Origin of the sequence: Amycolatopsis sp. NPDC098790 (assembly GCF_044759945.1) — a bacterium.
Taxonomy (GTDB): domain Bacteria; phylum Actinomycetota; class Actinomycetes; order Mycobacteriales; family Pseudonocardiaceae; genus Amycolatopsis.
The window spans coordinates 1-57671 of the sequence record NZ_JBIWAI010000003.1; the positions used below are offsets into that span (position 1 = coordinate 1).

General features: G+C 69.1%; 43 protein-coding genes and 1 pseudogene (1 of these 44 running past the window's edge). 22 read left to right on the forward strand and 22 right to left on the reverse strand.

The annotated features are described in order from the left end of the window. The coding region (locus ACIQWX_RS25520) for an alpha/beta fold hydrolase (protein ID WP_400875948.1) at positions 1-420 on the reverse strand (420 nt) is incomplete at its 3' end. Positions 421-524: 104 nt separating this feature from the next. Here ACIQWX_RS25520 and ACIQWX_RS25525 point away from each other — a divergent pair. From ACIQWX_RS25525 to ACIQWX_RS25535, 3 genes are all read left to right on the forward strand, one after another. Further along, on the forward strand, positions 525-1112 hold the full coding sequence (locus ACIQWX_RS25525) for a TetR/AcrR family transcriptional regulator (protein WP_400875951.1): 588 nt from the start codon (positions 525-527) through the stop codon (positions 1110-1112). A 523-nt stretch (positions 1113-1635) separates the two neighbouring features. Then, complete coding sequence (locus ACIQWX_RS25530) at positions 1636-1893, forward strand: hypothetical protein (RefSeq protein ID WP_400875955.1); 258 nt, start codon at positions 1636-1638, stop codon at positions 1891-1893. A gap of 101 nt (positions 1894-1994) precedes the next feature. Next, entirely contained in the window at positions 1995-2549 is a 555-nt protein-coding gene (locus tag ACIQWX_RS25535) for a hypothetical protein (protein WP_400875958.1), read from the forward strand. Here the strand turns inward: ACIQWX_RS25535 and ACIQWX_RS25540 are convergent. The 11 genes and pseudogenes from ACIQWX_RS25540 to iolC all read right to left on the reverse strand — a co-directional run bounded on the left by ACIQWX_RS25540 (position 2519) and on the right by iolC (position 22492). Further along, positions 2519-3712 (reverse strand): IS110 family transposase, encoded by a 1194-nt coding sequence (locus tag ACIQWX_RS25540; RefSeq protein ID WP_400875961.1) that lies wholly within the window; start codon positions 3710-3712, stop codon positions 2519-2521. The two genes, ACIQWX_RS25535 and ACIQWX_RS25540, sit on opposite strands and share 31 nt — an antisense overlap. A gap of 287 nt (positions 3713-3999) precedes the next feature. Beyond that, positions 4000-12381, reverse strand: a complete 8382-nt coding sequence (locus ACIQWX_RS25545; protein WP_400875964.1) for a SpvB/TcaC N-terminal domain-containing protein — start codon at positions 12379-12381, stop codon at positions 4000-4002. Positions 12382-12651: 270 nt separating this feature from the next. Continuing rightward, the gene (locus ACIQWX_RS25550; protein WP_400875967.1) at positions 12652-13137 is read right to left on the reverse strand and encodes a hypothetical protein; all 486 of its coding nucleotides are present in this window, start codon (positions 13135-13137) and stop codon (positions 12652-12654) included. A gap of 127 nt (positions 13138-13264) precedes the next feature. Next, entirely contained in the window at positions 13265-14233 is a 969-nt protein-coding gene (locus ACIQWX_RS25555; protein WP_400875969.1) for a helix-turn-helix domain-containing protein, read from the reverse strand. 44 nt (positions 14234-14277) lie between these two features. Then, a complete protein-coding gene (locus tag ACIQWX_RS25560) occupies positions 14278-14802 on the reverse strand; it encodes a MarR family winged helix-turn-helix transcriptional regulator (RefSeq protein WP_400875972.1) in 525 nt (174 codons plus the stop codon). Continuing rightward, a pseudogene (locus tag ACIQWX_RS25565) lies at positions 14799-15995 on the reverse strand (3-deoxy-7-phosphoheptulonate synthase); the annotation flags it as partial. The pseudogene ACIQWX_RS25565 and the gene ACIQWX_RS25560, both read right to left, overlap by 4 nt. A gap of 484 nt (positions 15996-16479) precedes the next feature. Further along, positions 16480-17973 carry a CoA-acylating methylmalonate-semialdehyde dehydrogenase gene (locus ACIQWX_RS25570; RefSeq protein ID WP_400875975.1) on the reverse strand — a complete coding sequence of 498 codons (1494 nt, stop codon included), beginning with the start codon at positions 17971-17973 and terminating at the stop codon, positions 16480-16482. Positions 17974-17980: 7 nt separating this feature from the next. Beyond that, positions 17981-19846 carry a 3D-(3,5/4)-trihydroxycyclohexane-1,2-dione acylhydrolase (decyclizing) gene (gene iolD / locus ACIQWX_RS25575; RefSeq protein ID WP_400875978.1) on the reverse strand — a complete coding sequence of 622 codons (1866 nt, stop codon included), beginning with the start codon at positions 19844-19846 and terminating at the stop codon, positions 17981-17983. Next, positions 19843-20682, reverse strand: a complete 840-nt coding sequence (gene iolB, locus ACIQWX_RS25580; protein WP_400875981.1) for a 5-deoxy-glucuronate isomerase — start codon at positions 20680-20682, stop codon at positions 19843-19845. Before iolB ends, iolD begins: the two co-directional genes overlap by 4 nt. After that, the gene (locus ACIQWX_RS25585; protein WP_400875984.1) at positions 20679-21548 is read right to left on the reverse strand and encodes an aldolase; all 870 of its coding nucleotides are present in this window, start codon (positions 21546-21548) and stop codon (positions 20679-20681) included. The genes iolB and ACIQWX_RS25585 overlap by 4 nt, the downstream gene beginning before the upstream one ends. Continuing rightward, positions 21545-22492, reverse strand: coding sequence for a 5-dehydro-2-deoxygluconokinase (gene iolC, locus ACIQWX_RS25590; RefSeq protein ID WP_400875987.1), 948 nt, complete (start codon positions 22490-22492; stop codon positions 21545-21547). Before iolC ends, ACIQWX_RS25585 begins: the two co-directional genes overlap by 4 nt. Positions 22493-22618: 126 nt before the next feature. On the opposite strand from iolC, the gene ACIQWX_RS25595 reads away from it, so the two are divergent. Continuing rightward, positions 22619-23419: a GntR family transcriptional regulator gene (locus ACIQWX_RS25595; RefSeq protein WP_400875990.1), complete on the forward strand. Its 801-nt coding sequence runs from the start codon at positions 22619-22621 to the stop codon at positions 23417-23419. Positions 23420-23428: 9 nt separating this feature from the next. On the opposite strand, the gene ACIQWX_RS25600 is transcribed toward ACIQWX_RS25595, so the two are convergent. Continuing rightward, the gene (locus ACIQWX_RS25600; RefSeq protein WP_400877572.1) at positions 23429-23857 is read right to left on the reverse strand and encodes a helix-turn-helix domain-containing protein; all 429 of its coding nucleotides are present in this window, start codon (positions 23855-23857) and stop codon (positions 23429-23431) included. A gap of 21 nt (positions 23858-23878) precedes the next feature. After that, positions 23879-25024: a LacI family DNA-binding transcriptional regulator gene (locus tag ACIQWX_RS25605; RefSeq protein ID WP_400875993.1), complete on the reverse strand. Its 1146-nt coding sequence runs from the start codon at positions 25022-25024 to the stop codon at positions 23879-23881. Between the two features lie 149 nt (positions 25025-25173). Between ACIQWX_RS25605 and ACIQWX_RS25610 the strand changes: the two genes are divergently transcribed. The 3 genes from ACIQWX_RS25610 (at position 25174) to ACIQWX_RS25620 (ending at position 28820) form a co-directional block, all read left to right on the forward strand. After that, positions 25174-26349 carry a Gfo/Idh/MocA family protein gene (locus ACIQWX_RS25610; RefSeq protein ID WP_400875994.1) on the forward strand — a complete coding sequence of 392 codons (1176 nt, stop codon included), beginning with the start codon at positions 25174-25176 and terminating at the stop codon, positions 26347-26349. Between the two features lie 31 nt (positions 26350-26380). Further along, the gene (locus ACIQWX_RS25615; protein WP_400875997.1) at positions 26381-27322 is read left to right on the forward strand and encodes a sugar phosphate isomerase/epimerase family protein; all 942 of its coding nucleotides are present in this window, start codon (positions 26381-26383) and stop codon (positions 27320-27322) included. Between the two features lie 82 nt (positions 27323-27404). After that, on the forward strand, positions 27405-28820 hold the full coding sequence (locus tag ACIQWX_RS25620) for a sugar porter family MFS transporter (RefSeq protein WP_400876000.1): 1416 nt from the start codon (positions 27405-27407) through the stop codon (positions 28818-28820). Positions 28821-28827: 7 nt separating this feature from the next. On the opposite strand, the gene ACIQWX_RS25625 is transcribed toward ACIQWX_RS25620, so the two are convergent. After that, positions 28828-29220 (reverse strand): cupin domain-containing protein, encoded by a 393-nt coding sequence (locus ACIQWX_RS25625; RefSeq protein WP_400876002.1) that lies wholly within the window; start codon positions 29218-29220, stop codon positions 28828-28830. A 107-nt stretch (positions 29221-29327) separates the two neighbouring features. On the opposite strand from ACIQWX_RS25625, the gene ACIQWX_RS25630 reads away from it, so the two are divergent. The 7 genes from ACIQWX_RS25630 (at position 29328) to ACIQWX_RS25660 (ending at position 37875) form a co-directional block, all read left to right on the forward strand. After that, complete coding sequence (locus tag ACIQWX_RS25630) at positions 29328-30401, forward strand: aminotransferase class V-fold PLP-dependent enzyme (protein WP_400876005.1); 1074 nt, start codon at positions 29328-29330, stop codon at positions 30399-30401. Positions 30402-30531: 130 nt separating this feature from the next. After that, a complete protein-coding gene (locus tag ACIQWX_RS25635) occupies positions 30532-31221 on the forward strand; it encodes a transcriptional regulator (protein ID WP_400876008.1) in 690 nt (229 codons plus the stop codon). Between the two features lie 123 nt (positions 31222-31344). Further along, positions 31345-32610 carry an NAD(P)/FAD-dependent oxidoreductase gene (locus tag ACIQWX_RS25640; protein ID WP_400876010.1) on the forward strand — a complete coding sequence of 422 codons (1266 nt, stop codon included), beginning with the start codon at positions 31345-31347 and terminating at the stop codon, positions 32608-32610. Beyond that, complete coding sequence (locus ACIQWX_RS25645) at positions 32607-33572, forward strand: ABC transporter permease (RefSeq protein ID WP_400876012.1); 966 nt, start codon at positions 32607-32609, stop codon at positions 33570-33572. The genes ACIQWX_RS25640 and ACIQWX_RS25645 overlap by 4 nt, the downstream gene beginning before the upstream one ends. After that, complete coding sequence (locus ACIQWX_RS25650) at positions 33572-34438, forward strand: ABC transporter permease (protein WP_400876015.1); 867 nt, start codon at positions 33572-33574, stop codon at positions 34436-34438. Before ACIQWX_RS25645 ends, ACIQWX_RS25650 begins: the two co-directional genes overlap by 1 nt. Beyond that, positions 34435-36276, forward strand: coding sequence for a dipeptide ABC transporter ATP-binding protein (locus ACIQWX_RS25655; protein ID WP_400876018.1), 1842 nt, complete (start codon positions 34435-34437; stop codon positions 36274-36276). Before ACIQWX_RS25650 ends, ACIQWX_RS25655 begins: the two co-directional genes overlap by 4 nt. Positions 36277-36480: 204 nt before the next feature. Further along, complete coding sequence (locus ACIQWX_RS25660; protein ID WP_400876020.1) at positions 36481-37875, forward strand: ABC transporter substrate-binding protein; 1395 nt, start codon at positions 36481-36483, stop codon at positions 37873-37875. 163 nt (positions 37876-38038) lie between these two features. Here ACIQWX_RS25660 and ACIQWX_RS25665 read toward each other — a convergent pair whose 3' ends face one another. Both ACIQWX_RS25665 and ACIQWX_RS25670 read right to left on the reverse strand, forming a co-directional pair. Next, positions 38039-39682, reverse strand: a complete 1644-nt coding sequence (locus ACIQWX_RS25665) for an ABC transporter substrate-binding protein (RefSeq protein WP_400876023.1) — start codon at positions 39680-39682, stop codon at positions 38039-38041. Between the two features lie 41 nt (positions 39683-39723). Beyond that, positions 39724-41184, reverse strand: a complete 1461-nt coding sequence (locus ACIQWX_RS25670) for an alpha/beta fold hydrolase (RefSeq protein ID WP_400876025.1) — start codon at positions 41182-41184, stop codon at positions 39724-39726. 65 nt (positions 41185-41249) lie between these two features. On the opposite strand from ACIQWX_RS25670, the gene ACIQWX_RS25675 reads away from it, so the two are divergent. From ACIQWX_RS25675 to ACIQWX_RS25690, 4 genes are read left to right on the forward strand one after another with little or no spacing between them, the layout of a single operon-like run. Further along, on the forward strand, positions 41250-41633 hold the full coding sequence (locus ACIQWX_RS25675) for a RidA family protein (RefSeq protein WP_400876027.1): 384 nt from the start codon (positions 41250-41252) through the stop codon (positions 41631-41633). Next, entirely contained in the window at positions 41633-43114 is a 1482-nt protein-coding gene (locus tag ACIQWX_RS25680; protein ID WP_400876030.1) for a S10 family peptidase, read from the forward strand. The genes ACIQWX_RS25675 and ACIQWX_RS25680 overlap by 1 nt, the downstream gene beginning before the upstream one ends. Next, positions 43111-44424 (forward strand): CapA family protein, encoded by a 1314-nt coding sequence (locus ACIQWX_RS25685; protein ID WP_400876033.1) that lies wholly within the window; start codon positions 43111-43113, stop codon positions 44422-44424. The genes ACIQWX_RS25680 and ACIQWX_RS25685 overlap by 4 nt, the downstream gene beginning before the upstream one ends. After that, on the forward strand, positions 44421-45983 hold the full coding sequence (locus tag ACIQWX_RS25690) for a hypothetical protein (RefSeq protein ID WP_400876036.1): 1563 nt from the start codon (positions 44421-44423) through the stop codon (positions 45981-45983). Before ACIQWX_RS25685 ends, ACIQWX_RS25690 begins: the two co-directional genes overlap by 4 nt. A 6-nt stretch (positions 45984-45989) precedes the next feature. Here the strand turns inward: ACIQWX_RS25690 and ACIQWX_RS25695 are convergent, their stop codons facing one another. Next, entirely contained in the window at positions 45990-47249 is a 1260-nt protein-coding gene (locus tag ACIQWX_RS25695; protein WP_400876039.1) for an aromatic ring-hydroxylating dioxygenase subunit alpha, read from the reverse strand. Positions 47250-47434: 185 nt separating this feature from the next. Between ACIQWX_RS25695 and ACIQWX_RS25700 the strand changes: the two genes are divergently transcribed. Further along, complete coding sequence (locus ACIQWX_RS25700; RefSeq protein WP_400877574.1) at positions 47435-48724, forward strand: S10 family peptidase; 1290 nt, start codon at positions 47435-47437, stop codon at positions 48722-48724. Here ACIQWX_RS25700 and ACIQWX_RS25705 read toward each other — a convergent pair whose 3' ends face one another. Together ACIQWX_RS25705 and ACIQWX_RS25710 are read right to left on the reverse strand one after the other, a co-directional pair. Next, the gene (locus ACIQWX_RS25705) at positions 48725-49930 is read right to left on the reverse strand and encodes a PucR family transcriptional regulator (protein ID WP_400876041.1); all 1206 of its coding nucleotides are present in this window, start codon (positions 49928-49930) and stop codon (positions 48725-48727) included. 84 nt (positions 49931-50014) lie between these two features. After that, entirely contained in the window at positions 50015-51316 is a 1302-nt protein-coding gene (locus ACIQWX_RS25710; protein ID WP_400876044.1) for an NAD(P)/FAD-dependent oxidoreductase, read from the reverse strand. Positions 51317-51530: 214 nt separating this feature from the next. Between ACIQWX_RS25710 and ACIQWX_RS25715 the strand changes: the two genes are divergently transcribed. After that, positions 51531-53519, forward strand: coding sequence for a prolyl oligopeptidase family serine peptidase (locus ACIQWX_RS25715; protein WP_400876047.1), 1989 nt, complete (start codon positions 51531-51533; stop codon positions 53517-53519). Here ACIQWX_RS25715 and ACIQWX_RS25720 read toward each other — a convergent pair. Both ACIQWX_RS25720 and ACIQWX_RS25725 read right to left on the reverse strand, forming a co-directional pair. Beyond that, positions 53509-54948, reverse strand: a complete 1440-nt coding sequence (locus ACIQWX_RS25720) for a S10 family peptidase (protein ID WP_400876050.1) — start codon at positions 54946-54948, stop codon at positions 53509-53511. The genes ACIQWX_RS25715 and ACIQWX_RS25720 overlap by 11 nt on opposite strands. Positions 54949-55078: 130 nt before the next feature. Beyond that, the gene (locus tag ACIQWX_RS25725) at positions 55079-55630 is read right to left on the reverse strand and encodes a YceI family protein (RefSeq protein WP_400876053.1); all 552 of its coding nucleotides are present in this window, start codon (positions 55628-55630) and stop codon (positions 55079-55081) included. A gap of 274 nt (positions 55631-55904) precedes the next feature. Here ACIQWX_RS25725 and ACIQWX_RS25730 point away from each other — a divergent pair, with 274 nt between their 5' ends. Both ACIQWX_RS25730 and ACIQWX_RS25735 read left to right on the forward strand, forming a co-directional pair. Beyond that, the gene (locus ACIQWX_RS25730) at positions 55905-57200 is read left to right on the forward strand and encodes an MFS transporter (RefSeq protein WP_400876055.1); all 1296 of its coding nucleotides are present in this window, start codon (positions 55905-55907) and stop codon (positions 57198-57200) included. 12 nt (positions 57201-57212) lie between these two features. Beyond that, positions 57213-57671, forward strand: partial view of an LLM class flavin-dependent oxidoreductase gene (locus tag ACIQWX_RS25735; RefSeq protein ID WP_400876058.1) — the beginning only. The gene runs 648 nt beyond the window's last position; only the first 459 of its 1107 coding nucleotides appear in the window; it begins with the start codon at positions 57213-57215; the stop codon falls past the right edge of the window.

Sequence of the window (57671 nt, forward strand, 5' to 3'; positions counted from 1 at the left end):
GCGTCGGCCGAGCCGGTGCTGACGGCGGAAATTCGTCGCGATGCGTCCTCGGACGGGATCGTCGGCAGTCCAGCCGAAGCCCGGCGCGACGGCGATGAGACTGCGGGCGCGACCTCGGACGGCAAGCTCGGCAGCGAGCGCGCCACCCAGGGAGCTACCCACCACGTGCGGCTTGTCGATGCTCCGCGAGTCAAGTTCCCGCTCGATCCAGTCGGTGAACTGGCCCAGCCCGAACGGGCGGCGGATGCTGATCGGCGGCCCTCCGAAGTGTCCGGGGAGGGTCGGTGCGAACACGTCGTAGCGGGCCGTCAGCTCAGCGAGGATCGGCTGCCACAACTGCCAGCTGCCGGTGAAGCCGTGGAGCAGCAGAAGAGGTTCGCCGGAGCCGGCGCGGTACGCCGCAGGGGTGATCTCGGACATGGGCGTCTCCGGAGGTGAGTGCGCCGACGGGTCGTCGGCCGATAAGTGAGACTATAGATCAGATGAGACTGAGTCTCAATTGATCTTCGATCTAAGATGGGTTCATGCCTGACGAGCCCCTCGTAGCCACCCCTCGGCCACCGCTGCGCGAGCGCAAGCAGCAGGAGACCCGGGAACGGATCGTGGCCGCGGCGTACCGGCTGTTCGAGCAGCGCGGCTACACCCGCGTGACAGTCGACGACATCGCCGACGCGGCCGAGATCGGCCGCGCCACGTTCTTCCGGTACTTCGGCGACAAGCAAGAGGTCGTCTTCGCCGCCGAACCGACGATCCGCCAGGACCTGTCGGCCGAGATGAGCAGCCGAGAACAAGTGCCGGCCACGCTCGCCGCGTGTGTCAGTCTGCTGCGGGAGATCGCCCTCCCGCTGTGGCGGCAGACGGAGGCTTCACCGCATCACGCGCTCCACCTCAGGCTCGTTCACGAGAACGCCGAACTCAACGACCGCCGGCTGCGCAAGCTGTTGTCCTTCACCACCGAGGTCACGGAGCTGCTGGTGAGGCGAGGAGTGGAGCGGGGCCTGGCCCGCCTGGCCACCCAGCTCGTGGCAGCCTGCTACCTGGCGGCTGAAGACGCGAAGGTGGACAATATCGACGCGAACCTCACCACACTCCTGCGAGACCTGCGAGCATGACGACGCCGGCGTTTGTTGTGCCGCGTCGTCCGTCACGTACTGGACCTGGGCGCTGGGAGCTACGTCGTCGACGGTGTCGATGAAGGGGTGCTGAGCGTGACCTCGCCGTTCGCCCTCACCGTCGACCTACACGCTCTGGCGAGCTGACCGGAGGGCGGTCGAGCTGGCGGCCAGACGCCGCGGCGCTCCCGACGCCTCGGCGAGTTCAGGGTCCGGCTCGCGGTAGTCGCATCGAGCGGCCGGACCTCGTCGCTCGGTCTCGGGTGTGGGTATCGGCCAGCCCGGACCGTGCCCGCTACGCCCCCGGCTCCCGATAGTCGATAGCGTCGACTCGCGGGCGCGGACTGCTGGCGCGCGGTCACGACCGGGGCATTCTCGGAGAAGGAGGCGTTCGATGGAGTCGAGGAACACCGAGTGCCCGATCGAGAGGCGGCCGGCGAAGTCCTCGGACGCACGGCGTGCCCCTGCGACGGGGGCGGCCGCTGCCGTGGAACCGGGCTGGCCGCGCCGGCGGTCACGCTGCATGGCCGACATCGAAACCAGGGGCGGGCTCGACCCGAGCGTGCGACCGGACCGGGCAACACCGTGGGCGGCGGCCGTTGTAGCCACGGCAGCCGGGGATGTCTGGGACGCACTGGAATTCGATGATCAGCGATGCACTCGGATGCGGGCCGAGGACCTCTGCCAAGTCTGTGGGCGCCCACGCAGCGAGGAGGTGTACGTGCTGGCGGCGGAGAACCGGACGCACACGACGGTCCAGATGTACGGCGGCGCGCTGTGATCTATTGACCGGACTACGCAGAGACACGCCGGGGCACCTGGCGCGACGAGATGATCGTGACCGATAGATCTCACCCACCTTGATCAAGAAGGTGGTGTGAGTTGTTCGATAACGTGGACCGGGACATCGCGGCTATCCGGCTGCCCCGGTGGGGCCGGGTCGTTTCTGCCGACGGGCCTGTGCCGTGGCTGGTGGTCGACGACGACGGCGTGCCGGTCGAGCCAATCCGGCGGTACTTGACTGACTTCGTGGCCGGGGACGCCAGCGTGGGCTCGGTACGCAGCTACGCCTACGCGTTGCTGCGGTGGTGGCGGTGGTTGCGCGCGGTCGGAGTGGAGTGGAACAAGGCGACCCCGGCTGAGGCGCGTGACCTGGCGCTGTGGCTCAGGCAGGCCATCAAGCCGCGTCGGTCGCCGCGGACGGGATCGGCGGTCACGGCTGGCACCGTCAACCCAATCACCCGTAAGCGGTACCTGGGCGATCAGTACGAGCCGCGTACCGTCCGGCACTCCAACGCCGTGGTCCGAGCGTTCTACGAGTTCTGGATCGAGGACGTGCGCGAAGGACCGCTGATCAACCCGGTTCAACTCGCACGCGGTCGCGGGGGGGTGTCCCTATGGGGTTGTCAAGCCGCAGCGGGCACGGGTTGGCGGTAGTGGGTGCCGTTGCGGAGCATGGCGTAGAGGACGTCGCAGCGGCGGCGGGCGAGGCAGATGAGGGCGGCGTTGTGTTTCTTACCCTCGGCTCTCTTGCGGTCGTAGTAGGCCCGGCTGGTGGGGTCGGACAACGAGGCGAAGGCGGCGAGGAAGAACGCGCGTTTGAGCTGGCGGTTGCCGGCGCGGGCCGGGTGCTCGCCCTTGATGCTGGTGCCGGAGTTGCGGGTGACCGGGGCGATGCCGGCGTAGGCCGCGAGGTGTCCGGAACTGGCGAAGTTCGAGGCGTCGCCGACTTCGAGGAGGATGCGTGCGGCGGTCCTGACGCCGATGCCGGGCATCGAGGTCAGGACCCCGGCAAGAGGGTGCGCATCGAGTATCCCCTCGACCTGCTCGGCAACCTGTTTCCGCTGCAGGAGAACCGTTTTGAGGCTGTCCGCCAGTCTGGGCAGGACGGTGTCGGCGGCGGTGGTGCCCGGGACGGTGACCGTCTGCTCGGCCAGGGCGGTCATGATCGCTTCGACCAGCTTGTCGCCCATCCGGGGAGCGTGGATCTTGGCGATGGCGGTGAGTTTGCGGCGGCCGGCCTTGGCGATGCCGGCCGGACCGCCGCAGCGGGACAGGATCTCCAGGACCGCGGGATGGCTGATCCGCGGGCCGATGGCGTGTTCGAGGGCGGGGTGGATGCCGGTGAGCAGGCCGCGGATGCGGTTGCTGATGCGGGTGGCTTCACCGGCGAGGTCGTCGTCGAATCCGACCAGCACCTCCAGCTCGGCCAGGGCCTCGTCACCGACATCGACCGGCCGCAGCGTGTGCGGCAGCGACCGAGCCGCATCGGCGATGACGAACGCGTCGCGGGCGTCGGTTTTGGCTCGGCCTGGGTAGAGGTCGGCGATGCGGCGCATCGCCAGTCCGGGCAGGTAGGCGACCTGGTGCCCGGCGGCGCGGGCAACCGCGACCGGCAACGCCCCGGTCGTGGCGGGCTGGTCGACCACCACCAGCAACGTTCCATGCTGGGCGAGCTTGGCGAACAAGGCCCTCAGCTTGGGTTCGGTGTTGGGCAGCGGCCCGTCATGCAGACGCTTCCCCTTGGGATCGAGGCCGACCGCGTGATGGGCTTCCTTACCGACGTCCAGGCCGAGGAACACCTCGAAGCTGCTGCTCATCCACCAGCCGTTCGTTTGTCGCGTTGTGGTCACCGATCAGGCATCGAGCGCCGGCACCCACGTTACGAGGAGACCTACCAGGTGGTGGCCGTGTCCCTATTCAGCGGTCGGTCGATGCCACCAGACCCGGTGACACCACCCCCCGGATCATGGGTTCGACTGGGGGCGCAAGTCATGCCGGGCCTGGCGACCACAACTCCCTGGTCGGGAACTACGAAAACGGTAACGGGGGCGGGCGGCCAGCCCGCTGGTCGCTTCGCCGACCAGCGAGCTGATGTCGACCGACGTCATTCGGCTCCCTCGATGGTGCCCCTGACGATCTTCGCGCACATCGCCTGGCAGGGATTGGGCGTGTTGTACCTCCCCTGGGCGATGCCCCACCGCAGCTGCGTGATGCCCTCCGGCAGTCCCCGGTAGAGGTTCAGCTCCGCGTGCAGCTTCCCGCCGAACATGTTGGCTCTCGGCACCCCGAGCTCCGCCAGCCGGGCCTTCTGGGCGGCCGACAGGTAACCACCGGAAATCGCGGCGTAGATCTGCGTCGTGCCGTCGGGCAGCCTGGCCTCGTGCAACGCCACGGTGGAATTCCGGTGCCGGACGAACCCGAACCAGCGGTTCAGGGCGAGGTCGTGCACCTCGACCGCGGCCGCCCGCAGCGCGCCCGGCTGGGACAGCCCGCCCGCCGCCAGGCCGCCGGCGCCCACCTCCTGGGCGGTGACGCCGGCACCGCGGCTGCCGGATCCGGCGGTCGCGCCCAGTACCTCCGCGGTCTTCGTCACCGCCGACATGTGCATGGTGGCGCCCATCGAGACGACGGCCTCCGCGCGGTCGACGGTCTCCTGGCTCAGCCCGGTCGTGGCCTGGATGGCCTGGCTGGTCAGCGTGCTTTCGTGCTCGCCGCTCCAGACCTGGCGCAGGCCGGTCGCGGCGGTGTCGGCGCCGTGCGCGAACACGACGGCCCCGGCGACCGCGCCCACCCCGGTCCACGACGTCAGGCCGCCGAACGCGGCCCCGGCCGTGGCTTCGGAGAACCCGCCGACCACCTTCAGCCCGCCCATCACGCGGTTCCACGTGCTGAGGCCGCTGGGGTCGGTCAGCCGCACCGGGTTGTCGGAGGCGTAGCTGTAGGCCGCCTGGTTGAACGGCTGCCGCACGCCGCCGTTCGGCGTTCCATCCAAATAGGATCCGACGGCCGGGTCCGCACTCTGCCAGAGGTTCGTGCGCGGGTTGTAGTAGCGGGCGCCGTAGAAGTAGAGCCCGGTCTCCTTGTCGAACTCCTTGCCGTTGTACTGGTACGGAACCGGTTCCTGGGTCCTGGTCTCCTCGACCCAGCTTTCCCCGTAGGCGAAGTACTCCTGGTGGGACGCGAGCTTGCCGCGTTCGTCGGTGACGTACGTGGCCGAGCCCAGGTGGTCGTCGTGGAAGTAGAACTGGTCGTGTTCGTAGCCGGTGTCGGCGGCCTTCTTGCTCAGCAGCCGTTTGTCGCCGAGGAAGTAGTGCTTGACCGCCTTGCCGTCGACGCGGCTGTAGGTCGTGCCGATCGCGACGTGGGTCTGCCTGCCCTCCTTGGCGACGCGGCTGCCAGCGTCGTCGTAGACGAACTTCACGGTGGGCTGGTCGCCCTTCTCGTCACAGGACGTGGGGTCCTGCTTGACCGTGTCCGATTCATCGTCGTAAGCGCACTCGAGCCGGTTCTCCTCGTTCCAGACGAGCTGCGTGCGCTTGCCGCCGGTGGTCTCGACGCTCGCCTGCACCACCGCGTCGGCGGCGCTGTGGCCGGTGGTGATGTCGATCAGGTTGCCGCCGGCGTCGTACTGCTGGACGTCGGCGCCGATCTTGCTCGGCGCGTGCGGCAGGCCGCCGTAGGTGTACTTCTGCGTGTAGGTGGTCGGCGCCTGCGGCTGCGTGCTGCCCGACGTCGTCACCAGCTCGTGCTTCTGCTGCTTGCCGGTCGTGTTGTTGAGCGTGTCGTAGGTCAGTTCCAGCTTGTACTGGTTGACCTTGCTCGTGTCGTTGCGGTACGAGCCGGTGGCCGACGTCAGCCGGTACAGGTCGTCGTAGCCGTAGGTCTGGGTGCTGGGGCCGCCGAGCTCCTTGGTGCCCGGCGCGGCGACGTCGTTGGTCAGCGAGGTGACGTTGCCGACCTTGTCGTAGCCGTAGGAGACGTTCTGGAACTCACGGTCGTCGGACTGTGCCGAGGTCAGCGTGGCCAGGCGCCGGTCGGTGTCGTTGTAGGTGTACGTCGTCCGGACCCCGGAGCCGGTCTCCTGCAGCACCTTCTGCCCGAACTTGTCGTAGTCCAGCCGGGACAGGTAGGTGTAGGTGTCGCTTCCCTTGACACCGGTCGCCGAGGTGACTTGCCCGCCGCTGTCGTAGTCGTAGGTGAGCTTTTCGCCGTCCGGGTAAGTGGTGTCGAGCACCCGGTTCCAGGAGTCGTACCGGGTCGTCGTGGTGAACGACTTCCCGCGGTCGTCCTTGGTCCCGATGTCGGCGCCGAGCGTCCGGGTCTCGCGCGTCAGCTCGCCGAACGGCCCGTAGCCGCGGGTCAGGGTGCCCGCCGCGTCGTGGATCGCGGTGATCCGGCCGGCGCCGTTCTCCGGGGCACCGAGCGCGCCGTAGGTGTAGGTGACGTTGTTGCCAGTGAACACCGGGTACCGGATCCCGGTGAGCCGCGTGAACTCGTAGTCGTACTCGATCGCCTTCTTCTTGGCCCGCAACGTCGGCGTCACCTTGCTGACGACGTTCCCGGCCAGGTCGTAGGCGGTCTCGACCTTCCCGGCGTCCGGGCTGTCGACGACCGTGCGCCGGCCGAAGTTGTCGTACGCCGCCTTGGTCGTGTTGTTCCGGTCGTCGACGACGGACGTGATCTGGCCCATGGCGTCGTAGCCGTAGCTGGTCCAGATCACCGGCTGCCCGGCGGCGGGGTTGGCCTCCTTGACCGCGGTGGTCAGCTCCCGCGTGTCGGAGTAGCTGCGGCGCTGCTTGCCGTTGGCGTCCGTGGAAACGGTCTCGAACCGCGTGGTGCCGGACCGGTCGGGGCCGAAGCCGAACGCGGTGGTCGACGCGCTGCCGTCCGGGATGACCGTGCTGGTCGTCCGGTCGAGGACGTCGTACGCCAGCCGGGTCGGCGTGACCGGGTCGACCGCCGGGTTGAACGCGAAGTTGCCGTCCCCCTTCGGTTCGGTGACCGGGTAGTACTGCTCCACCGGGCGGCCGGCGAAGTCGTACACGGTGTGCCCGGACACGGTCATCACCGGCTCCGCGTCGGCCCCGGCTCCGGGGGCGACGTCGGCGTCCTTCTTGGTCTGCAGGGCCCGGTCGAGCCCGTCGGTGAACACGACGGTGTCGATGGTGTCGTCGCGGACGCCGTCCGCTCTCGCGTCGATGTGCCTGCTGACCGCGTACGGCACCGGTGCTTCGGGGTGGTACTCGAAGCTGACGCTGACCCGGTTCTCCGGGATCTCGTACGGCCCGGCGACGAACGACACCCGGCCGAACCGGTCGTAGTTCGTGTGGACTCGCTGGAAGTTCTTGTCCAGCGTCGTCTCCGGCAGCCCGTACTTGTAGTTGTGCGTGACGGCGGTGCGGTAGCCGTAGCTGTCCACAGTGGTTTCGAGGTGGACGCCGACCACGGGGTCGTAGCCGTAGTCGAGCCGGTACCGCTGCCCGGCCTTGTTGGCCGGCTCGACGACGGCCTTGAGGTTGCCGTTGCCGAGGTACTCCAGGTCCGTGACGGCCTTCGAGCCGTCGGCCAGGGAAGCCCGCACCTGTTTCACGTCGCCGGTCGCGCAGTCTACTGTGGACTCACGGTGGCGCGTGGTGTTCTTCGCCGCGGTGCCGACGACGTCGACCGCGCTCGCTACGCCGACGACGTTGCGGGCGCGGCAGGCGGCGTCGGTCCCCGAGTACCGCACCCGGGTTTCCACGTCGTCGGCGGTCCCGACGTCCCCGGCGTCGAAGGTCCTGCTCACGTTGCCGAACTGGTCGTACTCCTGCTCGGTGTAGGTGGTCTTGCCCGCCGCCGCGCCGCCTTCGTAGAAGCGCTCTTCGATGCGTGACGCGAACGGGAACACCGTGGCCGTCGTGCTCGCCGGGTCCGCGACCTTGCCCGTGGCGACGTCGCGTAGGACGTACCCGGTGAGCGTCTCGGTGAACAGGTGGCCGCCGCCGTCGGCGGTGAAGGTGCGGGTGGGCAGGCCGCGCGTGTAGACCGAGTCGGTGCGGTACTCGGTGGTGGTGCTGCGGTAGACGGCGTCGCCGGGGGCGAGCTGCTCGCTGACGACGCGCCCGTAGCCGAGGAACTGGCGTTCCAGCCGGTCGTACCGGCCGTCGGCGTACCGGAACGACGCCACCTGGAAGTCCTGGCCGTCACCCGGGTGCCCGTCGAACAGCGTGCTGCGCGAGAGGACGAAGCGCGACTGCGGCAGGTCCCCGGTGTTGCCGTCGCGGGTGTAGTCGAGCTCGAACCGCGCGCCCAGCGGGCGGTTCACCGTGCGCAGCAGGTTCGTGCGCCCGGTCTTGTTCTCGGCGACGACCAGTTCGTCGTCGCGGGTGGAGCGGACCTGGTCGGCGTAGCCGTCGCCGTTGACGTCGCGCAGCGCGACCTCGGATCGGCCGATGCCCCGCGAGGTGTCGGCGCCCGGGTTGAACACGACGCAGGCGCCGGCGAGGATGCCCAGGCAGAACCCGAAGGTGAAGTACGCGCCCGCGCCCAGGTTCGCGCTGCTGTCCGCGGAGATCCCCGCGGTGCCGCCGCCGAACGGCGTCGGCGGGGCGAACCCGCCGCCGGTGTTGATCGCGACGGCGAGGGGCTGGCCGTCGCGTGAGAACACGCGGTCGGCGAGACCGTCCCCGGTCACGTCCTGGAGCCCGGCTTCGGTCTTCGCCTGGCTGGTGCCCGCCGAAACCCCGCCGGCCAAGCCGTAGAAGTCGGTGTTGAAGCCGAGGTTGGCCGCGGCGTTGCGGGTGCTGGAGTCGGCCAGCGGCCCGCCCGGCCACGGTTCGGCCGCGGCGAACTCGTAGCCGAGGTTCAGCGCCGCGGTCCCGTTCGCGTAGACGCGGTCGGGCAGCGTGTCGCCGTTGATGTCGAGCAGGTCGAACGCGGCGTCGGACTCGCCGCCGCCGACGCTGCCACCGATGCCCAGGCTCGGCAGCTCGCTGCCGGACTGCGCGGTGGTGGCGGACTTGTCCGCCGTGGGACCGGTCAGGCCCCGGCCGTTGGCGCCGCTGCGCGCCGGGCTGCCGGCGTTCGCGGACGCGGTGAACGCCGTGGTGTCGGATTCGCGGACGGTGCCGGTGCCGAGGCTGCCGCGGGTCGCGCCCAGCCCGCCGGTGACGTCGGAGTACTGGATCCCGGCCGGGCCGGCGACGTCGGGGAAGCGGTCGCCGTTGAGGTCGAGGAAGTCGACCTGCCCGGCACTGCGGCCGCGCGCGACGCTCGCCCCGGCCCCGATCGGGACACCCGGGATGCTCGCGCCGAACGTGGTCGAGATCTGCGACGTGCTCGCCACCCGGGACACCCCGGTCGCGCCGGCGATGTCGCTGTCCTGGGCGACGTCGATGCGGTCGGTGCCCAGCCGCGACGACGCGGCCGTGCCGGCGGCGACCCAGGTGTTGCCGTCGTCGCTGCCCCAGCGTTCCAGCGCGGGCCGCGGCGCGAGCAGGACCGCGTTCGGCCGGCCGACCCGCCCGTCGAAGCCCGGCACGTCGGATTCCTTCGGCGCACCAGGGATCTTGTCGCGGAAGCTCGCGTCGACGACGAGGTCGTTCTGCACGATCGGCGTGCCCGCGCGGTCGCGGTTGCCCTGGTAGCCGATGGCCGCCCAGCCGCGGTAGGGCTCGGCGAACGCGCCCTGCTCGGCGGCCGAGTGCAGCGCGCTCGGCACCGGCGTGAACGTCACGCCGTCGGTGCTGACCGATGCCGACCGGCTCGTGACCCGGCCCGGCAGGCCCGGGTCCGAAGTGGAGTAGTCGAAGAACAGCTCGTCGCCTTCGGTGACCGGCACCGTGAGCTGCGCGTCGGGCACCTGGCCGTCGACGACGTCGAGCACGCGCTTGGCCAGCAGCGCGCCCCGGCGCTTGACGGTGAACACGACGTGTGCGTCGCCGGTGAGGGCGAGTTCGGGCCTGACGGTCAGGTCGCCTGTGCGGTCCGCGGTGTAGGTGCTCTGCGGCGTCGCCGACGAGTCGACCGGGTACAGGTCCACCGCATAGGGCGGGTCGATGACGAAGGTCGGCTTGCCCTGCTGGTCGAAGACCGGCACGTCGCCCTCGGCGGCGGTGTAGTGCGCCGACGGCACCCAGTGCAGCGTCCCGGCGTCGATCGGGGAGTCCGTCTCGAGGTGCCAGGACAGCGTGTCGTTCGCCGACACCGGGATGTCCAGGTCGACCGGCGCGGTCGCAGCGCTCGCGGCGGGCAGGAGGCGGTTGAGCACCTCGGTGCCGTTGCGGGTGATCACGACGGTGACGTCGTCGGTGGTCGGGCCGACCTTCGAGACGTCGCCGGAGAGGTGCAGGGTGCCGGTCAGCGGCGCGGTGACCGTCGACGGGCGGCCGCCGAGGGTGAAGTCCCGCGAGGCCAGGTAGTGGTCGACGGCGAGGCCGTTGACGTCGGTGGCCGGCGTGAGGCCGGTGTAGGTGACGTCGGGGTCCCAGTCGACCTGGTCGAACCGGCCGTCGGCGATGGACTGGACGCGGAAGTAGAGCCGGTCGCCGCGGTGCACGGCGACACTGTCCACCCCGGACGGTGCGTAGGAGGCGTGGTCGCGGGCGGTGATGCGCTGCGCCCACAGCTCGGTGTCCTCGTGCTGCACGGCCACGCGGACGCCGTCGGCGGCGCGGTCGTCACCGGGATCGGACACGAGCCGGGCGGCGCCGCCGATCTTGACGGTGCCGTCGTACGGTGCGACCCACCGGCGGACGCTGTCCAGCAGCGGGAACGCGTCGATCTGGCGCTCGATCTCGGCGCTCTGGTCGCCGACGATGGGGCCGTTGACGGCGCCACCGCCGATCGGGACGGGCGTGTCCTTGCTGTCGGTGCTGTAGACCGGGTTGCCCTGCGCGTCGAGGTGCCCGAACAGGACACCGCCGTCGTTCACCAGGTCGGCGATGCCGTCGCCGTTGACGTCGGTGAGGTAGCGCTCGGTGCGCGTGGTGGTCGCGACGTGGTCCAGTTGCGCGGCGACCCCGAAGTACGCCTCGGCGCCCGAGGTCGTCGAGCGGGACGACTCGGCGGAGATGCCGGGCAGGTTCGGGAGCTTGATCGGCGTGTCCCCGAACTTCGGCGCGCCGCCGGGCCGGGCGAGGTTCGGCCGGTAGAAGACCCCGGCGCCGGTCCGGAACACCTTGTCCGGCAACGTGTCGCCGTTGACGTCGGTCAGGGAGAGCAGGCCTTCGGACTCGCCGGCGCTGAAGCCGGCCTTGGCGCCCGCGGAGCCCGCCTTGCGGACGACGGCCGGGTTGAACCCGACGTACAGGTGCCCGCCGGCGCTGCGCGAGGTGGTCGCCGACAGCGCGCTGGCCTGCCCGCCCGGAACGCTTTCCCCGAGCGAGTCGCCCGGCACGCTCCACCCGAGCGCGTCGCCGAAGGCCTGGTACCGACCGTCGGCGCCGCGGATGTCGTCGTAGTAGTCGAAGGTGTGGGTGGTGAACGGGGAACCGTCCTCACCGAACTGGGTGACCGACTGCAGCAGGGTCTTGTAGAAGGCGCCCGTGCGGTAGTTCAGCTCGTAGCCGCGGATCGGCTTGTCGTCGAGCATGATGTCGACGCGCCGCAGCAGGTCGGCGGTGACCTGCTTGAAGCCGTTGCGCCCGTCGATCACGACGTCCGGGCGCCGGGCCTCGCCGCGTTCGCGGTCGCGGGTGAGGGTGATGCTGTAGCGGCCTTCGATCTTGCCCTGGCCGGTGTAGGTGATCTTCTTCGCGTACAGGGCGACGCCGGGCACGGTGCCGCCGGTGACGCCCGGGTCGGCCACGCGGACGTGGTGGTAGCGCGCGAAGTTGTCGTGGGTGTCGCGGACTTCGCTCAGCGCCCAGACGGCGATGTCGCCCGCGTCACCGGCGAGCGTGGTGCTGTCGCCGGTGGCCGCGGCGGGGCCCCCGAAGATCGAGCGCGTGCCTTTCTTGTCGGTGACCTCCCACCAGTATTCGCGAGGATGGGCGCCGTGCCGGACAATCGTGCGGAACTGTCCTTCGACCCGGGTGTGGAACACCTTTTCCGCGGTGCGCGCCTGCAGCGGCGCCCGATTCGCGACGGGGGTCAGCTGTTCGCCGTTGAGCAGGTAGGTCTCGGTTTCGAGGCCGGCGTCGTAGCGCGGCACGCCCCAGCGGGTGTCGACGGTGATCGACGGCACCGAGAGGTCCCAGCCCTGCCCGGCCCAGCCGCCGGTGTTCGACGAGTTGTATGTGAGGGCGAGTCCCGGCTGCGCGTCACCGCGGCCGGGCGGCAGTTCGATCGGGTAGCTGAGCCGCGCTTCGCCGGTGTTGTTGGCGGTCGGCGGTTCGATGAGGTTGATCCCCGTGGCGGGGTCGGCGGCCTGGATTCCCTTGAGCTGGTTGGGTTCGAAGGACACCCCGTCCGGGTGGGCGGGCACGTCGGAGACCCCGGTCCCGGGCGCGGCGGACGTCAGCAGAGGTGCGAGCGCACCGTTCTGGGCGGGCGGCAGCAGGGCCACGACCAGGAGCAGAACCGCTCCCCGGGCCACTTGCTTGCGAGTTCTGCGAAAGGTGACCGACGGGCGACGACGAGGGTTCCAGGCCATGATCCCGAGACCTCCAGTTCGGTGGCACCCGGGTCGTCGTGTGGATCAACGGGAGAGTTACCGTTTTTGTCCGATCTGCGCCGTGGTGGGAATTTTTCGTCCGAAGGGCCGTGCGCGCGCTGAATCTCTTGCGGTAGCTAGTTGATCTGGACGGCCGAACGGCGAGAAGGCGCTTTCCGGGCGCTACGTCCAGGGGTGTTCGGGGCAGACCCGCGGCGAGATGTACGACGCGTCCCGCGTCTGGATCTTGGCCGGGTCGAAGTGGTACTTGGTGGTGAAGGTGGCCCAGTCCACGACGCGGCGGTAGCAGTCCGGGGCGAACGTCTCGTCCCAGACGAAGACGGAGTCACTGGTCGCGGTCTTGGCCAGGTGGCCGTTGGTCAGCCCCCAGAACTCACCGCCGCAGCCCGAAGGTCCCGGCTGGATTCCCTGCCAGGACCCCCACAGGTTGAAGTACACGGTCTCGTTGGGGATGAAGTACTTGAAGCCCTTCGGGCCGATGAAGTACACCGTTGGGTCACCGCTGTCCTGGAACCGGGTCCCTTCGGGCGGACAGGCGGCTTCGGTGGCTCCCACGCGGTCCGCGGCGGCCGCCGGGCCGGCGACGAGGGGCAGGCCGGCGACCACGGCCGTGAGCAACGCCAGTCCGAGACGACGCGTTCGGGTCATCGGAACACTCCTTTGCGAGAACACTCCGGACCACGGCTGGACCGCTCATGGCCCGGTTCCGGCGGGACGACGCCTCGAGTCTTGTCGACCGGCTCGGTGCTGTCGTTGCGTTTCAGCGCACGGTTGTTCAGTCCGCGCGCACTCCCCGGCGCAGTTCACTCGGCGAGAGCCCGTAAGCGGCCCGGAACGTCTGGCTGAAGTGGGCGTTGCTGGTGAACCCCCAGCGCGCGGCGGTCTCCCTGACCGGCCGCCCGGCCAGCCGGGGATCGGCGAGGTCCAGCCGGCACCGCTCCAGGCGGGTGTGCCGGATCAGGTCCGCGACGGTGCGCACCTCAGCTTGGAAGAGCTTGTGCAGGTACCGCACCGAGATGTGGTGCGCCTCGGCGATCGTCCGCGGGCCGAGGTCCGGATCACCCAGGTGCTCGCGGATGAAGACGTGCACCCGCGCCCGGAGCGCGTGGCGCTTGGCCTCCTCCGGTACCGCGTCCGCCGCCTCCAGCGCGCTCGCCAGCGCCGTCACGAGCAAGTCCATGGTGAGCGGGGCCAGCCGGGCCGCGTCGGCCACGCTGAACTCGTCCATGCGCCGGGCCAGTTCCCGCAGGAACCGCGACGAAAGCGCGCCCACGCCGTGGTCGCCGGCGATGCGGACGCAGCTCAGCTCCCGGACCTCGCGGGCGGGCAGGGGCAGCAGCGCCCTGGGGAACTGCAGCAACAGCAGTTTCGCGGGTTCCGGACCGGGCAGGTGCCGGCCCTGGAACGGCCGGGAGGTGTCGAACAACGTCAGATCGCCGACGCGCAGTTCGGCCTGGCGTCCGTCCCGCTCGACGAGCGCGCCCCCGCGGATCACGCAGCCGAACTTCAGCACTGCGGGATCGGACCGGCGGATGGCCTTGCCGGTGCGGGCCACCACGTGCGGCCGGGTGGTCAGCAAGCTCGCCTGGAGCGCACCGAACGCGCTCACCCCGACCTGAGCCTGGAAGGACGCCGGTTCCGGTTCGTAGCGCAGCTCGTAGGAAACCCAGAGCTTCGCGCTGATCTCGCGCCAGAAGTCGAATCGGTCGGGTGCCGGGACCCCGGCGGTGCTGATGATTTCCACGACCTCACCCCGGTCGGTGAATCGCTGCCGCGCCGGTGCGTGTTTCACGCCAGGCGGGGCTCGACCATCGAGAGACGCTGACCGTTTCTCGAGCCGCCGGCTGTCGCGGCCGTGGTCAGTGGGGCGAGACGAGGTCGGCCGCGCGCAGGGTGAGCGCGTAGGGCTCGGTGAGCGTGACCGGTTCGCCGTCGAGGAAGTAGCTGTCGCCGTCGAGGCGTAAGCAGCTCACGCTCGGGACGCGGGGGTCGATCACCCAGCCGGACCAGCTTGTCCCCCTCCAGCCGGTCGACGATGTTGGTGACGCTGGTCGGGTGCAGCTGCAGCCGCCGCCCCATCACCGACATGGCGAGCCGGCCGGTGCGGGCGAAGGACAGCAGGACCAGCGCCTCGTACCGGGCGAAGGTGATGCCGTGGCGGGCCAGCGCCGCGTCCACCTCGCGCTGGAGGATCTGCTGGACGCGCATCACGTTGGTGACCGCCGCCATCGCCGTCGGGTCGCCGATCCGGCCGCCCCAGAGCTCGGCGGCCCGCTCGATCGGGTCGAAGGACAGCGGCACGGCCGGGCTCACCACGGCTTCCGCCGCCCCGCGGGCACCGGTTCCGGGTGGATCATCTCGGCCACCAGGAACGCGAGGTCGAGTGCCTGGCTCCGGCTCAGCCGCGGGTCGCAGGCGGACTCGTAGCTCTTCAGCAGGTCGTCGAAGCCCAGCTCGTCCCCGCCGCCGAGGCACTCGGTCACGTCCTGGCGCTCGGCGACGATCTGCTCGGCGACGTCGTCGCCGAGGTGCCGGACCCCGGCCAGCCCGAGCCGCAGGGCGCCGCCGCCGGTGCTGGCGGGGTCGGGTTCGAGGGTGGCGTGGGTGAGGCTGGCGTTGATGTCGGGCTCCCGCACGAGCACGTCGTGGCGGCGGGCGTCGGCGACCAGCGACTGCGGGGAGTAGAAGCCCATTGGCTGGGCGCGCAGCAGTCCGGCGCAGAAGGCGGCCGGGTAGTAGCGCTTGAACCACGCCGACGCGTAGACCAGCAGGGCGAAGGACATGCTGTGGGCTTCGGGGAAGCCGTAGCCGGAGAAGGCGTGGATCTGCTCGAAGATCCGCGTCGCCAGCTCGCGGTCGAGGCCGTTGCGCGCGCAGCCGGCGAAAAAGCGCGCCATCAGCGCCTTCATCTTCGCGCTCGACCGTTTGGCGCCCATGGCGCGGCGGAGCTGGTCGGCTTCGGCGCCGGTGAAGGAGGCGACGTCGACGGCCATCTGCATCACCTGCTCCTGAAACAGCGGCATTCCGAGCGTCCGGTCCAAGCTGCCGGCGAGCAGGGGGTGGGCGTGCTGCCACTCCTCCTCGCCGCGGCGGCGTCGGATGTAGGGGTGCACCGAGCCGCCCTGGATCGGGCCGGGCCGGATGAGGGCGACTTCGACGACGAGGTCGTAGAACTTCCGCGGCCGCAACCGCGGCAACGTCGCCAGCTGTGCCCGGGACTCGACCTGGAACACCCCGACCGCGTCCGCTGCGCAGAGCATGTCGTAGACCTTCGGGTCGGCCAGGTCGAGGTTCCCGATGTCCACGGTGGTGTCGTGGTGCTCGGCGACGAGGTCGATCATGTAGTGCAGCGCGGAGAGCATGCCGAGGCCGAGCAGGTCGAACTTGACCAGCCCCACGGTGGCGCAGTCGTCCTTGTCCCACTGCAGGATCGACCGGTCGGCCATGCTCGTCCACTCGACTGGCACGATCTCCGACACCGGCTGCTTCGAGATCACCATGCCGCCGCAAGAAAAGCTGGGCAGTCTCCTGCCCGGCGCCGCTTGCGATGATGGCGCCCGCTGCGGCGGTTGTCGCGCCGGTCATGAGCGGGCCCCTGCGAAGCAGATATCGCAGAGACCACTGCCCCGGAGCGGCTGGCGGCGCGATCCCGGCGACCACGGCGACGATCGCGAACAGCACGGCGCTGAAGACCGCAAGCCCTGTCGCTGCCCCGCTTTCGCTCGGTTGCATCACCCCCTCTATGAACCAGACGATCGGCGAGACGGTCAGCAGGCCCAACGCGCAGCCCACGCCCCAGCCGACCGCGCTTCTGCGCAGGCCAAGCACGGACCACAGCGCAGTCACGTCGATGACGTCGCCCGCCGCCACCGTGTGCAGCCACCTCGTGACCGCGGCCTCGTCCCCCCCCCCGCGCGCCCCAGGGCAGCCGCGAGTGCGTCAGCAGGGCGCCAACGAGGCCCTCCGTTGCCGTGCGAGATCGGCTATCGGTCAGGATGACGTCGGGAAGTTGAACGCCGCGGCCGACGCGCTGGTGTGCGGCCACCGGGTCGTGACCACCTTCGCGCGCGTGTAGAACCGGACACCCGCCGGACCGTGGATGGGGCTGTCGCCGATGAGAGAGTCTTTCCAGCCGCCGAAGGAGTAGTACGACATCGGGACCGGGATCGGGACGTTGACGCCGATCATGCCGACCTTGACCTCGCGTTGGAACTTGCGTGCCGCTTCGCCGCTGCCGGTGAAGATCGCGGTGCCGTTGCCGTAGGGATTGGCGTTGATGATCGCGATCGCCTCATCGACGGTCTCCGCGCGGACGACTGCCAGCACCGGGCCGAAGATCTCTTCGCGGTAGGCGTCCATCTCCGTGGTGACCTTGTCCAGCAGCGACGGGCCGACGAAGAAGCCTTCCTCGTGGCCGTCGACGGTCAGCCCGCGCCCGTCGACCACGACCGTCGCACCCTGCTTTGCGCCCTGCGCGACGGCGTCGGCCACGCGCTCGCGGGCGGCCTCGGTGACGACCGGGCCCATGTCGCTGGCCGGGTCCGAGCCGGGACCGACATTCACCTCGCGGGCCTTGCGCTCGAGGATCTCGACCAGCTTGTCGCCGACCGCGCCGACGGCCACGCCGACCGAGATCGCCATGCACCGCTGGCCCGCTGAGCCGAACGCGGCCGCCGTCAGGTGGTTCGCGGCGTACTCCAGGTCGGCGTCGGGCAGGACGACGGCGTGGTTCTTCGCCCCGCCGAGTGCTTGGACGCGCTTGCCGGACGCGGTTCCGCGCTCGTGCACGTACTTGGCGATCGGGGTCGAGCCGACGAACGAGACGGCGGTGATGTCCGGGTGGTCGAGGAGTGCGTCGACCGCGGTCTTGTCGCCGTGTACGACGTTGAAGACGCCGTCGGGCAGGCCGGCTTCGGCGTAGAGCTTCGCGACGAAGTTCGACGCGGACGGGTCGCGCTCGCTGGGTTTGAGGACGAAGGTGTTGCCGGTGGCGATGGCGATTGGGTGCATCCACAGCGGGACCATGATCGGGAAGTTGAACGGCGTGATGCCGGCGACGACGCCGAGAGGCTGGCGGAAGTCGTGGACGTCGACGTCGCGGGAGACCTGGTCGGAGAAGCTGCCTTTGAGGGCGTCGGCGATGCCGCAGGCGTACTCGACGACCTCGCGGCCGCGCACGATCTCGCCGCGGGCGTCGTCGACGACCTTGCCGTGCTCGCTGGAGATGATCCGGGCGAGCTCGTCCTCGTGCTTCGCCAGCAGCTCTCGGAAGGCGAACATCACCTTGGTCCGCTGGGACAGCGAAGAGTTGCCCCATGCTTCGAAGGCCTTGCCGGCGGCCGCGACCGCGGTGTCCACATCGGACGCTTCGGCGAGCAGGACCCGGGCCTGTTCCTGCCCGGTGGCCGGATCGAAAACTGGTGCGGTGCGGGTGGAGCCGGCGGAGGTGGCGGTGCCGTTGATCCAGTGTTCGATAGTGTTCACGACGCTCCTACAGGTAGTGACGCTGAGTCTGTTTGGTCGCGGTATAGATCTCGTGGGCCTTCCGCGTGGATTCGAGTTCGGAGACCTCGCTTACGGGCACGTCCCACCACGCCGACCCGGGCGGGTTGGGGCCGTGCAGGTCGGTCTCGACGTGCACGACGGTTGTCGTTGTATTGGCCTTGGCCCGGGCGATCGCGTCGGTGAATTTCTCCACTGTGGATGCCTTGAGCACGGTCGCGCCGAGGCTGGCGGCGTTCGCGGCGAGGTCGACCGGCAGCACATCGCCCTCCAGCAGACCGGAGTCGCCGCGGTAGCGATACGCGGTGCCGAACCGTTGCGAGCCCAGCGACTCCGATAGCGCGCCGATGGAAGCGAACCCGTGGTTCTGCACGAGCACGATGATCACCTTGAGGCCTTCGGAGACCATGGTGACGATCTCCTGGGCCATCATCAGGTACGAGCCGTCGCCGACGAGCACGACGACCTCTCGGTCGGGCGCGGCCAGCTTCGCGCCGACGCCGGCGGCGACCTCGTAACCCATGCAGGAATACGCGTACTCGACGTGGTATGCCTTCGGATCCCGGGCGCGCCAGAGCATCTGGAGGTCGCCGGGCATCGAGCCGGCCGCGTTGATCACGACGTCGCGGTCGTCGAGCGCGGTGTTCAGGGCGCCGAGGATCTCGGTCTGGGCGGGCAGCGGGCCATGGCCGAGGGTGAAGCAGGCCTCGGCCTTGCGGTTCCAGTCGTCGGCCAGCATCCGGGTACGCGTGCGATACGCCTCGTCGACCTGCCAGTCACCCAAGGCGTCGTGCAGCGCCGAGATGCCGCGTTTCGCGTCCGCCAGCAGCATGTCCGCCGAGTGCTTCGCGGCGTCGAGGCGCGCGACGTTGAGGTTCACGAACCGCACCGCCGGGTTGCCGAAAACGGTGTGCGAGGCGGTCGTGAAGTCGCTGTAGCGGGTGCCGATGCCGAGCACGACGTCGGCTTCGGCGGCCAGGGAGTTGGCCGCAGACGTGCCGGTGGAGCCGAGGCCGCCGACCGCGCACGGGTGGTCCCACGGCACCGCGCCCTTGCCGGCGTGCGTGTCGGCGACCGGAATGCCGGTGGCTTCGGCGAACGCCCGAAGTGCCTGCTCGGCTTCGGAGTAGACGACCCCGCCGCCGGCGACGATCAACGGCGACTTCGCGCCCCGCAACGCTTCCACGGCCCGGGCCAGCGCGTCGGGCTCAGGCACGGGACGGCCGACGTGCCAGACCCGGCGCCGGAAGAACTCCTTCGGCCAGTCGTGGGCCTCGGCCTGGACGTCCTGCGGCAGGCAGAGGGTCACCGCGCCGGTTTCCACCGGGTCGGTGAGCACGCGCATCGCGGCGAGCGCGGCCGGAATCAGCTGTTCGGGCCGGGTGATCCGGTCGAAGTACTTCGACACCGGGCGGAACGCGTCGTTGACAGTGATGTCGCCGCCGCGGGTGTCCTCCAGCTGCTGCAGCACCGGGTCCGGCGAGCGGGTGGCGAACATGTCGCTCGGCAGCAGGAGGACCGGCAGCCGGTTCGTGGTCGCCAGCGCGGCACCGGTGATCATGTTCGTCGAGCCGGGACCGGTCGAGGCGGTGCAGGCAAAGGTCTGCAGCCGGTTGCGCATCTTCGCGAACGCCGTGGCCGCGTGGACCTGGCCCTGTTCGTTCCGGGCCAGGTAGTACGGCAGGTCGGCTTCGCCGGTGCGGTCGGCCTGCAGCAGCGCCTGCCCGATGCCGGCGACGTTGCCGTGGCCGAAGATGCCCCACACGCCGGGGATCAGCCGCTGCTCGACGCCGTCGCGCTCGGAGTACTGGTTCGCGAGGAACCGCACCAGAGCCTGCGCGGTGGTGAGTCTCATCGTGGGCCTCCGAAGGGCAGGCGGGAATCGACGTCTTGGGAGTCCCAGGTCTGGCGGACCCAGCCGTGGGCGGGGTCGTCACAGATCAGCCAGGCGCGTTCCTGGCCGGGGCCGGCCATGACGTTGAGGTAGTAGAGGTCGTAGCCGGGCGTGGCCATCGAGGGGCCGTGCCAGCCGTGCGGGATCAGCACGACGTCCCCGGAGCGCACCTCGGCGAGCACGTCGATCGGGCGCTCGTCGGTGCCGTAGACGCGCTGGTAGCCCATGCCGCTACGGGCGACCTCGAAGAAGTAGATCTCTTCGAGCTCGCTCTCGCCCTCTCGGGCTTCGTCGTGCTTGTGCGGCGGATAGGACGACCAGTTCCCGCCCGGTGTCAGGACTTCGCACACCAGCAGCTGGTCGGCGTCGAACGTGTGCGGCAGGCAGTAGTTGTTCACCTGGCGGCTGCAGTTGCCGGCGCCGCGCAGCTCCACCGGCACGCCGCCGGCCGGGCCGTACCGCGCGGGCAGGCGCTTCGCCGTCTTGGCCGACGGCAGCGCGAACCGCCCGCTGCCGGTGATGGTCGCTTCGGCATCCCTTGGCAGGTAGGCGAAATCCGTGACGGCGTCGAACACGCCGGTGCGCCCGGCCAGCTCGAACGTCTCGCCGTCGACCTCGACGCGGCAGGAGCCCGACTGCGGCAGCACGAGCGCTTCGGCGTCGCCGGTCGTGACGGTCTCGCTCCCGTCGAGCTCGAGGACGCGCAGGCCGGAGTAGCCCCAGCCCGCGGATTCCGGGGTCACGACGAGGTCGAACGGTCCTTCGGCGGTAGTGCCCGCCCGGCGGTGGAGCTTCACAGCAGCCCCACCGCGGTGTCGACGGCCTTGGCGACGTCCCCGTCGTGCGGGTAGAGCAGCGACCGCCCCACGACTAGGCCCTGCACGGTCGGCTGGGTCAGCGCCCGCTGCCACGCCGCAAAGGCCGCGTCGGCGTCCTTGACCTCGCCGCCGAGCAGCACCGCCGGCAAGGTCGAGGACGCGAGCACGCGTTCCATGTCGTCCACGACGGGCAGTTTGAGCCAGGTGTAGGCCGACGAGCGGCCGAGCCCGGCGGCGATCGTGATCGACTTGATGACGGCGTCGGGGGAGAGGTCGTTCGCCAGCCGTCCGTCGGTCCAGACCGACAGGAACGGCTCGACCATCGCGATCAGCTTCCGGTCGGCGAGGTCGTTGATCGCCTTCGCGGTGTTCTCCAGGACGCTGGGCGTGGCGGGGTCGTCGAGGCAGATCCGGGTCAGGGTCTTCCCGCCGTCGAACCGCATCTTCTCGATGGCTTCGGCGTCGTAGCAGGCGAACCGGTCGTCGATTTCGAAGCTCGACCCGGCCAGCCCGGTCCGGTTCATCGACCCGAGCACGGTCTTGCCGTCGAGCACGCCGAGCAGCAGCAGGTCGTCGATGACGTCCGCGGTCGCGAGCACGCCGGTGACGCCGGGGCGTTCCAGTGCGAGGCACAACCGTTCCAGCAGTTCGCCGCGGTCGGCCATCGCCGTGGGGTTGCCGCCGACGGCGTTGGCGCCGCGGGCCGGGTGGTCCGCGGCGATGATCATGGTCCGGCCCTTGTCGTTGAACGGCGACACGGCCCGGACCCGGTTCGCGGCCGCCTCGGCGATCGCTGCCGGGTCGTGCACGCGCTTGGCGACGAGGCGCTCGACGAGGTCGGTCACAGTGCTTCTCCCAGCTTGCGCAGTACCTGGTCTTCGGTGGGCATCGCGTCGGAGCACGCCAGTTCTCCGGCGACGTGGGAGCCGGCGGCGTTGGCGAATCGCATGATCCGTGCGGTGTCCCAGCCGCTCAGGAGGCCGTGGCAGAGGGCGCCGCCGAACGCGTCACCCGCGCCGAGCCCGTTGACGACCTCGACCGGCACCGGTGGCACTTCGACCTCGCCGGAGTCGTCGACGGCGAGCACTCCCTTCGGGCCCTGCTTCACCACCGCCAGCGAGACACCCCTGTCCCGGAGGGCTTTCGCCGCTTCACGGGGATCCCGGGTGGCGACGGCGGTGTCTGCCTCGTCGAGGTTGCCGACGGCGACCGTGACGTGGTCGAGTGCCTTGCCCACCCACTCGCGTGCTTGTTCCCGGGACTCCCAGAACATCGGCCGGTAGTCGAGGTCGAGCACGGTGATGCCGGTGCGGCCGCGGGCTTCCAGCGCGGCGAGGGTGGCCGAGCGGCTCGGCTCCTGGGAGAGGCCGGTGACGGTGACCCAGAAGATCTCGGCGGCGCGGATCGCGTCGAAGTCCAGGTCCTCGACGGAGATGTCCAAATCGGGTGCCTTCGGAAAGCGGTAGAAGTAGAGCGGGAAATCATCCGGCGGGAAGATCTCGCAGAACGTCACCGGCGTCGGCAACTGCTCGGACGTGCCGACGTACCGGTCGTCGACGCCGTAGCCGGCGAGGGCGCGGTGGATGAACTTCCCGAACGGGTCGGCGCCGGTCTTAGTGACCACCGCGCTCGAGCGGCCGTACCGCGCCGCCGCGACGGCGACGTTGGTCGCGCTGCCGCCGAGGTACTTGCCGAACGTGGTGACGTCCTCGAGCCCGACGCCGGTCTGCAGGGGATAGATGTCCACCCCGATCCGGCCCATCGTCACGAGGTCGAACCGTGTGGTCATCGGTGTCCTCCCGGGTGGAGCTTCGGCTGGTCCGAAATCGACTCTGCCAGCGAAGCTAAGACTTTGTCAAGACATATGGACATCACGTCATCCCTACTGGTGACCGAGCGGCGGTAGGCTCCGGAGATGAGCACCCCGCGACCGTCGGAGTCCCGCGTCGACGTGACGTTTCCCCCGGCCTGGGACCCGGGTCGGGAGATCGTGCTGGACCCGGGCAGTCCCGAACCGCTTTACTTCCAGGTCTCCCGGCAGCTGCACGCCGCGATCGAGGACGGCCGGCTGCCCGCGGGCGCGCGCCTGGCCAACGAGGTCGAACTGGCCGCGAACCTGCGGCTCTCCCGCCCGACGATCCGCCAGGCCATCCAGGCCCTGGTCAACCAGGGCCTGCTCGTCCGGCGGCGCGGCGTGGGCACCCAGGTTGTCCGGACGAAGGTCGCGCGGCCGCTACGGCTGAGCAGCCTCTTCGACGACCTCACCGGGCTCGGCGGCACACCGTCGTCGGAGGTGCTGGACAACCGCGTGGAACCGGCCGCCGACGGCGTCCCCGACCTGCTCGAAACCCCCGGCCTGACCCACGTGCGGCGGTTGACGCGGATCCGCTCGGTCGACGGCGAGCCGCTGGCCGTGATGAACAACTACCTGCCCAACGGCGTCATCGACCCGACGGACGAGGAACTGCGCGAGCGCGGGCTTTACCAGCTGTTGCGCTCGGCAGGCGTGCGCCTGCACGCCGCCGAGCAGAACATCGGCGCCCGGTTGGCCACCGACGAAGACGCGGAACTGCTCGACGAGGAGCCCGGCGCGGCCTTGCTCACCATGCAGCGCACGACCTACGACGACACTGGCCGCGTGGTGGAGTACGGATGGCACGTCTACCGGGCGTCCCGTTACACGTTCAACCTTTCGCTGACCGACGGCCCGCACTAGCTGCACTCCTCAACGACTCTCTGGCTGTGGTTCAAGCGAAAGCGTCGTCCAGCGCGCGATCACGGTGCGGTCACCCGGTCGCGCAGCCCGGCGATAGCGATCGAGCACGGCTCCGACTTCCGCGCTCATCGCCGCCACCTCCTCGGGCGTCAAGAAGAGCGGCACCTCGTTGCCCGCGGCTGGTGCAAGCGTCGCTTTCCACCAACGTTCCCGTTTGTTCCCGCGTTCGCTGTCCTCTTCGACCAGGCCGGCCTCGGCCAGCAGTCGCAGGTGCCAGCTGGTGGTTCCGGAGCTTTCCTCGACTTGTTTGCCCAGCCCGGTCGCGGTAGCCGGGCCCTCTGCCCGGAGCAGTTCGAGCATTCGCATCCGCAACGGATGTCCCAGCGCCCGGAGCATCCGCGCTTCGAGTGGGTGCGAAGCCGGATCGTGGTCGTCCATGGTCACGCCAGCACCGTCATATCAGCGACTCTGCTCTTCGGGTGTCGTCGTGGGCACGGGAACTGAAAAGGACGGGATCGATGGCGCGGTGGTGGCGGACGGCCGCGGTGGGTGCCTCGCCGTCGTAGGTGGTGGGCCGGTCGTTCCGCGCACGACGAGCGTAGGTGTCAGCGCGACCTCCTTGGCGTCCACGAGGGTGGACTCGAGGCGGGCGACGGCCGCTTTGACGGCGAGCTCGGCCATCTGCTCGGCGTCCTGGCGGACCGACGTGAGGTTGACGAAGGGCAGCCGGGCGAAACGGGTGTCGTCGTAGCCGACGAGGGAGATGTCGTCCGGGATGCGGATGCCCGCGCGCAGCAGGGTGTCGAGCAGGCCGAGTGCGCTTTGGTCGTTGCCGGCCACGATCGCGGTCGGCAGCCGGTCGCCGCGCAGCAGCTCGGCTGCGGCCTGGGCACCTGACTCTTCGCTGTAGTCGCCGGGAAGTACGCGGATTTCTTCAGCCAAGCCATGTCGGTCCATCGCGTCGTGATAGCCCTGGCGGCGCTCGGCGGCACCGGGGTTCGTGCCGCCGTCGACGTGCACGATCGCGCGGTGGCCCAGCTCGACGAGGTGCTCGACGGCCTGGGTGACCCCGTCGGCGTCGTCGCTGCGGACGACGTCGACCCCGGTGGTGGTGACGCGGCGGCCCAGCTCGACGATCGGCAGCTGGCCGGCCAGCACGTCGAGCCGCTGGATGTCGGCTTGGGGAGCGATGAGGATCAGCGCCTCGCAGCGGTAGCTGATCAGCTCCTCGATCGCCGCATCCTCGGTCCGGCCCGAAGTCATCGCGCCGAGGACCACGCGGTACCCCAGCGCCTGCGCCGCGGGATAGATACGCTCGACCAGTTCGCTTTCGAACGGAGCACGCACGGTGAACAGGACGCCGAGCTGCTTGCTGCGGTGACGCCGCAGTCCTTGGGCGAACCCATCCGGTCGGTAGCCGAGCTCGGCGGCACCGTCTAGAACCTTTTGCCGGGTCTCCGCGCTGGCCCCGGGGGCGCCGCGGAAGACGATGGACACCAGCGCCTTCGACACCCCCACATGGGCCGCGACATCGGCCATGGTCGGCCGGCCCCGTTGTGCCGCGTTGTAGGTGTCCGGTCGTTTCCCGTGTGCTTCGGAAGTCACTCAAGTCCTTTCCGGCCCGGCGAGGCCTTGACGATCCTCCCGACGGCGTTCATAGTACCGGACTAGACCGTACTACTAGTTCGGTCTAGTAGCCAGCCCGAAGATCTTCCGGGCTTCGGTCTTCCCCGTTCTCTTCGCAAAGGAGCGACATGCCCAAGGACAGCATCGGCGTCGCGGTCATCGGCGCCGGCATGGCCGGGCGCGCCCACGCCTTCGGCTACCGGTCCGCGACATCGGTGTTCGGCCTGGACCTGCCCGACGTGCGGCTGGTCTCGATCGCCGACCTCAACCAGGACCTGGCCGCCGACACCGCCCGCCGCTACGGCTTCAGCCGGACCGACGCGAGCTGGGAAGCGATCGTCGACGCCGACGACATCGACGCCGTCAGCGTCGTGGTCGCGAATCCGCTGCACCGCGAGATCGTCGAAGCGCTCGCCGCGGCCGGCAAGCACGTGCTGTGCGAGAAGCCGCTCGCGCCCTCGGCCAAGGACGCCCAGGCGATGATCGAGGCCGTCGACCGCGCGGGTGTGCTCGGGCGGGTCGGGTTCACCTTCCGCCGCTCACCGGCGATCTGCGCGATCCGCGAAGAAATCCTGTCGGGCCGGCTCGGCCGGGTGCTGCACTTCAGCGGGCAGTACTGGAACGACTACGCCTGCGATCCTCAGGCGCCGATGAGCTGGCGCTACAAGGGACCCGTCGGTTCCGGTGCGCTCGCGGACGTGGGCAGCCACATCTCCGACCTCGCCGAGTTCCTGTGCGGGCCAGTGGAATCGGTGCACGGCGCGACGTTGACGACCCAGATCGCCGAGCGCCCGCTGCCGCTCGGCGCGGTCGTCGGACACCAGCTGGTCAGCGTCAGCGACGAGACCGAACCGGTCGAAAACGACGACTGGGCCAGCTATTGCCTGCGTTTCGCCGAAGGCGGCTCCGGCACGATCAGCGCTTCCCGGATCGCCCACGGCCACCCCAACACCCTCAAGTTCGAGGTCTTCTGCGAACACGGCGCCGCCACGTTCGACCAGTCCAGCCCCGCCGAGTTCGGCCTGATCACCGACGACCTGCCCGACCGGGCCAACGGGTACCGGCGGGTGCTGGTCGGGCACGACCACCCGTACATGGCCCAGGGCATGCCGATGGACGGCGCCGGAATCGGATTGGGGCACAACGAAAGCTTCATTTTCCAGGCTCGCGCGTTCCTCGACGAGATCGCCGGAAACGACACCCTCCCGCGGTGCGCGTCGCTGAGCGAAGGCCTGCACAACCTGAACCTGCTCGACGCGGTTGTCGGCTCCGCCACGACCGGCTCGACCGTCCGCGTGCCCTGAGCAACCACCCGCCTCCGAAGGAGAACCCGCCGTGAAGATCGGCCTCAACACCGACAGCCTCGCCCACCTGAGCCTCACCGAAACCCTCGACTTCGCCGCCGAACTGGGCTTGGACCACGTCGAATTCGCCACCGGCGGCTGGTCGAGCGCCCCGCACGTCAACGTCGACCGCCTGCTCGATGAGGAGGGCACTCGCCGCGACCTGCAGGCGCAGCTGTCCGAACGTGGGCTCCGGATCAGCGCGCTGACCTGCTCGGGCAACCCGCTGGACCCCGGACCGGCCGGCCGGGCGCACGACGCGACCACCCGCAAGACCATCAAACTGGCCGCCCTGCTCGGGATCGAGCGCGTGGTCATGATGTCGGGCCTGCCCGCAGGCCCCGGTGACACCCACCCGAACTGGGTCGTCGTGTCGTGGCCGCCCGAGGCGACCCAGCTGCTGGAGTGGCAGTGGCGGGAAGCCGTGCTCCCGTACTGGCGGGAACTTTCCTCCTATTCCCGCGGCCACGGTGTCGAGAAGCTGTGCCTGGAACTGCACGCCCACCAGGTCGTCTACAACGTGCCCAGCCTGCTGCGGCTGCGCGAGGAGATCGGCCCGATCGTCGGCGCCAACCTCGACCCGAGCCACCTGATGTGGATGGGCGGCGACGCGATCGAGGCGATCCGCGCGCTCGGCGAGGCGATCTACCACGTGCACGCCAAGGACACCCGGCTCGAACCCGGCGTCGCGCTGCGGACCCGGCTGGAGAACCTGCCGCTGTTCGGGGGCGACCGAGCCGAACGGGCCTGGAACTACGTCACCCTCGGCGACGGCAACGGCGAGGACTTCTGGCGCCGGTTCTGCGCCACGCTCGACGAGGTCGGATACCGGGACGTGCTCAGCATCGAGCACGAGGACACCGCGCTGACCCCGGAGGACGGCGTGAGCAACACCGTCGACTTCCTGCGCCGCGTCGCACCGATCCACGTCTGATCCGCTCCGGCCGGTCCGCCGCAGCGGGGCGGACCGGTCCCTTCTCCCGCTCGTCCCCCTCCATGACCAGGGAAGTGTCGCAATGACGCACACCGAAACCCCCGTTCTGCGCGCACCGGCCAAACCCGCCCGCTTCGTCCGGGTGATCGCGGCGATCGCCACCTTGGGCGCGCTGCTGTTCGGCTACGACACCGGCGTCATTTCCGGCGCCTTGCCGTTCATGAAGCTCGGCGCCGCCCAGGGTGGGCTCGGGCTCACCCCGGTCACCGAAGGCGTGGTGACCTCCTCGCTCGTCTTCGGTGCAGCGTTCGGCGCGCTGCTGGGCGGCCGGCTGTCGGACCGCCGCGGCCGCCGCCGCACGATCATGGTGCTGGCGGTGGTGTTCTTCATCGGCGCCCTCGGCACCGCCCTCGCGCCCACCACCGCCGTGCTGGTGGTGTTCCGGGTGGTGCTCGGCTTGGCAGTCGGTGGCGCGTCGGCGACGGTGCCCATGTTCATCGCCGAGCTGGCCCCGGCGGACCGCCGCGGCCAGCTGGTCTCACACAACGAGCTGATGATCGTCACCGGGCAGTTGCTCGCCTACACCTCCAACGCCGTCATCGCGAACGTCTGGCCCGGCGAGCACGCCTGGCGTTACATGATCGGACTCGCCACCATCCCCGCCGTGCTGCTGTTCCTCGGCATGCTGTTCGTCCCCGAAAGCCCGCGCTGGTTCGCCTCCCGGGAGCGGTTCGGAGACGCGCTGGCCGTGCTGCGCCGGATCCGCCACGAAGCCGAAGCGCAGCAAGAGTTCCAGGAGATCCGCCGTCGTGCCGAACAAGCCGCCAAGGAAGAAAAGGGCGGCTGGAGCGACCTGCGCACCCTGTGGATCCGCAAGCTGGTCGTCATCGGCGTGGCCTTCGGCATCCTCGTCCAGCTGACCGGCGTCAACTCGATCATGTACTTCGCGCCGACGATCCTGCAGGCTACCGGCCTGGGCACCCAAGCCGCGATCACCGCGACCATCGCCAACGGCGTCGTGTCCGTCGGGTCCGTCCTCATCGGCATCTTCCTGCTCGGCCGGTTCGGTCGCCGCCCCCTGGTCATCACCGGCCAAGCCGGCATCACCACCGCACTGGCCCTGCTCGGCGCCTGCTTCCTGCTCCCCGAATCGACCGCGCGCAGCTACATCGTGCTGGCGTTCATGCTGCTGTTCCTGTTCTTCATGCAGAGCATGATCGCCACCGTCTACTGGCTGGTGACCGCCGAGCTGTTCCCCATCCGGCTGCGCGGCTTCGCGATGGGCCTGGCCATCTTCGCCCAGTGGGTCAGCAACTCCGTCGTGGCGTTCACCTTCCCGATCCTGATCGACGCCCTCGGCGGCAACACCTTCTTCATCTTCGCCGCGATCAACATCGGCACCCTCGTCTTCCTGGTCAAGTGCCTGCCCGAGACCCGCGGCCGGACGCTCGAGGCCCTGGAGGAGCAGTTCCAGCAGGACTACACCCACCAGAGCTGACGCGGTGTCAGCGGTGGGGAACGAGCCGTTCGACGAGGAGCAGGATGCGGGCTGTCCGGTCCGAGTCGTTGGTCAGCTCGCGCACCATGGTCCTCGGGACCGCGATCGCGTCACCCTCGGCCAGGTCGTATCGCACGCCGCCGACGATGACGGTTACCTGTCCCTGCGTGACGTAGTACTGCTCGCAACCGATCGGTTCGTCGCCGTGGTGGTGCGGTCCTTCGCCGGTGCCGGGCGGGAACTCCCAGTCCAACATGAACCACGGTGCCCCGTCGAGGCCCTCGACCCGGCGCAGCCTCGTCGTGCCGGTTCCTCCGTGGGCTGCCGTGACGGTCCGGACGTCACCTGGTGCGCGGTCGAGCGCCGGCTCACCGGAAGCGGGGTTCGGAGCGCTGGTCATACCGGAAGCATGAGCCCAGCCGGTCGCAACATGCGTTGCGGAGGTACGCGTCGCGCGGCAACCGCTGACCCTGGATGCGGACACCCGCGGCCGCCTAGGGTCGGCGCATGCCGGATGGAGTCGCGACAGCTGTTGCCCGCCATTTCCCGGAGAAGCCGGCGGTGGCCTATCTCGACACCGCATCGATCGGCTTGGTTCCCGACGCCGTCAGGGAGTCGGTCGCGGACTGCTATCGCGCCCTCGGCGCGGGCACCCGGGGGATGGCTCGCATCCGGGAGGTGGTGGCGCGGACGCGAATTCTGCTAGGTGCGGAGTTCGGGTGCGCCCCCGAGGACCTCACGTTCCTCAGCAGTACCGGGGAGGCGTTCAACGCTGTGGCCCGGGCCATCGACTGGCACGACGGTGACGAGGTCGTGGTCCTCGACAACGAGTTCCCGACCACGCTGCTGCCGTGGACCAGGCTCCCCGGAGTACGCGTCGTCGCGGCCTCCGCACGCGACCGCGCCGACCGCCTCGGTGCGCTGCTCGACGCCATCGGCACGCGGACGAGGGTCGTCGCCGTGTCCCACGTGTGCTCGTTCACCGGGGTCCCGGTCGACCTCGGTGTCCTGGGGGACGCCTGCCAGCAGGTGGGCGCGATGCTGGTTTGTGACGGCGCGCAGGCGGCCGGTGTGTTCCCCGTGGACACCACGGCGGCCGACTTCTACGTCGCCACGGGCTACAAGTGGATGCTGGCCGGTTTCGGGATCGCGACCCTGGTCAGCAAGCCGGCCGCCCGGGCCGCGCTGCGACCGACGTTGCTCGGGCACGGCAACGAGCCGCCGTCGACCGACCTGTCCTACGGCACCTCGAACCTCGCCGGCATCCACGCGCTGGGTGCGGCCGCCGAAGTCCGGGCCGGGATCGGCCTGGAAACCCTCGCCGGCCCGGTGCGGCGAGCCGTGCGTCGGGTCCACGAGGGAGTGACGGCCCTGGGGGTGAAGCCCGTGACCGACGCGGAAGCGCCCGGCGCCATCATCAGCCTTCCCGGCCTGCCGGACGCTGCCGGCGTGGTCGAACGGCTGGGCCGGGCCGGCATCGTCGTCGCCCTCCGCGGCGGGAACGTCCGGGTGTCGCCGAACTTCTACACCACCGACAGCGAGATCGACGCGCTGCTCGCCGCCCTGGCCGGGCTGGTCTGACAAACCGGCTAACATCCAGCGGATACGTCCAACACTTTGTTGACGCGGTGCTAGCGGGATGGGGTCGATGGCGGGGAAGGCGAAGAGGGCCGGCAACCGGGCTGATGGGACCGCCGACGATCAGCGTTCCGTGGAGTTCACGGCCGCCGAGCGGGCACACGCGGAGCGCGTCGTCGCCATCGTGGGGCCGGTGGCCGGTGCGCTGGCCAAGGCTCTGGGGCCGCGGACCGAGGTCGTCCTGCACGACCTCACGAAGCTGCCGGGCTCCATCGCCGCCATCGGCAACCCGATCACGGGCCGAGGTGTCGGGGGACCAGCGACCGATCTCGGGCTGCGGGTGTTCCGGTCCGGCTGGAGCGAGGACCTCATCGGCTACCGCACCGAGACCGAGGACGGCCTCGTGATGCGCTCGTCGAGCATCTTCTTCCGCGCCGCCTCGGGACGCCCGGTCGCCTGCCTCTGCCTCAACACCGACATCGATCTCCTGGTGGGGGCGCAGGAAGTGCTGAGCGCGCTCACCGCGGCCGTCCCCATGGACCCCACCGCCGACCCGCCCCTCGACGCGAGCGGCGAAACCTTCGCGCTGTCCATCGACGAACTCGCCGAGGGGATCCTGCGCGACACGATCTCCGCGATCGGCGTGCCGGTTCACCTGATGAAGAAGGCCCAGAAGGTCGAAGTCGTGCGCGAGCTGGACAAGCGTGGCTTCTTCACGATGCGGGAAGCCGCCGACCTCATCGCCCAGCGGCTCAAGGTCAGCCGGATCACCGTCTACAACTACCTGAACGAGGTGCAGGGCAAGCCCGGCGGCGACGCCTAGCGGGCCGCTACACAGGTGGTGCGGATTGGTCATCCGGCGCAACGGATGTAGATAGACGACCCTTCGCGCGCGCACCTACGATCGATCCAACTTCCAGCTCCCCCTTGCGCGAAGGAGCGATGCGTGGCGACGCAGCAAGATCTGACCAGCGTTGAAAGCACGCCCGATGCGTGGCGTCGAACCACCCCGTCGAACCCGATCGTGGTGATCGGCGCGGGCATCGTCGGGTGCTCGGCCGCCTACCACTTGCTCAAGGCGGGCGCGCGGGATGTGACGGTCCTGGACCGCAACGAACCCGGGGGCGGCACCACCGCGGCCGGAGCCGGGTTCGTCGCCCTGTGGGCGGCCGGCATGGCGGAGCTGGGCGCTCCCGGCATCGACCTCGAGCGCTACTCCCTCGAGTTCTACCGCCGGCTGCACCAGGAGGGGCACGCGATCGACTACCGCAACGACGGCAACCTGGTCCTCGCCCTGACGCAGGACAAGTGGGAGAACGTCGTGCGGCCGATCGCCGAGCACGAGTACGCCTCGCCGGGGACCAAGGCGCTGAGCCCGACCGAAGTGGCCGAGCTGACGGGCGTGGTCGACCCCGGCGCGGTCGCGGGCGGTGTCCTCATGCCCAGCGGCATCCAGCTCGACACCGGCAAGGCAGTCGGCGCCCTGACGCAGCTCATCACCTCGATGGGTGGCCGGATCGAGACCGGGGTGACGGTCGAGGGCTTTACCTCCACCGGCGGCCGGACGACTGCCGTGCGGACGTCGGCGGGCGACTTCCCCTGCGCGGCCGTGGTCGTCGCCGCCGGCGCCTGGACGAACTCCGTCCTCGCCGGGCTCGGGGCGCAGCTGCCCTTGGTCCCCGTCGTCGCGACCAGGATTGTCACCGAGCCGTGCGGCGTGCCCGGCTCGATGCCCACGATCCAGTGCCGCGAGTTTCCCCTGTGGATCCGGGAGAGCGGCGGCGGATTCACCTGGGGAACCACGGCCGGCTACGTGCCGCTGTCGAAGTGGGAGGATCCCGCGAACCCACTGCTTCCAGGGCGGCCACGGGATTCCGCGCTGTTCGAAGCCCTACTCGACGACGCCAAGCGCATCGCAACCGTGTTCCCCGCCCTCGCGGACGCCGCGGTGAAGTCCTGGCTGCAGGGACTGCCGGTCTACACCGCCGACGGCCAGCTCGTCATCGGCCGGCTCGCCGACCACCCCGACGTGGTCGTCCTCGGCGGCGACAACGAGACGGGCGTGTCCCACGGCCCCTCGATGGGCCGGGTTGCCGCCGAGCTGGTCCAGGGAACGGACACCTTCACCGACATCAACCGGTTCCGGCCGGACCGGTTCGACAGTGCTCCCGTAGCGGCCGGCACCGCCAGGAAGCCGTGGGCGCACTCATGACGATCGCCCTCCTCGTGCTCAAGCGGCTCGCCGCCGGTGTCCTGCTGCTGCTGGTGCTGAGCCTCCTGATCTTCAGCCTGCTCTCGCTGAGCCCGGGATCACCCGTGCAGACGTTGCTCGGGAGCCGGCCCGCCACGCCGGACCTGGTCGCCGCGCTGAACGCCAAGTACCACCTGGACCAGCCGTTCCTGGCCCAGTACTGGCACTGGCTGAGCGGCGTCGTCCGGTTCGACTTCGGGCGGTCGATCGCCATCCAGACCGACTCACCGGTGAGCGGCATCATCGTCGACCGGATGGGACTGTCGATCCAGCTCTCGGGTTACGCGTTCGTCCTGGTGCTGCTCGTCGGCCTGCCGCTCGGCATGGCGGCGGGCATCCGCCGGGGAACGTTCCTCGACCGCGTCATCTCGTTGTTCGCCACCGTCGGCATCAGCGGGCCGGCCTTCGTGGTCTCGATCGTCTTGCTGTACGTGTTCGGTGTCGCCCTCGGCTGGTTCCCGGTGTTCGGCATCGGAGAGGGCTTCGGAGACCGGCTGGCGCACTTGACGTTGCCGGCGATCGCGATGGCCGTGTTCCTCTCCGCGATCATCATCCGGCAGACGCGGGCGGCGACGCTGACCGTCATGCGCCAGGACTACATCACGTTCGCCCGCATCCGCGGGCTCAGCCCCGCCCGCGTGCTCGGCCGGTACGCGCTGCGGAACTCGGCGCTGCCCGTCGTGACCAGTGCCGGCCTGTTGCTGATCTCCGCCTTGACCGCCGCGGTGTTCGTCGAGCAGGTGTTCTCGCTGCCCGGTATCGGCTCGCTGCTGTACACCGCCGTGCTCAACAAGGACATCCCGCTGGTGCAGGGCATGGCCATGGTGCTGGGCGCGTTCGTCGTGGTGGTCAACCTGATCGTGGATCTCCTCGGCCTGGCCCTGGATCCGCGCACCCGTGTCGGCGTGAAGGAAGGTGGCTGATGGCCACGGTCGCTGTTCCCGGCGAGGTCCGCGCCGGCGTATGGGCGCGGCTCGGGCGTCCGTCTCCTCTGGTGATCGTGGCGATCGTCGTCGCCGCGTTCGTCGCCGTGCTGGTGCTGGCCGGGAGCTGGCTGGCACCGCACGACCCCGGGAAGCAGAACCTGCTCGCCAGCGGCGCCCCGCCGGGAGACGGCCACCTCTTCGGCACCGACTCGCTGGGCCGTGACGTCCTCTCGCAGGTGATGGCCGGTGCGGGGACAGCGGTCGCCGGACCCGCCATCATCGCCCTCGGCACGGTCATCATCGGAGCGATGCTGGGCATCCTCGCCGGCTACCGGGGCGGCGCCGTCGACGCGGTGATCAGCCGGTTCGCCGACCTGATGTACGCCCTGCCCGGCCTCGTCGTCATCATCGTCCTGGTCGGCGTGGTCGGCGGCGGGTACTGGTTCGCGGCGATCGTCCTGACCGTGCTGATGGTGCCCGGCGAGATCCGGCTCTGCCGCAGCGCGACCCTGGTGCAGGCGCGGCTGCCGTACGTCGAGGCGGCGCGGACGCTCGGGCTGTCCGGATCGCGGATCATGTTCCGCCACATCGTCCTGAACATCATGCCGACGATCATCGCGACGCTGCTGCTGGACTTCGTCTCGGCGCTGATCGCCCTGTCCGGGCTGTCCTACCTGGGATTGGGTGTCCCGCCCGGCACGCCGGACTGGGGCGCGCTGCTCCAGGACGGGCAGAGCCTGCTGGCCGTGAACCCGTGGTTGTCGCTCGCGCCCGCGATCATGATCATCCTGACCGCGACCAGCGTGACGATCATCGGCGACTGGATGTACGACCGGTTCACCGAGCGGAGTGAGCAACGATGACGCCGAGCGAAGGTCCGCTGCTGTCGGTGCGCGGCCTGTCCGTGCACACTGCCGGCCGAGGAGCCGCGACAACGCTGGTCCGGGACGTCAGCCTCGACCTCGATCCCGGCCAGACGCTGGGCATCGTCGGCGAATCGGGCAGTGGCAAGACCCTCACCGCGCGCGCCATCATGACCGTCCTGCCGCACGGCGTTCGAGCCGAAGGCGACATCGTCTTCGACGGCATTTCGTTGCGGGGGAAGAAGGAACGCGAGCTCCGCCCGCTTCGGGCGACCCGGATCAGCATGGTGCTGCAGGATCCGTTCACCGCGCTGAACCCGTTGCAGACGATCCGGGAGCACCTGCGTGAATCGCTGCCCAAAGCGGTTCGCCGCGACCGGGCGCGCACCCGCCAGGAGATCGACCGCAGGCTGACCGAGGTCGGTCTCGATCCCGGTCACGTGGCCGACCGGTACCCGTTCCAGCTCTCCGGTGGCATGCGGCAGCGGGTCGCGATCGCCGCGGCCCTCGCCAGCGATCCGGACCTGCTCATCGCCGACGAGCCGACGACCGCACTCGACGTCACCACCCAAGCCGAGGTGCTCGCGCTGCTGCGGAAGCTGCAGCGCGAGCGCGGCATGGCGCTGATCCTCATCACCCACGACCTGCGCGTCGCGTTCTCGGTGTGCGACCGGGTGATGGTCATGTACGCCGGGTCGGTGATCGAAGACGCCCCGGGTGCGGAACTGGCCATGGCACCCGAGCACCCGTACACGCTGGGGCTGCTCCTCGCGGAGCCGCCCACCGGCCACTACGTCGAGGAGCTGGTCGCCATTCCCGGCAGCGTGCCGTCGGCCGACCACGTCGCCTCGCAGTGCGCCTTCGCAGACCGATGTTCGTGGAAGGTCGACGACTGCGTGGAGAAGCGTCCGGAGCTCGTGCAGGTGGCGGTCGGGCGGTCGTCGGCCTGCCTGCGGGTCGACACCATCCGGGACGAGCTTCGGCAGCGTCAGCTGGAACTCGCCGTCGCGGGCTCACCGCCGGACGCACCGGAGAGCAAACCGCTGCTGTCGGTGTCGAACCTGCACAAGACCTACCGGACGACCGCGATGGTCGGCCGGTCCCGGCAGATGACCGCCGTGTCGGACGCGTCGTTCCACATCGGCGCCGGTGAATCGCTCGGCCTGGTCGGGGAGACCGGATCCGGGAAGACGACGATCGCCCGGTGCGTGCTCGGGCTGACCCGGCCCGACCCGGGCAGCGGCCTGGTCCTGGACGGCATCGACATCAGCGACTACCGCAAGCTCTCGAAAGCCCAGCACCGGCAGGTGCGCAAGCTCGTCCAGGTCGTCTTCCAGGATCCGTACTCGTCCCTGAACCCGTCGCTCACGATCGGCGCCACGCTGCGGGAAGCGATCGCTGCCGTCGGCTCCGGAGACGGCCGCGCCGAGGGTGTCGACGAACTCCTGGACCGTGTCGGATTGCCCGCTTCTTACGCGGCGCGCCGGCCCGGCGCGCTGTCCGGCGGAGAACGGCAACGAGTCGCCATCGCCCGCGCGATCGCGGTCCGGCCGCGTCTGCTGATCTGCGACGAACCCGTTGCTGCGTTGGACGTCTCCGTCCAGGCGCAAATCCTCGAACTGCTGCGGGACGTCCGCCGCAGCTACGGCACCAGCATGCTCTTCATCACCCACGACCTTTCCGTCGTCCGGCAGATGACCGATCGAGCGATCGTCCTGCGCCGGGGCGAGGTCGTCGAAAGTGGAATCACCGCGTCACTGCTCGACTCGCCGCAACATCCCTACACCGTCGGGCTGGTCGAGGCCGTACCGGGGGAGAGTGCTCAGTTGACCCCATGAAAGGTGGGTTCGATGTCTCGAGTCCGAAAATCCGCTGCCGCTCTGACAGCACTGTCCCTCGCGTCGGTAGTTGTTTCCGCCTGTGCGGGAACAACTACGTCGGCGTCGAGCGGAACGTTCGCCTACGCAGTCAGTTCGGCCCCGAAATCCCTCGACTTCTCCGTCGACTTCAACGGTACGTCGGCGCAGATCGACTCCACCTTCATGGAAAGCCTCGAGCGCGTGCAAAGCGACGGCTCGTCGTCACCGTTGCTGGCCGAGTCGGTCGAAACACCGAACCCGACCACCATCGTCTACCGCATCCGGAAATCGGTGACGTTCTCTGATGGAACTCCGCTGACCTCGGAAGACGTCGTGTGGAGCATTCAGCACGCTTTCGATGCGAAAAGCGGGGCGCAATCGGCCTCCACGGTCACCACGATCAAAAACGTGGCGGCGACCGGCGCCGACACCGTGACGGTGAGCTTGACTCGCCCGGATCCGACGGCGCGGATGAACATCAGCCTGTTCGCCTACATCCAAGAAGCCAAGTTCGCCCGCGCACAGGGGGACAAGCTGGGTTCGTCGGGAGCAGTACCGATCGGAACCGGACCCTACAAAGTGGACAGCTTCACCGCCGACCGCATCAGCGTGAGCCGCAACCCCGCTTATTGGGGCCAAAAACCGCTCATGGACAAGATCGACTTCGTGGTGATCCCGGACGACAACGCCGCTCAGCTGGCGATGCGTTCGAGTACCGTCCAAGGCGCCGCGCTCAGCAACCCGGCGACGGCGGCGCAGTGGAAGGCCATCTCCGGCACCACCGTCGACGGCGTACCGTCCGTGCGCTCCTTCTTCCTTTCCCTCGATCTCGCGACCAAGCCGTTCGACGACATCCACGTGCGCAAAGCCATCGCCTACTCGATCGACCGCCAAGGACTCCTCAAGTCGGCGTTCGGTGAATACGGGCAGGTGCTGAGCAGCCTGATGCCCCTGAGCGCGATCTCCGGAGTCGCGCCATCGGGAACGGAAGCCGAGCAGTTCCTCCAGAAGCTGCCGCAGTACGACCTCGACCTCTCCCGGGCGCGGGCCGAACTCGCGCAGTCCGCGGTGCCGAACGGGTTCAGGTTCAGCATGTCCTACCCCTCGACCTTCGCCTGGGCCAAGCTGACGCTGCTCAACCTGCAGGAGAACCTGTCGAAACTCGGGATCACCCTGGACCTGAAGTCCGTGACGGCGAGCGAATGGGCGAACGGCATCTACGCGCACAAGGACCTCGGCGCGCAGGTCATGACCATCAGCTCGGTCCCGGCGGACCCCTCCGGCGGTCTGGCCTACCTCGTGGGCAAGGCCAACGCCGCCGCGGGCGCCACCAACACCGCGAACTACGTCGACGAGAAGGTCGAACAAGCCATCCAGCCGATGACGAACTCGACGGAGAAGCCAGCGCGCTGGGACGCCACGCGGACGATCCTCGGCAAGATCGCGGAGGACGTGCCTTACCTCCCGCTCTTCGAGCCGCAGTCCACCTACGCGCTCGCGTCCGGAATCCGGACGACCAAGGCCATCACCGTGCAGGACATGCTCAACGGCGGCTGGGTGTACCAGCTCACCCGCTGATCCAAAACATTCAGACGCCAACGTGCCGGGTACGAAATCGTACCCGGCACGTTGGCGTCTGCCATCCGGGCGTGCGAATACGTGATCGCCGGGGCGGTGTGTCGCCCCGGCGATCACGTTGCCGGACTTCAGGAAATGCTGGGATTGAAATTATGTGTCCGGCCTATTTGGTCGACCGGAGGTAGTCGATCCACGCACCGGTCAGCAGGTCGAGAGTGCCGGGCGGCTCGGTGAACGTGTAGCCGTCCTTCAGCGCGTAGACGTTCTTGGAGCTGTAAAGGGGGACGTACGGAGCTTGCTGGGCGAGCTCGGTGATGATCGTCTTGGTCGCGTTCCAGCGTTGGTCCTTCGTGTAGCCGCCGGAGCCGGCCGGGGAGATCATCGGCAGTGCCTGCTCGATGGCCGGCGTGGTGAAGTTCGCCAGGTTGAGGGAGTTGGGGACCATGTTCTCCTTCCCGACGAAGTAGTAGAGCATCCCGGACGGGTCGGGGATGATGATGGTCAGGCCGGTGAGCACCTGGATTCCGGTGGCGGTGTGGGAGAAGACCTCTTGGGCCCATTCGGCGGGCTGCACCGGCTTCGGCACGATCGTGACTCCGAGGGACTTCATGTTCTCCTGCAGGCTCAGCACGAGCAGCTTGTCCGCCGGGTCGGTCGTCCGGTAGGGGACTTCGGCGGTGAACCCGCCCGCGTGGGCCGAGGCTGCCAGCTCTTGTTTGGCCTTGCCCAGGTCGAACGTGCGCTTGGGCAGCTGGTCGAGGAACTTCTTGGCCTCGTCCAGCGAGGGCGCGACGGAGGCGATGGACTCGACCGGGACGACCGTCGTGAGGGTATCCGCGTAGTCGCCGTAGGCGGCCTTGCCGAGATTCCCGGTGTCAACGGAGTAGGCCACCGCGTTGCGGACGTGGATGTCGTCGAACGGCGCCTTGCTGGTGTCCAGGGACAGGACGTTCGAGCTGAGCCCGGGGGAGGTGTGCAGCGACGTCCCGCTGATCGCCTGCCACTGGTTCGACGTCTTGACGTCCTTGACCTCCGCTCCCTGGATCGAGCCCGATTGGAGTGCCAACCGGGCGCTGGAGTCGTCGGCGATCACGGTGAACTTGAGGGAACCGGCTTTCGGCCGGGCTCCCCAATACTGGGGATTCGCCACCAAGTCGATCGCTTGAGAGGTTTGCGCCTGGTACTTGTACGGCCCGGTGCCGATCGGCAGAGCGCTGGGTGTGCCGAGGTCGCTGGAGTGCTGCTTGGCGAACGCCGCCTTCTGCACCTGGACGGCGCCGCTGACTCCCAAACGCATGTTGGGATCGCCGTACTTCCACTTCACCGTCACCTCGTGCGGACCAGTCGCCGATGCGCTCGCGAACCCGGCCATGTTGCCCGCCGTCTCGGCAGTGGGCGCGGCTGTCGCCTCGATGCTCCAGATTACGTCCTCGGGGGTGAGCGCAGTGCCGTCGGAGAACTTCGCATCGCGGAGGCGGTAGACGATGGTCTTGTTGTCCGGCTGGGTGACGCTTTCGGCGAGGTTGGGCGAGAGCTGGGGCACTCCGTCGCGAGCCGTCGCGTGCTCGAGGGTCTCGGTGACCAGCGAGCTGATCTGCGCCGTGTCGGTCTTGGTGGTCATCCCGTTGAGCGACGTCGGCAGCTGGGTGATGGCGTAGGTGAACGACGGGATGGTGGTTTCCGTGGCGGCCTTGGGCTGTGCGGGCGAACCGCCGCCACCGCTGCTGCACGCACTCGCGGTGAGCGCGGCGACGACGAGTGAGGTGGCCAGCGGTCGCCGGCGCGGTGCTGGACGTGGTGCTCTCATCTGGGATCCTCGTTCGGTGTGCGGATGGTGAGGGTGGGGAACTACGCCTTCCGCGGTGAAAGGAATGCGCGCACCGCGGTGGCGGCTGTGTGGAGTGCCGGGCCGGTGAGCGAATGCCCGCAGGCCAGCCGCACGACGTCCACGCGCTCCGGCGGAACACCGGCGTGCGTGATCGCGTGCCGGGCGCCCGCGATCGGCGTCGCGAGGTCGAAGTAGCCGCCGAGCACGAGCACGCGAGCCTCGGGCCGCTGACGCAGGAGCTGACCGACGTGCACGGTGGCGTTGGTGTAGAAAGCCGGACGCGGATGCTCGGGACGCCAGTCGAAGCGGAAGTTGAGCTCGAGCGAAAGAGAGACGTACGGCGCTTCCGTGGTGACGCCGGCGACGTCACGGAGGTAGGCGGCCAGCTCCGCGGAATGCCGGACGTTGGCACGGCCGATGCCGAGGGCAGGGTCGTCTGCCGCGGCCGGACGGTCGCCGGGCGGGGGCGTCGGCACGGGGCCGCTGATCCTCGTGTCGAGTCTTCCCGTCACGAGAGCGCGGTCTGCCAGAAGTGTCCGGAGAAAGTCCTCACTGTCCACTCGCAAGTCCGCGGCGAGGACCTGCTCGACCGGGAGGCCGATCAGCTCGGCGACCCGGGCGGCCACCCGGTCGCGGTCGGCGTCCGGCAGGGCGGATCCCCGGTACAAGGCTCGGAGGTAGTCGTCCCGTGCGAACTCGTCAGCCTCGTCGAAGACCGCCTGTGCGGTTGTGGCGCCGAGGGACGCCCGCCCGTGCGCCCAGGCCGCCACGGCCATGGCCGGCAGCTCGAACACGTGGGGCAGGTCGTTCCCCGGCGTTGACGACATCGCGGACGCGTCCAGCATCGTCGACAGGAACACCAGGCCGTGCACCGGAAGATCGGCGATGGTCGCGCACAACGTGGCCAGCCGGAACCCGCCGAAGCTTTCACCGACCAGGTACACCGGCGAATCGCCGCGGTCGTTCTCGGCCAGCCAGTGGCGGATGAAGCGTTCGACGGCTTTGGCGTCGCCGTGCACCGAGAGATAAGGCTGCTCGCCGCCGTCCCTGAGTGTTCGGCTGAACCCGGTCCCGACCGGGTCGATGAACACGAGGTCGGTGCGGTCGAGCAACGATTCCGGGTTCGGAACCGGCGCCCGTTCGCCGCTCGCCTCGGTGGCGAGGATCCGTGGGCCGAAAGCGTTCATGTGCAACGGAGAAGACGATGCTCCCGGGCCGCCGTTGAACAAGAAGGTGACCGGCCGGTCCGGGCTGCTGTCGTGAGCCAGGTAGGTGGTGGCCGAGATCGTCGCGTCGGCTGCGCCGTCGTCACCGATCAAGGGCAGCTCCGTCCAGGCGACGGTGTACTCGACCGGTGTTCCGGCGATCGTGACCGACAGCGGTGAGCCGGTGACGGGGGTGCGCGGTGCCACGGAGACCTCCTGAACGACGGTTGAACAAACAGTATAGGAGGCATACGATCTGTAGAAGTCAGTCTTCAAGATTCTTCTCCAGCGCCCGCGGCGTGGCCCGTCTGTCGGCCCGGCGGCGCGAAAGGATGTGCAGCGTGCCGAAGAAGGTCGTCAACACGGGCACGGCTCTCGGGCCTTACTCGTCGGCTGTCGTGGCGGGCAACACTTGTTACGTCGCGGGCACCGGTGGATTCCTGCCCGGGACGACGCAGGTGGTCGAAGGAGGCGTCGAGGCGGAGTTCAAGCAGACGATGGAAAACCTGGAGACCACGATCACCACGGCGGGCTTCCGGATGGCCGACGTCGTGTCCGTCACGTGCTACTTGCGGGACATGGCGGATTGGCCGTTGCTGAACGAGATCTACGCGCCGTACTTCGAGGTAGAACCGCCCGCCCGGGCCGCCGTCGCGGTCGCGGACATGCCCGCCGGCCTCAACATCGAGATCACCTGCGTCGCGTGGCGGGACGACGCGTTCTGATGGTCCACAATCGACACGAGCCGGTGATCACCCGGCACGAGCTGGTGATCGGCGGGACACCCACCCACTACACGGCGACTGTGGCCGAGACGGTGGTCGCCGACGCGGCCGGCCGCGCGGCCGCGCGGATCGTGACCTTCGCGTACGTGGCCGACGGGGTGCCGGATCCGGCGACCCGGCCGGTGATCTTCCTGTACAACGGCGGTCCGATCGTGCCCTCGGTGCCGTTGCACATGGCGGCCTTCGGACCTCGGCGCGTCGCGTTCCCGGACGACGTCCACTTCGATCCGCACGACGTCACCGTCGTGGACAACGAGCACTCGCTGCTCGACGTGGCGGATCTCGTGTTCTTCGATCCGGCGGGCACCGGCTACAGCCGCGTCCTCGACGACGTCGACCCGGCCGAGTACTACAGCGTCGACGCCGACGCGCAGCAGGCGGCGGCGTTCATCGAGCAATGGCTTCGCGACCACGGCCGGCTGACGTCGCCGGTCTACATGGTCGGGGAAAGCTACGGCACGATCCGCGCGGCTGAGGCCGCCAAGAAGCTGGTGCAGAGCACGGAGTCGATCGACCTCGCCGGAGTGGTGCTGATCAGCCAGGCGACGAACACGATCGAAATCTCCGCCGGGCGGCCCTCGAACGTCATCAGCCCCGCGGTCACGCTGCCCACCTTCGCCGCGATCGCCTGGTACCACGGCAAAGGCGACTACACGGCCGGCTCTCTCGACGAGGTCATCGGCTCGGCGTCCGAGTTCGCCGGGCAGGACTACCTGCCCGCCCTGTTCGCAGGGCCCGACCTGCCCGGTGACCGGCGGGCGCACGTCGCGGCCCGGCTCGCGTCGTTCACCGGTATCCCGGCGGAACGCTGGATCGACGGCAACCTGCGGATCGGGAAGAACGCGTTCCGGGCCGAACTGCTCGCCGAGGAGGGCCTGGTCCTGTCGTTCTACGACGGGAGGTTCGCCGGGCCTCCCGTGCAACCCGACGACGATCCCGACGCCGCGATGGCGAACTTCAGGGCCTCCGTGCTGGGGACACGCAATCCGGCGGGCGACGACGCGATCCCGGTGGCAACGAGTGCTTCCATCCGGTCGCACCTGCGGGACTTCCTGAAGGTCGACTGGCCGGAGGAGTACCGGCCGATGCAGCCGCGCGCCGAGGGAGCCCGGGCCGACGGTGAGGAGTGGCGCTGGGGACCGAGCACGTCGCCCTTCGGCAACTGGCCCTACGCCGGATCACTAGCCGAGGCCATGCGAGCCCGCCCGGACCTGCGGGTGTTCGTCGCGACCGGCGTCTTCGACCCATCGACGACCATCGGGTCCGCCGAGCACGCGGTCCGGCACTCGGGGTGGCCCCGGGACCGGGTGCGCTCCGAACGGTACGAAGGCGGTCACATGATGTATGCGCTCGAAGCAAGTCTGCGGCGGCTTGCTGCGGATCTCCGGGCGTTCATCGCCGGCGAGGGGGACGGGCGTTGACCGTCGCCGACGGTTTCACCCTTGCGGTGGCCGGTGATCTGCTCGGTCCGTGGGCGCCGAGGATGGGCCAGGGCAACGCCGGTCTCGGCGCCGTGGCGGCCCTCTTCACGTCGGCGGACGCCGGCTTCGCGAACCTCGAGGGGAACATCTTCGACCTGGTGGACTTCCGCGGATCCCCCGCGGCCGAAAACGGCGGTTTCGAGCAGGGCGGCATCGGAAGCGGGCCGCTCTACCCGTGTTCGGTCGCCGACGACCTCCGAGAGCTGGGCATCACCATGGTGTCGGTGGCCAACAACCACGCCCTGGACTGGGGCGCCGAAGGCCTGCTCGAGACCGGGAGGACCCTCGATGCCGCGGGGATCGTCCACGCGGGCGGCGGCCGGACCCTCGCGGCCGCCCGGGCGCCCGCGTTTTCCGAGACGGCACGTGGCCGGGTCGCGCTGGTCTCCGCGGCCTCGACTTTCCTCCCGATGGCGCCGGCGGGGGCCGGAGGCGGGGATGCGCGCTACCCGTATCGGGCGCCTCGTCCGGGCATCAGCGCGCTGCGGAAACGCACTGTCACCCTGGTGACCGAAGAAGAGTTCGCGGTGCTGCGGTCGATCGCGGACCGGCAGGGGACTGGTGTCGCCGACGACGCGATCGACGTGGTCATCAATCCCAACTACGAGACCTTCGCCCCGCAGAACTTCCGGCTCGCCGACCGGACGGGCGTCACCTATGAACCGTTCCCCGAGGACCGGGACGGCATTCTCGACGCGGTCCGGGTGGGCCGGACCCGGGCGGACTTTGTGGTCTTCGCGATCCACGCCCAAGAGACCTCGTCGGGCGGCCAGGAGTTCCTGGTCCCGCCGGAAACCCTGGAACCCCCGGACTTCGTCGTCGACCTCGCTCGCGACGCGATCGACGCGGGCGCCGACGCTGTCCTCGTCCACGGTCCGCACGTCGTCCGCGGCATCGAGATCCACCGAGACCGTCCGGTCTTCTACGGGCTCGGCAGCCTGTTCTTCGAACTCGGCATCGGATGGCCGCCGTCGTGGTACGACAGCGTCGTGCCGGTCATCCGGTTCGACGGCGGGACGCTCGCCGAGATCCGGTTGCACCCGATCAGCCTCGGCCACCCGGACGAGCGGCGACCCCAGTCCCGGCAAGGCATTCCGGAGCCGGCCGACGAGGAGACCGCGGACCGCATCCTCACCGGAATCCGGCGAAGCTCGGAACGCTACGGCACGAGCGTCGACATCACGGCAGGTATCGGCGTGATCCGGGATCTGGCGGACCCACCGATGGAACTCGAAGGAGTCACTGGATGACACCCCCCGCGCTCACTCTCAGCCTCACCCCGCGACCTGCCGGCATCGACGTCGAGTACACCGTGCAGGAGCCGGCACTCATCCCGGACCAGGTGCTCTGCCGCTTGCCGATCCTCATCGCGGGGGTACCGGGAGCACCGATCGGCGCGGCGGAACTGACCGTCACCGATGCCGACGGCGCCGTGCCGCTTCGGGAGGAGGACGAGCCGCCGAGCCCGTCGATCCGCTACCGGCGCTGGTATCCCACACGCGACACCGCCGGCGACGTCACCGTCGGCTACTTCGCCCCGGTCCGCCAGGTGGATACCACGACCAAGAACGGCCCGCTGTTCGACCTGCGTTCGGAGGCGGGCGGGGTCAGCGGGGCCGGGGTGACCTTCCTGGCGTTGCCGGAGTCCGATCGGGACTACGCCATCACACTGCGCTGGGACGGTGTGTCGAGCTTGGGGGAGGGCACCGTAGAGCTCACCGGCCCGGTCGACCGGCTCGCGTACGGCTTCTACCTCGCCGGTCCGCTGAAGAGGTACCCCGAGGACGAGACCAGCTCCCTGAAGACCTATTGGCTCGACGAGCCGGCCTTCGACATCCACGAAGTGGCGGCCCGCAGTCTGCACATCTACGAGGTTATGTGCGACTTCTTCCGCGAACCGTCGCCCGGTCACCGGGTGTTCGTCCGGAAGCACCCGTACCGGGGCAACGGCGGTACGGCGCTCCTCCGGTCGTTCACGTTCGGCTGGAATGCCGCCGACGTCCCCGAGGTCGACGACCTGTCGGATCTGCTCGCCCACGAGATCGCGCACAACTGGCCTTCGCTCGATGGTGAGCACGGTGAAACGGCCTGGTACTCAGAAGGGTGCGCGGAGTACTACTCGATCGTGCTGTCGCACCGCGCCGGGCTGATCGACGATGCCGAGTTCCTCGAACGGGTCAACGAGCGAGCGCGCGCCTACTACACCAACCCGCTGCAGACGCTGTCGAACCAGCAGGCCGCCGAAGTGTTCTGGCAGGACGCCCGGGCCCAGCGCGTGCCCTACGGCCGCGGCTTCTTCTACCTCGTGGACCTCAACGCCAAAATCCTGGCCGCGAGCGGTGGCGCGCGTTCCGTGGACGACCTCGTGCTCGCTGTCGTGGAACGGAGGCGAGCCGGTGACAAGGTCGGTGTGGCCGACTGGGTCCGGTTGGTGACCGACGAGCTGGGCGATCAGGGTCAAACGGACTTCGCGGCGCTCCAGGCGGGTGAGTGGATGGTGCCGGGAGCGGAGGCGTTCGGTCCCCGGTTCACCCGCCGCGAAGTTACGGCGCACACGACGGAACTGGGCTTCGACCTCAAGAGCCTCGAGACTCGCGTCGTCAACGGTCTTGTGCCGGAGTCGGCCGCCGCGCGCGCCGGCGTGCGCGAGGGCGACCGTCTGGCGCAAGCACCGGCGGAAGGCGATCTGGCCCGTGGCCGCGTCAAGGAGATCACCCTGACGCTGGACCGCGGTGAGCACACCATCGACGTCGCCTACCCGGCCGCCGGCACGCCGGTGCGTTCGTTCCGCTGGGAGCTTTCCGGATAGGACGGATCACAGACCGGCTTCCGCCAGCAGGTTCGCGTAGGCGCGGTGGAAGCCTGCGACGGAGGTCTCGTTCGATGAGAGTGGCCCTGGAACGAAGCTCTGCGAGCGCACACCCTGCTGCGTGCGCTCGCAGAGCGCCCAATCCTGCCGGTTCGTCCGATCCCACACGGTCGCCAGATTGTCGAGGTCGTAATCCACGCCTTCCACCGCGTCTTCGCGCACCAGCCAGGTCATCCTGACCTCGGTCCGATCGGTTGCTTGTGGACGGTCTTCCAGGATCACTGCGTAGTCCGGGCAGCACGCCATGGCGAACGTCGGCTTGAGGTGGATCAGCGCGGTGTAGGGCTGACGACCGCGGGCGAAGTCTCCCAGCAACTTGGCCGAGGCGGGGAGCCCGTCGATCGTGAGAGAGGTGGCGCCGGCTTTGAGCGGCAGACGCGAACTTCGCACGATGTTGTCGTCGCTCTCGAAGACGTAGTCCTCGTTTTCGGTCGACGAACCGAGTCCGGAGACGTCGGCCGTCTTGAGGAGCTCGGGATGGTTCGCCGAGCAGTGGTAGCACTCCTGCGCGTTCTCCCAGACCAATTTCCAGTTCGCCGCAACGTCGTAGACGACGGTGTGCGCGATCCGCGCCGAGGCGAGGTCGAAAGGCGCGATGTTGGCCAGGCCGAGATCGAGCTGGTCGGCCAGCGACCGACGCAGCTGGTCCGCCAGGTTGACGAAGACCAGGCCGTGCCACGACTCCACGTGGACGGCGGCCAGCCGGTGGCCCGCCGGGTCGAAGCCGGGCGGCATCTTCGGTGCTCCCTGCAGTGTGCCGTCCATGCGGTACGCCCACTGGTGATAAGGGCAAACGAGACGCTTCGCGGTGCCGCAGCCGGGCGTGACGAGACGAGCGCCTCGGTGCCGGCAGACGTTGTGGTAGGCGGCCAGGCCCCCGTCCGTTTTCCTGGCCACGATGACGCTCTCGGCTCCACTCTCAACGGTGAGGTAGTCGCCCGCCTGCCGAAGCTGTGACTCGTGACCGGCGTAAAGCCAGCTCCGGTTGAAGATCGTCTCGAGTTCCCGGTCGAACAACTCAGGGGATACATAATGATCTCGCGGAATACCGAGCTGCGCCTTGATGTGCTGTCGCAGCAGCGTGCTCGGTGCCGATTCGTTCGCCATCACCCACCACGTTCCGTAGTCGTCGGTCGCGTTCTGGATTCCGGCCAGAATCCCACAGCTGCCGGTGAAGAGCTGCGGTGCTCGCGTTGCGGAGAGCACCGGAAATCCGCAACATCTGTCGTGACCGCGCGACCGTGCAGTGCACCTACGCTGGCAAGGTGCAGAGCAACGGTTCGGCAGCGTCGGTACGGCAAGGCGTCTTCGGTGGGGTCGCCCTCGACTACGAAGCGACCGTGGGAGAGATCGTCGTCCCCGATCAGTCAGGTGAACCGGGTGCACGATACGTGTACATCAGCTACGTGGCTGAGCCGGCGGCGACGCCGCGTCCGGTGATCTTCGCCTTCAACGGCGGTCCAGGGTCTTCCTCGGTGTGGGTCCACTTCGGACTGGGACCGCGGCGTGTGGCAGACATCGACCTCCTGCAGCCGCGGACGGCGCCGCCGTTCGCCATCGAGGACAACCCGGACAGCCTGCTGGACGTCGCCGATCTCGTCTTCATCGACCCGCCGGGGACCGGCTTCAGCCGGGTGCTGGACGAGGACAAGCTGTCCGAGTTCTACAGCGTGACCGGAGACGCGGCCGCGACCCTGCGGTTCGTGTCCGCGTGGTCCCGGCGGCACCGGCGGGAGAACGCCCCGAAGTTCCTGCTGGGCGAGAGCTACGGCGCGATCCGGGCCGCGGCGATGGCGAACCTGGCCACCGGAGGGCCGACGCAGACCGGACGGATCGAATCGCTCGCCTTCAACGGCGTGATGCTCCTCGGCGCAAACCTCGACCTGCATCAACAAGCGGAGCTGGAATGGGTGAACGTGCTCCCCTCCTTGGCCGCGACCGCCTGGTACCACGATCGAGTGCCGGACCGGCCTTCCGACCTCGGTGAGCACGTCGATGCCGCGCGGCGGTTCGCCGCCACCGAGTACCTGACCGCCCTGTACGAGGGAACGGCGCTGGAGCCGGCCCGGCGGGACGCCGTCGTGGCGCGACTGCATCAGCTCACCGGCCTCGATCCGGCCTTCATCGTCGAGCACGACCTCCGGATCAGCACCACGATCTTCGCGGATTCTCTGCTCGGCGACCAGAACCGCCAGACGGGGATGTACGACAGCCGGTACGTCCTCTCGAAAGCCGGAAGGACCATGGATCCCGTCGCCGACGATCCGGCGATGGGACAGTACGTTCCGTCGTTCGCCGGTGTTGTCGGTCCGTACCTGCGAGACGAACTCGGCGCCGACCGGGACGAGCCCTACCACGTCATCGACTTCGGCCGGGTCAACTCCCGCTGGGACTGGGGCGACGGGCCGGGGAGGTTGCGTGCGGCGAACTACGCCCACGACCTCGCCGCGGTGATGCGGCGCAACGCGGACTTCGAACTGTTCGCCGCTTCGGGATGGTTCGACCTGGTCACTCCGGCGGGGAGCCTGCGGTACTCGGTCTCCCGAGCGCCGCTGGATCCGAAGCGGACTCATTTCGGCACTTACGAATCCGGGCACATGCCCTACCTCGGCCGGGAGCCTCGCGCGCTCCTGGTCCAGGAGCTGAGGGAGTTCGTGCTCCGCGTGAGCGGGAAGGCGTGACTACGACTGGGACGCGGTGGCCAGTTTGGACAGCTTCAGTGCCAAGTGGAGCGTCAGGCGGTCCAGCCCGTTGTTCAGGGACAGGCCGGTCACGGTCTCGGCGCGCCGGAGGCGGTGGTAGAGCGTGGTGCGATGGACGTGCAACGCTTCCGCTGTCGCGTTGACATCGCCGGCTCGGTCGAGGAACTCCTCGACCGTGGTGACCAGGCCGCTGTGCGCCGGATCGGCCAGCAGCTCCTTGAGGCCCGGCAGCGGAAGCGCTTCGGTCAGCTCGTCGAGATCGACGCGGAGGAGCAGCCCGAACGGCCCCAGCGCCGACCAGGACGCAACCGGCCCGAACATGGGCAGCATCCGCGCCGCCCGCACGGCGGTGCCGGCTTCCCGATGACCGAGCGCCGCGGAATCCAGTCCGGCGTGACTCGCGCTGATGCCCACCACGCAGCCGCGCTGGCCGGGTGAGACCTCGGTGAACCGCCGGCGCACGATGTCCGCCAAGGAGCGCAGATGCTGCTCACCGGCCGGTCGTGCGCCGGTCACCACGATGATCGCCTTCCGCTGCTGGACGAGCGTCAGCGTCGAGCGCGGGGGAAGCGCGCGCCGGACCTGTTCCACCGCGGACTCGAGCGCGACGGCGTCGCCTTCGCCGCCCTCGGCGACCTCGATCACGAAGACGGCGATGTGGGCGGTCGCCGCCAGCAAGTTCTCGTTCAGCAGATCGTCGATCGCGTGCCTGCGGTCCTCCCGCTCGGGGGAGATCAGCATCCGCAGCGTCGACTCCTCTTGGGATCGTTCCCGCTCCTTATGCAGCATCCGGCGGTACAGCACCAAACCGACGCTGTCGGCGACTTCGGCGGTGAGCCGGAGCTCTTCGGCACCGATCTGCTGCTCGGCGTCGATGAGCCAGAGGTAGCCGAGAAGCAGGTTGTTGCAGCGGACCGGCGCGCAGACCCGGGGGCTGATCCCCAGCTCCGCGTCCGCGGGCAGGTGTCCCGGGCCGGTCCAACCGGCCACCCCGCGCGCCTTCACCCACTGCACGATGGCGCGGGGAACCTCGCGATCGAGCACGGAACGGGTCCGGATGGCGTCCTCATCGCCGAAGTGCCGGCTGGCGGCGATCAGCCGGATCGACGGGTCGTCGACGGCGACGGAGCGGCCCAGCCGGTTCGCCAGCGCGTCGATGATGGGCTGTACGTCGTCGGTCGACACGCTGTCACTCCCTAGACCTCGGGACAACAAGTGTCGCTCCTTCTGTTCAGAGGCGCAACGGATGTTGAAATGTCGTTACACCAATCAGCCCATGACCGTTCCCGAGCTGTTCTCGTTGCGGGGCCGCTTGCGGGAGAACGTCCCGAGGTCGATCTCGGCACCGGTGTACCGGGCCTTGAATTGCACGGGTGCCGCGTCGTGATCAAGGCCGTTCTCGGTCTGGTCGATGATCTCGGCCATGAACTGCCCGATGACCGGCGCGTTCTTGAACTGGTTGCCGCTCGTCCCGGCCGCGACGTAGAACCCGGGCAGCTCGGTGCGGTCGTAGATGGGCGTCCAGTCGTCGGTGACGTCGTAGACCCCGACCACGCCCTTCGGCTGGTGGGGCACGCGCAGGTCGGGGAACCTGCGCGCCGCCCTCGTCACCTGGGCGGCGAACACCTCGGCGCTGGGGTACGGGCTGGCCTGGTCCGGATCGTCGAGCCACTGCAGCGGGTCGCACTCGGGTTCGGTGCCGCCGACCAGAACGGCCGACTCGTTCTCCGGCCGCAGGTAAACGCCCAGATCCATGTCCGCGACGGCGATCCGGATCTTCCGGTCCGGCGGCAGGTCCGGCGGCACCGGCACGTGGTGCACCTCTTGCCGCATCGGCCGCAGGCTCACGGTGAAATCAGCGCCGACGCCCGCGAGCTCGTTGATCCGGCCGGACCACGGTCCTGCCGCGTTGACGACCACGGGTGCGGAGATGTGCCTGCCGTCCGCGAGGTCTACGCCCCGCACGCGGTCTCCTGACCGAAGCACGGCGACGACCGTGGTGCCGAGCAGGAACTCGGCACCGTGCCGGGCCGCCGCGTCGGCCAGGTTGACGGCCGCGAGCTGCGGGTCGGTCACGTAACCGGCGTCCGGCGTGAACACGGCGCCGAGGGTGTCTTCGGCGTCGGCCCAGAACCGGTCGTCCTCCAGGCGCGCCGGCGGCCAGTACCGCCCAGGGTCGATCCCGGCGACACGCTGGGCGAGATCGGCGGCGTCCCACTGCTCGTAGGGGACGCCCGCCCGATCGAAGTACGGCAGGTAGGCGTCCCTCGGTGCCGGTTCGACATCGAGCATCGCCAGCCCGGTCCGGCGGTACCGCGTCAGCGCCTCGGCGGCGGGGGCGCCGAGGTGGTCGGCCCAGTTTTCCCAGTAGTGCTTCGCTTCCCAAGCGGCCGCGACACCGGCCCAGGTCGAGAAGTTGAACCGCACCACCGCGCTGGACGCGCTGGTCGAGCCGTGGCCGACGCCACCTGCCTTATCGACGACGGTAACGGTCTTTCCCGTGCGGGCGAGTTCGAGCGCGATCGAGGTACCGACCACGCCGGCGCCGATGATCACGACGTCCGTGTGCATGTTGGAGTCCCCTATGCGTGGAGGCGGAGCCGAGCCGCCCGGGAGGAGGGCCCGGGCGGTCGCGGCCACTCCAGCATCGCGGTGGCAACCCGGCGCGGCATCCATCGTCGGTTGAACGTTTTCCCGGAATGGTGCGTCGTTTGTCGATGGCGGCACTCCCGCGGCGGGGCAGATACTGACTGTGCCGAGGTGTCCGACTCAGGAGGTGGTGCCGGTGCGGTCTTTCCCGATGGCGAACGAGGTGCGCGGGACCGCGGCCTGGACCGAGGTCGAAGACTACTTCCAACGCACGATGGGACCGGCGTTCGGCCGGATCGGCGCGGCTGCCGACGCCACGCAGTCGCCGGACGGTGCGCGGGTCGCCTTCACCGGCACCATCCGCGAAAGCCTCGAGCAGCCGCCACGAACCTCGATCTGCGTCGCGGACAGCGTGGGCGGGGTGTCCACTTTGACCTCCGGGCCGAACGACCGGTTCGCGAGGTGGTCACCCGACGGTGGCTGCCTGGCCTTCCTGTCGACCCACGGAGATGGCGGGACGCACCAGGCCTGGTACCTCGAAGACGGTCAGCCGGCGCCGGTCGCGGCACCGGTCGCACCGGGAACCGTCGAGTCGATCGCCTGGTCGCCGTTCGGCAACCGGCTCTTGCTGTCCGTTGCCGAGCTCGGTGCCGACCGGGGCAGCAGCTCGGGCTCCGGCTCGGTGACGGGGACTACCTCGACCGCCGACTGGCAGCCGACCGTGGACACCGGAACCCAGGAGGGCGGCTGGCGCTCGCTGCACGTCGTCGACCGCACATCCGGTCAGCTCCACCGGGTGTCCCCGGACGGCTTGAACGTCTGGCAGGCGTCGTGGCTGGGGGAGTCGGCTTTGCTTGCGGTCGTTTCGCCGGGCCCCGGCGAAGAGCTGTGGTACACGGCCACCGTGGTCCGGATCGACCTGGACTCCGGCGACGTGACCGAGCTGGTCAAGCCGGAGGCCCAGCTCGGCTTGGTGGCCGGCGCGCCTTCGGGGGAACGCGCGGCCTACATCGAAGCGATCTGTTCGGATCGCGATGTCGCGGCGGGCGAGCTGTTCGTGCTGGACGTCGCCTCGAACCGGGCCTTCGCCGTTGCCACCGAAGGAGCGGACGTCACCTGGATCGGCTGGCGAGACGACACGACCTTGCTGTGGGCCGGACTGTCCGGGCTCACCACGGTCGTCGGCAGGACAGATCCGGTGACGGGCGAGTCGTCCGTGCTCTGGCGGAGCGAGACCGACTCGTTCGGCAACTGGTACCCCTTCTGCGCGCCGGCGGCCGACGGGGTCGTCACCGTGCTCGACTCGTACTCGCGGCCACCCGAGATCGTGGTCATCCAGGAGGACGGCACCATCCGCAGCGTTGCCAGTTTCGAACACCCGGGCACCGCGCACGCGCGAGATGTCGGGGGCACGCTGCGGCCGTACCGCTGGACCGCGCCGGACGGCCTGGAGCTCGAAGGACTGCTGATCACGCCCGACGGACCGGGACCGTTCCCCTTGATCATGCACGTCCACGGCGGCCCCGTCTGGGCGTACCGGACCCGGTGGGAACCGATGGATTACTACATCAGGTTCTTCGCCGCCCACGGGTTCGCCGTGTTCTGCCCGAACATGCGGGGGTCCGGTGGCCGGGGCCGGGACTTCGCGGCCCGGATCGTCGGCGACATGGGCGGCGGCGAGGTCCAGGACTTCCTGAGCGGGGTCGAGGCGCTGGTGGCCGAGGGCATCGCGGACCCGGATCGCCTCGCGGTCGTCGGCCGCTCCTACGGCGGCTACATCTCGGCGTGGCTCCCGACGCAGACCGACCTGTTCGCCGCGGCCGTGCCGATCGCCGAGGTGAGCGACTTCCGCCTGCAGCACTGGACGTCGAACATCCCGCACTTCGACGCGCTGTTCCTCGATTCGGACCCGGCCGACCCGGCGGGCAAGCACGCGACCCGGTCACCGATCTCTCTGACCCACCGCGTGAACACGCCGATGCTGCACATCGCCGGCGGCCTCGACCTGTGCACTCCGGCGAGCCAGGCGGTGGTGTTCCACCGCGCGCTGCTGGCCGCGGGCAAGACCAGCGAGTGCGCGGTCTACCCCCGGGAAGGCCACGGTGTCCGTGGCTTCCCGGCGGTGATCGACCAGCTCACGCGGGTGCTCGGCTTCCTGCGGAAGCACTGCCGGGTCAGCGCCTGAGGAACGCGCGGAGATCCGTCGTCAGCTGAACAGCCGATTCGGGATCGGTGTACATCATGTGCCCGCCCGCGTAGCGATGGCTGACCACACGATCACGCGGAATGTCGTACTGACGAAGGAGGTGCTCGACCGCGCCCACCGTGGTCAGGCCGTCGTAGTAGCCGGTCCCGATGAACACGCGCGCTTCAGGCGCTTGCTTGAGGAACTGCGTCAGCCTGGCCACGTAGGGATAAGTGTGGAACGGAGACGGCTTTCCCATCTGCATGAAGTTGTTCGATCCCGCGTCGCTCCAGTCCCAGCGGGCGACCGCGTTCATGTCGAGGAGCCGATAGTCGGTCGTGAACGGGACATCGAGCGTGCCGTGGATGTACCGAGATGCTCCGGCCGTGAAGGCGGGGCGCAAGTAGGTGCCGCTGGGATCGAATTCGGCTTCGCCGGCGGATTTCGTGGTGGCCGCGGCGACGTAACGGGAATCGTTGGTCCCGAGCACCTGCCCGCGCTCGGCGAGCAGTTCCCGAAGGAACTCCGGTTTGCTGACGTAGAGCCCCTTCTTCAGGTAGTACGAGGCCCTGATGCCGGTGATGGTTTCGAGCTGCTTCGCGACGATCTCGCGTTGGGCGTCGGGGAGGGTGTTGCCCTTCAGCAACGCGACCGCGTAATCGCCGTAGGCGAAGTCGAGTGCGACGTCCACGGCGTCGGCAACGCTGCGGTGCTGCCGCGAACCGAGGCCGTGGTGCCACGCGGTCGCGGCTTGGAACGGCAGGGCGGCCACCGCTCCGACGACGTTTCCGGGGCGCTCGCGGGTTTCCTGGACGTTGATGGCCTGTCCGAGGAGGATGATCCCGTCGAGCGGGACCGGCCGCAGCTGCATCAAGGCGGCGGCGAGGAACGGCGCGCGCTGGGTGCCGTAGCTCTCGCCGAGCACGTGTTTCGGGGAATTCCAGCGGTCGTGGCGCGCGATCCACTCAGTGATGATGTCGGCGAAGTACCGCGCGTCGCCTTCGACGGAGAACAACTCATCGGTGTCGACGTCGGCGAACGCGCGTCCGAACCCGGTGTCGACCGGATCCACGAAGACGAGGTCCGCGGTGTCGAGAAGGGAGTGCGTGCTGTCCTCGACCACATACGGCGGCCGAATGCCCTGGCTGAGATCGGTGGGAATGGCCATCCGCTTCGGACCGATCCCGCTCAGGTGCAGAAAAGCCGACGAGGCGCCTGGCCCGCCGTTGAAGATGAACACGACCGGCCGAGCCGGCCAGCGTTCGGAAGGTACATTCGCGACATAGCTGAACACCGACGACGTTCCCAGCGCGTGGCCGTCACGGTCTCGCACCGGCATCAGGTCGAGAGCGAACGTGTACTCGAGGTCGACATCGTTGAACGTTCCGCCCTGTTTCGCCTCGTACCGCTGGAGATCGTCGTTTGTCAAGGTCGCTCCTGCCGTCGGTCGCAAGTGGACAACCGAAGTATGAGTGCGACCCGATGATTATTCAATACGTACAGAAGCTTAACGATTTGTTTGTGCTCCTGGTCACGCCAGGCGTTTGTCCGGTTGCCGATCACTGCAGTTGAAGGACGGCTTCTACTTCGAGTTCTACCCTGACCTTGTCCGAGACGACCGCGCTTGGGATGGAGGGGCCCACGTCGAACGCGGTCCGGCTGATCTCGGTGGTGGCGGACACACCGATCACCTTGGTACCCGTTGTCAGCCCGTCGCCGAAGCCGCCGATCTCGGTCGTCAAGGTCACCTGCTTCGTCACTCCGTGCAGTGTCAGCTCTCCGTCGATCAGGAACTCGTCATTGTCCGTTCGGATGGAGGTGGACGTGAACGACAACGTAGGCAGGTTTGCCACATCGAGGAAGTCAGTGCTGCGGATGTGCCGGTCCCGTTGTTCGTTGTTGGTGTTGACGCTCGAGGCTTGAATCGTCACGGTGACCGTGGAGCCGAGGATGTCCTCGGCGGTGACGATCACGCCCTCGAAGACGTCGAAGCGGCCGTGCACCTTCGAGACGCCGAGGTGTCGCACCGTGAAGGCGACGGTGGAGTGGGCCGGGTCGATGGTCCAGGTGCCGGCGAAGTAGCCGGCGATTTTCTTGGTGACCGAAGGCATGGATGCTCCTTGACGTTCCGGAACAGTCGGATGAGACCCGCGCGCCGGCGTCCATGGGATGGGAATCCCCGCGGCCGGCGTCTGGCGGTCGAGGCGAGCGGGGAGCAGCTTAAGCCCGAGGCGGGGAGTCTCGTCAACCGTGGGAATCCCGAATCGTGGTGTTCTGCTGCCCATAGATGAGGGCTATGGATCCGATCACTGTTTCCGTCTTCCCGATCAGCGAGGTCCTGATCGACAGTGGGAAGACCTCTTCCCCTGCCTTCGGGAGCCGACGATGTCCTCCGATGCCTCTCCGCGAGCTGCAGCCGGCTCGCCACCGGATACTCCGGCACTTCGCGCCCGCTTCGTCATCCCGTTCGCGGTCGCCTACTTCGGTCTCTGGGTGGCCACGCTGACCCCGGTGGTGCTGACGTTGCAGGTCCGAGTCGACGAGCTTGCGCCCGAAACCCGCGGCGGCAGCCTTTCCCTGGTCCTGGGTATCGGCGCGGTGTTCGGGCTGCTGGCAAATCCGGTCGCCGGGCGGTTGTCCGACCGCTGCACGTCGCGGTGGGGGATGCGGCGGCCGTGGCTGCTGATCGGTGTCCTGGTCACGGTGGCGGGTTCGGCGGTCGTCGCTTTCGCCGGTTCGATCCCGATCCTCGCGGTGGGATGGAGCATCACGCAGATTGGCATCAACACCGCCCTCTCGGTGATGCTCGCTTGGCTGCCGGACCACGTGCCCACCCGGGCTCGGGGCCGGGTGTCCGGGATGCTGGGCGTTGCGCAGGCGGTGGCGGCGATCGCCGCGGCGTCGCTCGGCGGCGGCCTGCTGCAGGTGTCCTCGGCCGCGGCCGTCCTGGTCCCTGGGCTGGTCATGCTGCTCGCGGTCGGCCTCGCCTGTCTGGTGATCAAGGACCGGGTCGCCGACCCCGCCGAACGGCAGCCCCTCGGACTCGGACAGCTCGCCCGCAGCTTCGTGTTCAACCCGCGGCGGTACCCCGACTTCGGCTGGGCGTGGCTGAGCCGGTTCGCGATCTTCATGGCCATCGCGTCGGTGCTGAACTACCAGCTGTACTACCTGACCGCGCAGCTCGGGCTGACGACCGAGCGGGCGACAGCTTTGATCCCGGCCGGCGTCGCCGTTCAGACGGTGATCGTCGTCATCGGCAGCGCAGTGTTCGGCCCGTTGTCGGACCGGCTGGGCCGCCGCAAGGTGTTCGTGGTGGCGTCGGCGTTCGTTGCCGCCGCAGGGTTGCTGATCCTGGCTTTCGCCACGTCGCTACCCCTGTACTTCGTGGCCATGGCGCTGGTCGGACTGGGGCAGGGCACCTATTTCGCCGTCGACCTGGCCTTGGTCGCCGATGTCCTACCGAACCGCGAGACCGACGCGGCCAAGGACCTCGGCGTGTTCAACGTGGCCAACCTGCTCCCGCAGTCCCTGGCTCCGGCGCTCGCCCCCGTGTTCCTGGGCATCGGCTTCGGCTCGCTGAGCGAGACGCCGGGCAACAACTACGTCGCCCTCTTCCTCGCCGGCACGGTCTTCTCCGCGATCAGCGCGGTGACGATCCTGCCGATCCGCAAAGTTCGCTGAAAGGACCCCTTCGTGCACCTCTCCGTCTTCAACGGGCCCGCCGCGGCCACCTCGGCCCAGGACCGGCCGATCATCGACTACTGCCTCGACCACTCGATCCGGTGCGCCGACGAGGGTTTCGCGATGGTCACCTTCGGCGAGCAGCACTTCAACGGTTACGAGCCGTACTGCAACCCGTTCCTGATGGCCGCGCGGCTCGCCCCGCACCTGGGTGACACCTGGTTCGGCACGACGATCGTGCCCGCGGTTTTCCACCACCCGCTGCGGCTGGCCGAGGACTCCAACGTCGTGGACTTGCTGCTACGCGGGCGTTTCCTGATGGGCATGTCCGCCGGGCGCGTCGGGTTCTCCCCGGACTTCGACAACTTCGGCCTCGACCCGCAACGCCGGCACGACACCTTCGCGTCCAAAATAGACATCCTGACCCGAGCTCAGCGTCAGCGTGCCGGCGACCCGCCGATCGTCCTGGAC

What these genes read in the sequence shown, in the direction of transcription:
- ACIQWX_RS25725 (WP_400876053.1), bottom strand. Translation starts at nt 55,630, where the DNA reads ATGCCTTCGGTCACCAAGAAAATCGCCGGCTACTTCGCCGGCACCTGG.
- ACIQWX_RS25660 (WP_400876020.1), top strand. Translation starts at nt 36,481, where the DNA reads ATGGAAAGCCTCGAGCGCGTGCAAAGCGACGGCTCGTCGTCACCGTTG.
- ACIQWX_RS25625 (WP_400876002.1), bottom strand. Translation starts at nt 29,220, where the DNA reads ATGACCAGCGCTCCGAACCCCGCTTCCGGTGAGCCGGCGCTCGACCGC.
- ACIQWX_RS25690 (WP_400876036.1), top strand. Translation starts at nt 44,421, where the DNA reads ATGACACCCCCCGCGCTCACTCTCAGCCTCACCCCGCGACCTGCCGGC.
- ACIQWX_RS25595 (WP_400875990.1), top strand. Translation starts at nt 22,619, where the DNA reads ATGAGCACCCCGCGACCGTCGGAGTCCCGCGTCGACGTGACGTTTCCC.
- ACIQWX_RS25645 (WP_400876012.1), top strand. Translation starts at nt 32,607, where the DNA reads ATGACGATCGCCCTCCTCGTGCTCAAGCGGCTCGCCGCCGGTGTCCTG.
- ACIQWX_RS25630 (WP_400876005.1), top strand. Translation starts at nt 29,328, where the DNA reads ATGCCGGATGGAGTCGCGACAGCTGTTGCCCGCCATTTCCCGGAGAAG.
- ACIQWX_RS25710 (WP_400876044.1), bottom strand. Translation starts at nt 51,316, where the DNA reads ATGCACACGGACGTCGTGATCATCGGCGCCGGCGTGGTCGGTACCTCG.
- ACIQWX_RS25530 (WP_400875955.1), top strand. Translation starts at nt 1,636, where the DNA reads ATGGCCGACATCGAAACCAGGGGCGGGCTCGACCCGAGCGTGCGACCG.
- ACIQWX_RS25610 (WP_400875994.1), top strand. Translation starts at nt 25,174, where the DNA reads ATGCCCAAGGACAGCATCGGCGTCGCGGTCATCGGCGCCGGCATGGCC.
- ACIQWX_RS25550 (WP_400875967.1), bottom strand. Translation starts at nt 13,137, where the DNA reads ATGACCCGAACGCGTCGTCTCGGACTGGCGTTGCTCACGGCCGTGGTC.
- ACIQWX_RS25665 (WP_400876023.1), bottom strand. Translation starts at nt 39,682, where the DNA reads ATGAGAGCACCACGTCCAGCACCGCGCCGGCGACCGCTGGCCACCTCA.
- ACIQWX_RS25730 (WP_400876055.1), top strand. Translation starts at nt 55,905, where the DNA reads ATGTCCTCCGATGCCTCTCCGCGAGCTGCAGCCGGCTCGCCACCGGAT.
- ACIQWX_RS25600 (WP_400877572.1), bottom strand. Translation starts at nt 23,857, where the DNA reads ATGGACGACCACGATCCGGCTTCGCACCCACTCGAAGCGCGGATGCTC.
- ACIQWX_RS25540 (WP_400875961.1), bottom strand. Translation starts at nt 3,712, where the DNA reads ATGAGCAGCAGCTTCGAGGTGTTCCTCGGCCTGGACGTCGGTAAGGAA.
- ACIQWX_RS25655 (WP_400876018.1), top strand. Translation starts at nt 34,435, where the DNA reads ATGACGCCGAGCGAAGGTCCGCTGCTGTCGGTGCGCGGCCTGTCCGTG.
- ACIQWX_RS25620 (WP_400876000.1), top strand. Translation starts at nt 27,405, where the DNA reads ATGACGCACACCGAAACCCCCGTTCTGCGCGCACCGGCCAAACCCGCC.
- ACIQWX_RS25650 (WP_400876015.1), top strand. Translation starts at nt 33,572, where the DNA reads ATGGCCACGGTCGCTGTTCCCGGCGAGGTCCGCGCCGGCGTATGGGCG.
- ACIQWX_RS25525 (WP_400875951.1), top strand. Translation starts at nt 525, where the DNA reads ATGCCTGACGAGCCCCTCGTAGCCACCCCTCGGCCACCGCTGCGCGAG.
- ACIQWX_RS25680 (WP_400876030.1), top strand. Translation starts at nt 41,633, where the DNA reads ATGGTCCACAATCGACACGAGCCGGTGATCACCCGGCACGAGCTGGTG.
- iolC (WP_400875987.1), bottom strand. Translation starts at nt 22,492, where the DNA reads ATGACCACACGGTTCGACCTCGTGACGATGGGCCGGATCGGGGTGGAC.
- iolD (WP_400875978.1), bottom strand. Translation starts at nt 19,846, where the DNA reads ATGAGACTCACCACCGCGCAGGCTCTGGTGCGGTTCCTCGCGAACCAG.